The organism is Roseimicrobium gellanilyticum, from assembly GCF_003315205.1.
Lineage (GTDB): Bacteria > Verrucomicrobiota > Verrucomicrobiia > Verrucomicrobiales > Verrucomicrobiaceae > Roseimicrobium > Roseimicrobium gellanilyticum.
Genome location: NZ_QNRR01000013.1, coordinates 1 through 57,671, shown reverse-complemented (window position 1 = coordinate 57,671; position 57,671 = coordinate 1). Strand labels below are relative to the sequence as shown.

Sequence of the window (57,671 nt, the reverse complement as noted above, 5' to 3'; positions counted from 1 at the left end):
ACTTCCGCACCGTCACGGTCTTCCACGGCCTTCTGCACACGACGTTGCAGTTCTTCCGTCTCGGACTTGAGCATCGTGGTCTGGTTGGCCACGCCCACGCGGGTGAGGTGCTTGTCCGGGTCGAATCCCTTGGAGACAGACTTGCCGAAGCGCTGCAGAAATTCCTCACGATTGCCGCCCTTGCGGATGTAGTCGCAGACGTAGTCCACGTCATCCAGCGTGAGTACCACGAGGAAGTGGCCATCTCCCGCATCGCCCATGGCTCGGGAGGACGTGGCGCGGGTTTCCTCGTGTTCCGCCTTTCCGTGGATGATGGAGGTGAAGCCCTGCTTGGCATAGCCCCGCACGCGCTTCCACACGCTCATCACGTCGCCGCAGGTGGTGTCCACCACGGAGCAGCCGCGCTCACTGATGATGTTCATCAGGCGGGTCTCCGCACCGAAGGCGGGCACGATGACCACGTCATCGGGGTCCAAGGTGGAGAGCTTCGCCTCGTGCTCGCTGATGGGGATGCTGATGATCCCCATCTCCTGAAGCTGGCGGTTCACCTCGGGGTTGTGGATGATTTCACCCAGGAGGTATACTTTGCGATCAGCGAACACACGACGGGCTGCGTAAGCAAGGTCGATGGCGCGCTCCACGCCGTAGCAGAAGCCGAAATCACGCGCGAGACGGATGGTCGTATGCCCCACGGTGAGCACGCCGCCCGCTTTGCGCAGGTTCTCCACTAGCACGCTGCGGTAGTGGGTCTCCACCTCCGCCTGCACGCGTTCCATCACCTCCGGTGTGCGGACATTGACACGCCGGGTTTTGGCGGGAGCGGGGCTGGGCGAGGCGGTGGGTGCGGACATTTCGTGGGGAATCTAACCGAATCTCGAACTAGCTAAATCAGTACGTGTAGAACTTACCCTTTGCCGCATCCGTGAAGACCTGCTGGCTGATCATGTAGTTCCAGGGCGGGTCGGGCATGGGGCCATCATCCAGGATGGGCAGGGACTTGCCAACCGTGGCGTCCTCGGGGTGCGAGGTGGCGATGTGGAGGGGGGTGCCGGGCCGGACGGCGCTGAAGAGCTTCTGCGCGGTCTTGATGGGCAGGCGTACGCAGCCATGCGTGCAGGGGTAGGGCTTCACAAAACCCCAGTGCATGCCGTAGGCAGTCTTGAACTCCATCCAGTACGTCATGGGGTAGCCGGCTCCCGGCTGGCTCACGCGGCGGCGCTGGAAGGTCTTGCTGTAGATCTTGAAGTGGCCGTGCGGGGTGGGGTCCTTGGCCGTACCGACGGAGCAGGGGGAGGCCAGGAGGACGCGGTCACCTTCCACCAGGTACACGCGCTGAGCGCCCGTGCTCAGCTTCACCTTCACGGCAGAGGGGTTGTTCGCCTGGAGCAGGGGAGGGTCGTAGGTGGTGGAGTAGGGGTGGCGGCCGACTTTGGCAGTCGTGCAGCTCGCCAGAAGGCCCAGGCCACAGGCCAAGGCGACGCGGATGGCGATTTTGTGGAATTGACGCGGAAATCTCATGCGGTGAGCTTCGTAGCACACATCCTGCCCATCTCCACCGTTTTGTCTTCCTCATGAACCCTCTGCGTCTCCTGCTCCTTCTTGCTCTCGCCACCCCCGCTATCTGCGCCGACCCCAAGCCCGCGCCCGCTTCCGCCCCGGCCGGGAAGCCCATCGTGCTTTTTGACGGTAGCTCGCTGGATGATTGGGAGGCCCGTGATGCCGGGGGCAGCGGCTCCGTGGAAATCAAGGACAAGGACATGATCATCGGTGCGGGCGACTCCATCACCGGAGTAGTCTACAAGAAGGCCAAGGACCTCCCGGTGACCAACTATGAAATCACCCTGGATGCCCAGCGGCTGGATGGCGTGGACTTCTTCTGCGGCCTGACCTTCCCGGTGGGCAGCCCCAAGACCTGTGCCACCCTCGTGCTCGGCGGCTGGGGCGGCAGCGTGACCGGCATCTCCAGCATCGATGGCATGGACGCCTCCGAAAACTCCACCGGCCACTACCGCAAATTCGATAACAACAAGTGGTATGCCGTGAAGCTGCGCGTGACCCCCGCCAATATCTCCGCCTGGGTGGGGGAGGAGAAGGTCATCGACGTGGACATCGAAGGGAAGAGAATCGGCGTGCGTGCAGGTCCGATTGAGGACTATCAGCCGCTCTCCCTCACCACGTATGCGACGATGGCGGGCATCCGCAATATTAAGCTTACACCCCTGGCTGCGGAAGCACCGAAGGTGGAGAAGAAATAATCAGCCGCTATTGCGGACTCTCTTTACCGGAGACTGGCCACGATCGCGAGGTGGTCGGAGGAGGGAAGGCTCACGCGCTCGAAGAGCACCGGTTGTGTCTCTGGTGTACACCAGAGGTGATCGATGGTGAGTACCGGCCAGTGACGCGGCCAGGTTTCGCGAAAGCCCGTGCGGGCCCCTTCCGTGGCGTGGTGCAGGCCCGCTGTTCGCCATGGGTCGAACCATTGGGATTCAAGTGGGGTATTGAAGTCACCCATGACCAGGGTGTGGGACGCTTGAGTCTTTGCCAGTACCTTACCCAGCAGTTCTTCGCGCCTGAGGAAAGGATCGGCATCACCATCCACCAGGATGATGTGCCAGACTTTGGCGTCCACGGTCACATCCATCTGGAGGAACTTGCTGCGTGTCTTTTTGATTCTGGTGATCTGCTGCACTTGAGCGTTGCCGCGGACTACCAGCCCCATGCCGTGCTCGGGTTTCAGCGCGATGTAGCCAGGCGGCAGATGCCGCACCAGGGGATTGGAGTCTCCAGAGCGCAGCCCCACCTCGCCAAGCCCCACGATGTCGGGTTGATGTGTGGCAATGAGCTGCTCCAAGTCTGTGCTGGGAAGCTTCTGGTGCGCCATGTTCCAGTACAGGACCTTCAGGCCGGAAGGCTTTGGTGATGCGGATCTCACCTGTGTTTCCTTCCGATAGGACGTGGCCTGCCACCAGCATGCGGTGAGAAAGGCCATGCAGAGACTGGCGATGAGGAATGTCCTTTGTCGAAAATGCCATGCCGCAGCAATGAGCCATCCCACCAGGATCAGCGGCAGCGGCATGGCGTAGAAGAGGGTGGCTATCCACTTGTGGCCATCCCGCACCGTCAGGTGTAGCAGCATGCCGGTCACCAGCAGCAGGCAGCCGAGGATTCCTGCGATGCGATGCAGCATGGTGCGGAAAATCATGGCGCTCTCTTTCGCGTGAGCCATCCCTGGCGCAAGAGATGAATTGTGGACAAACGAGCTGTAACGACGAATCCCACTTGCCCCACGCGCCTCTGTCGCGCTACGGTCCGGTTACACGCCGCTCCACCCATCCATGGATATCCGCGAGAATCTTGAACTAGTGCTGTCCAACATCGCCGCCGCAGCTGCCAAGGCGGGACGCAGACCGGAGGAGGTGGAACTCGTGGCGGTGAGCAAGACCTTTCCCGTGGAAATCATCCGCGAGGCGGTGGACGCAGGACAGCTTCTCTTTGGTGAGAACAAGGTGCAGGAACTGCTGCGCAAAACTCCGGACCTCCCGGCGAAGCTGCGCTGGCATCTCATTGGCCACCTGCAATCCAACAAGGTGCGCAAGGTGCTGCCTGTGGTGGAGATGATTCAGAGCGTGGACAGCCTGGAGCTCGCCTATGACATCAATCGCATCGCGGGCGAGCTGGGTGTGTTTCCCAAAGTTCTGCTTGAGGTGAATGTCGCGGAGGAGGCGAGCAAGCATGGATTCCCAGCGCATAAGCTGGAGACCCAGCTCGAAGATTTGCTGCAATGTGACCGCATCGAGATCCACGGCCTGATGTGCATCCCACCGATCAGTGAGGACCCGGAGGACAGCCGGAAGTATTTTGTCTTCCTGCGTGAGTACCGGGACAAACTGGAGAAACTGGCAGGCACCAAGTTCCCGGTGCTCAGCATGGGCATGAGCGGCGACTATGCCGTGGCGGTGGAGGAGGGCGCCACCTTTGTGCGCGTGGGCAGCGCCATCTTTGGCAAGCGCTAGACGTCTGTTCTGTTTTCAGGCCTTCTAGTCTTCCTTGGGCTCCTTGATGGTGGAGTCCAATTTCTTCAATGCCTCCCAGAGACCTGACTCTTTGGGGTGTCCATTGTAGAGCACCTTGCCTTCAGGCGAGAGGAGAATCATGCGTGGAATGCTGTCGATGCCGAGTTGCTCGCTGAAGGGACTGCCCTTCGGTTCCACGAGCCAGGGCATTTTCATGTCCTTCTTCGCCCGCATCTCGTCGGCCTTCGCTTCGTCGCTTTCATTGTTCATGCCGGCTACGACAATGCCGTGCTTCTTCAGCAGCTCGGCATTTTTGCGGAGTTCGGGCATGAGGTTGATGCATGGGCCGCACCAGGTGGCCCAGAAGTCGAGCAGGATGGCCTTGTTGTTGCCAAGCTGGTCCGCCAGCGTCGTAGCCTCGCCCTTGCTGGTGGTGATGGGCAGCTTCATATCTATCGTGACCTTGGCCATCAGTTGCTCTCTGCGAAACTGGCTGATGGTGTCGCCGAGCGTGTCAGCCTGGTCAGGATTCAGCCAGAGGGCCTCGGAGACGTGCTTTTTCAGTGCGGCTTCGTCACCGCGCTTTTTCGCTTCCAGCGCGCGGATGTAGCTGATGAAGCCGTTGAATTCATCCGGGTTGGTGATTGTAGCGGAGTCCTCGGGCTTGAAGTTCTTCGCTGCCACCTCAAGTTCAGGAAGGATCTTCGTAAGATAATCTGGGTTCTCGTTGCCCAGGCCCCAGATCAGTTTGGCCTCCGCGAGGATCTGGGAGGACACGCCAGCCTTGGCTGCTTCTTCGGCTGCCTTGGTGAATTCTTCAAGGGAGGCCTCCTCATTGAAGAGCTTCTGGAACTGCTCCTCCGAGATCTGCTGGGCACCCAGAACGCCGAAGCTGCAGAACACGGTCACGGCGAGGATGGGAAAAAGGCGCGTGCTCATGATGCCATAGTCGGAGTATGGGATGAATTGTCGATGAAAATTTCCGTTCCGCACTGAACCAACGGCGTTAGGAAAGGCACTGAAACCTGCGTTGAAGCCTCCCGTATTCACAAGTCATGCTTCCGGTATCAAGTCCCCATCCGTACCGCCCATGGTGCACGGTCATTTTTGTCCTTGGCCTGAGTCTGACCGCATCCCTGCGCGGCCAGGACGACCACCTCGTGCGGGCCAGTGACCCACAATCTCCCAATCAGGAGATGCAGGGCTTCAAGGTGCCTGAGGGATTTCGCGTGGAGCTTTTTGCAGACGAAGCTCTGATCGGAGGCAAGCCCATCAACATGGCCTTCGACGCGCGCGGCCGTCTCTGGGTGAGCAGCACGCGTGAGTATCCCTACGCGGTGCCGAAGGACAAGTGGTCGCCAGACACCACCTCCGCTCCCGGTTCTAGGGACAGCATCCGCATTCTGGAGGACACTGACGGCGACGGCCGTGCGGACAAGGTAACGGTTTTCGCGAAGGATATGAACATCCCCACGGGTGTGCTGCCGTACAAAAAGGGCTGCATTGCGTGGAGCATCCCGAACATCCTCTATCTCGAGGACACGGATGGCGACGGTCAGTGCGATAAGCGCTCCATTGTGCTTGGGCCGCTCGGCTACGAGAAGGACACGCACGGCATGATTTCGAGCCTGCGCCTTGGTCTGGATGGCTGGGTATACGCCACACATGGTTTCAACAACACGAGCTATGTGAAGGCGAAGGATGGATCCTCACTCGAACTGCACAGCGGAAATACCTTCCGCTTCAAGCCGGATGGCTCACGGGTGGAAATCTGGACGAGAGGACAGGTGAATCCCTTTGGCCTCTGCTGGGACTCGATGGGCAATCTCTACTCTGCCGACTGCCACAGCTCGCCGATCTACCAGCTCATCCGCGGAGCGTATTATCCGAGTTTTGGAAAGCCACATGATGGCCTCGGTTACGCTCCGGTGATGTGCGCGCACTCGCACGGCAGCACTGGTATCTCCGGTGTGGTGTACCTGGATGGCGGTGTGTGGGGGCCTGAGTGGGATGACCACACCTTCCTTGGCAATCCGGTCACCTCGAAGGTGAATCATGATCATGTCACCTTCAATGGCACGACTCCGAAGGCGAATGAAGAGCCGGACTTCATGACCAGCACGGATCCCTGGTTCCGTCCGGTGGATCTTCATCTGGGGCCGGACAGTGCGCTGTATGTCGTGGATTTTTACAATCGCATCATTGGCCACTACGAAGTGGCGTTGGATCACCCCGGACGCGATCGCGAGCGCGGTCGCATCTGGCGCGTGGTGAAGGAGGGGCACACGGGGAAGCTCACGGATTGCAATCTCGCGGCGAAGAAGGCGGGCGAGCTGATGGTGGAGCTCACTTCTCCGAATATCACCCGACGTTATCTGGCCACAGAAGAACTGGTCACACGCATCGGCCGCCCAGCTCTCCAACTGGCGCGCGAGGAAATCACCGGGAAGCCGGAAGCAGAGGACGCGCCGGTGGTGAGTGACTATGCCAAGTGGCAGCTCGATGAAGGCGATGGGATCGGCATCCAGGATGTGCACGCCATGTGGGCGGCTTTCCGTTTGGGAGATGAAGCCATCGCATCGCGCATCGGGCGTACGTTGATGGTAGGTGGACCTGTCTTGAAGGGTGATCATGAACGGCTCTCCGTCGCCTGCATCACCGCCATGGCAGAAAAGAAAACCTGGTTCCCTGGATGCCGCGGATTTGAGGGGGATCACATGGTGCCGAATCTGCAGTTCGACTCGCGCGGTCGATTTTCCATGCGGGCTGGTGCGCTGGCCATGGTGCAGCATCCGGAGGAGTACCCCTATCCACCGCTTATTCTCTATCCCTCGAATGACGACAGCGACCCTGCGCGCAAGGAACTCTTCCTCGTGCATGATTCCGGGGACCCTGCGCTCATCCTCGCGTGGAGGATGGCTGTGCGTGCGTGGCTCTCTCAACCGGGCGCTTTTCAGAAATATGAAGATCTCAAATTCCCCAGGACACGTCACGATGATGAGCTTGCCTTTGTAGCTTGTTCAATTCCCACCAGCGAGTCCGCGGAGTGGCTGCTCAAGTATGTGAAGGAGAAGGGCAATGCCACTCCCGAGCTGCCGGCGAAGATCACACACCTCGCGAAGCACCTTCCTGCCACACGCGAGGCGGAGCTGATTGCGTTGGTGCAGGAGCACTTCGCCGCCGACATGGATGGTCAACTGGACCTGTATCAGGCGATTCGAGAAGGCCAGAAAAAGAGCGGCTCGAAATCAGGAGACGCGATGCAGGCGTGGTCGGCGCAGTTGACCCAGAAGCTCCTGGCTTCACTGAAGCAGGACACTCCCACTGCGTGGAAGCTGGTGCAGCCTCCAACGGTTGCGAATCCCAATCCGTGGCATGCCAAGATGGTGAAGTGTGGTGACGAACAGCAGCGCATGTTGCTCGACAGCCATCCCCCCGGTGGAGAGAAATTCACCGGGACATTCCGCTCAGGCACGTTTGACCTGCCCGAGCAGTTCTCCTTTTGGATTGCCGGCCACAACGGATTCCCCGCCGCACCATCGCACGGCAAGAACTTCGTGCGGCTCGTCGATGCCACCACAGGACAGGAACTAGCCAAGGCAGAGCCTCCGCGGAATGATGTGGCACAGAAGGTCACATGGAAACTCGCCACCAAACCCGAGGGAGCTGGGAAAGATGACACGCTGCCACGAGGCAGTGGCAGGGTATATCTGGAACTATCCGATGGTGATACAGCTGGTGCCTTTGCATGGCTGGCGGTGGGCGGATTTGAGCCCGCGCTTCCTGTACTGGCGCTGCCGCAGAATGTGGATCGTCGTGATGAACGCATCCGCGCGCTGGCCCAGCTTTCAAGTGAACAAGGCACCGGGGCGGATGCCCTTGCTTTTCTCGGCAAACTCGATGCCAAAGAACGCTACAGCGCCGCTACGCGTAGCGCGCTGGCGGAATGCATGGCCGGCACTCTGCGGGATATGCCTTTCACCCAGGTGGCCTCGCTGGCCTCTGATGCAGAGCTGGCTGCCACCGTCTTCGCGGTGCTGAACACCCCCAAGCAGGCTGCCGAGGAACTGGGCAAGGCGTTCCGCGCGTTGCCATTCCGCGCGCAGGTGAAGCTCGCCACCGCGCTGGCGGGCACGACGGCAAGTGCAGAGCAATTGCTGACACTCGCACCTGCGCGAGTGCTGGCAGACCCTCTGGTGAGCGGCAAGGTGAAAGCACTGAATGCGCCGACAATTGCGAAGCGCCTGTCCGAAGTCACGGCCCACTTGCCGCCCACCAATGAAGCTGCAAAGTCCATCATTGCCGCGCGGTTGAAGTCTTTCGCCACGGCCAAGCCGGATGAGAAGCACGGACAGCAGGTCTACCAGATCAACTGTGCCATCTGTCATCGCATCGGTGTTACGGGAAATCTGGTCGGGCCGCAGCTTGATGGCATCGGTGCGCGTGGGCCGGAGCGTTTGCTGGAGGACCTGCTCGATCCGAACCGCGCCGTAGACCCTGCGTTCCGTTTGCATTTCGTGAAGCAGAAGAACGGCAATCTCATGACTGGCCTCTTCCGCCGCGAGCAGGATGGCGTGCAGTACTTCGCGGATGCTGCCGGGCAGGAACATGCGATTCCCAAAGCGGACATCACGGAAGATCAGATCAGCGAGTTCTCACTGATGCCTGCGGGGTTTGGGGAGTTGATCCCGGAGAAGGACTTGCATGACCTGCTCGCGTATTTGCTGGCGAGGAAGTGAGCAACTGGCAGGCTCTCGACATGGCAGCGCGGTGCGCAGTGAAATGACGGTGGATGGTGATGGAGCGCTTTGCGTCTTGGAGTGCGGTGGCAAGCTTCAAGCGCGACACCGCTTTTGCCGGAGGTGTTGATGTGCAGCTTTGTGTCCGCGTTCCAACACCTGCGCCATCATGAAGGGTGGATGTTGGCGTGTGGTTCGGTGTGTCGAATGTCCGGGCGCTTCGTTCAAAGCGGCGTCGCGCCTTAGCGCTTGCCGCCGCACTCCACGACGCAAAGCGCAGTTCATTGCTGCTTGGGCCAATCATCGTGTTCCTTCTTTGAGAGCGATATGGTCCGCTGGTATGTGGCCATGGCGCACATGGAGATGCTTTACTTCCTCCTCTTGAAGAAAAGCGTCGCATTCTCGCTCGTCCTCCGCGCGAGTTCATCCACGCTCACGCTACGGAGATTCGCTACGAATTCGGCCGTGTGCGCCACATAGCCGGGTTCATTGCGTTTCCCACGATGCGGCATCGGTGCCAGATAGGGGCAATCCGTTTCCAGCATGAATCCATGAGCAGGCACAGCCTTGGCGCACTCTTGGATGATTTGACCATTCTTGAAGGTGACAATCCCTGTGAAGCTCACGAGGTGACCCTTCTCAATCAACGGAAGGGCCTGCTCCGAGTTGCCGGTGAAGCAGTGGAAGACACCACGCAGTTTTCCGGACCACGGCAGCACATGCGCCACGAGGTCATCAAAGCTCTCGCGATTGTGCAGCACCACGTTGAAGCCCATGTCCGCGGCGAGTGCGAGCTGCTGCTCCAGCACGAAGGCCTGGTGTTGCTTCCATTGTTGTTCAGAGAATCCTTCCGGCGGCTTGTGATAGTAGTCGAGGCCGATCTCGCCAATGCCCACCACCTTGGGATGATCGGCGAGGGCGCGCAGTTCCTCGGTGAATTTCGCATCCGTCACGGTGTCCGCATCACAGGGGTGGATGCCCACCGTGGCGTAGACTTCCTCATACGTGTTCGCGATCTCCAGCACCTGCTTCGCATCCTCCAGGGTGGTGCCGATGCAGATGATGCGTGAAACCCCCGCGGCACGGGCGCGGTTGATGAGGTCCGGCACTTCGTTGGCGAACTGCTTGGAGGCGAGGTGAGCGTGACTGTCCGTGAGCATGAAAGATGATTCCGTGGAGCGGACTGTGTCTCAAGCCGCGTTCAAGGCCTCCTGCAAGGCGGGAATGGGGGGATGCCGCTGTCTATTTGGCTTCGACGGCAGGTGCAGGCTTGACTGCTTCAGGTGTGGCCGGGGTGGTGGAGGGTGCGCCCGGCTGGGCAGATTTCTGTTCCGCCTTCGGCTTGGCCTCTCTCTTGAAAGGAGGTGGCTCAGGCGGCAGATCCCATGCGGTGATCCATTCCACTTTTTCCAAGGTGAAGCCCATGTCGACCAGGCGCTTCTCCATGTCCGGCAGGTGCGCGGCTCCGTAGAAAATGCCGAACTTTTTCTTGTTCAGGCCAAGGTGAATCTTCAGTACTTCGAGGGCCACCTTGTTGCGATCAGAGATGATCACCGAGCCTTCCGGTCCTTCCATGCCTGACATCACCGTCTCTACGGCATCAAACATGCGACCCATCAGGCGCTTCAGTTCCGTGGCGCTGTCGGGACGGCAGAGGATCTCCAGGACCTTGAGCAGTCCCGGGTCCTTGTAGTTTGGGGCCGGGGCCAGTGCCTGAGCCCTGGCCATGCGCATCCACAGTTGGATGAAGCCTTCGCCCCGTTCTTCCTGCTTTGCGGCAAAGGCTCGGGCCGTCATGTCCGCATGCACGAAGTTCGGCCGGGTGTAGTCGATGCAATCGATCTGCGCCTCCAGCTTCAGTGTGTTCTTCAGCATGTCGTACATGGGGTTCAGCCAGCGGAGTTTGTCGCGAGCTGCCGCTTCTGCCTCGTAGTTGGAGGGCGAGATGGGCTCGGACTTGCCCCTTTGGATGTAGGCCTCCAGATCTTTGACGCGCTGCTCGGCGTCGAACTCACCCTCCGTTTGCGGCTTTGCAGGCGTGGTGGACGGCGCTTTCGGCTTCAGCTTCTTGAGGGGCAGCGGGTCTTTCTTTCCGCGCTGAGGTGCTGGCTCAGGGAGATCCTCAGGCTCCTGATACTGCTCCACCGGATCGCCCACCATTTCATAGAGGAGGGCATCGTAGTCCTCGAAGTAGGCGTTCAGCACATCGTAGTAGTTCTTGTCTCCGATGTGGATGGCGCCAATGAGGTCCACCACCACACCACGGTTGTTTCGATAGGTGGCGACGGCCGTCTGGAGTTGCGCACCTTTCTTATCCTCCTGAAAGCGGACGAAATCCGTGTGCGGCAGCTTCGACTCTTCCGGCTTGGATTCAGCTTCGGCAGCACGAAGGAAGGAGGGCAGCAGGCAAAGCGCAGTGGCCAGGAACGGCAGGAATCGGGGCTTCATGACAGGGGAAAGCATAACACGCCGGAGCCAGCCGGTCACTTTCAGACCGAGCTTGGGTGCGTTTCGCTCAATACAGAAAGTAGTCCGCCGGGCTCCGGCGGCGGTGGGGCGAGATGCTTGAGCCTTCTGGGGAAAGGGACGAGGGCCTATCTCCGCTTTAGCCGGGGGAAGGAGTAAGTCTTGCAGGCTTTTCGCCCGACCGCCGAAGCCCAGCGGACTACTTTCCTTCCGCCGTGCGCACGCCTGGGCGTTGCCCCCACTTGAAGCCGAAGATCAGGAAGGCCAGACCAATGGCGATCATGAAGATGGAGTAGAACTGGCCCTTGGTGAGGGTGTCGTACAGCATGAGTTCAGAGTCGGGCTCCCGGAGGGTTTCCACGGAAATGCGGCTGATGGCGTAGAGGATGAAGAACAGGCCGGTCAGCACGCCGTTCGGCAGATTCTTGAACTTCACCCGCACAAAATAGAGCACAAGGAAGAGGAGCAGACCCTCGCATGCGGCTTCGTAGAGTTGCGAAGGGTGGCGCGGGGTCAGCACCTCCTGCAGCTTCTGCAGGCCATCTGGCGTGCTTTTCGCCAGGGCCACGATTTCGTTGCTGTGCTTTGGGAAGACATCGCCTGCGGCCGAGATGCCCAAGTCCGATGGTGCGATCTGTGGAAACTTGGGATCGTGCACTTCCGTGGGGAACTTCATCGCCCACGACACATCGGTTTTTCTTCCGTACAGCTCGCCGTTGATGAAGTTCGCCAGGCGACCGAAGAGAATACCCAGCGGCGAGCCGACCACGAGATTGTCACCAATGCCAGTCCAGGAAATCTTGTGCCGCTTTGCAAACCAGAGGGAAAAGAGCGCCAGCCCCGCGATGCCGCCGTGGCTTGCCATGCCGCCATCCCACAGCCGGAAGAGGGAAATCGGATTGCGGATGAATCCCTCAAAATTGTACAGCAGCATGTACCCGAGGCGGCCGCCGAGCACCACGCCGAAGAGCGCCGCGAAGGTGATGAAGTCCCCAACCTGATCCGGCTTCAGCGAGCCGAGACCCTTCTTCGCCAGGTGTACCATCACCAGGTAGCAGCAGTAGAAGCCCATCACATACGCCAGCCCGTACCAGTGGATCTTGAACTTTTCGCTGAACTGAATGATGACAGGGCTGAGGTCGTGCAGGTAGTAGGCGAGCATGGACAAGACTGGGCGGAGCGGGGGAAGGTAATGCGGAGGTCCGATGTTTCGCCCCGCAATCGCGCTGTGGCAAGGTCACATCACAGGCACCGCGACCTCGGCCGGGGTCGCTTCCGGAGTCACAGGGCAGGTGAGCAGGTCAAAGAGTGTGAGCATCCCCTGCAGCTTGAAGTCCGAACCGCTGATGATCGCCTTGCTGGCACCGGTGCGGATCAGGGTCTCGAAGACATCAGGAAGGGGCATGTCCGGCGCGATGAAAAGGGGGCGGTGCAGCGGGAGGTCGCGGACTCGGGCCTTCTCATCCATGGCATGGTGCTTCAGCCATTGGTAGCACTCGTTCCGGCGCAGCACGCCACGCACATGACCGGACGCATCCACCACCGGGTAGGTGCTGTGCCGTTCCTTCTGGAAGAGCTCGAGCGCTTCACTCAGCATGCCGTCCTCACGCAGCACGGCTACGTCCGTGATCATCAGATCCCGCGCCACGCCGCTGCGGCAGCGCTGGGGGAGCTTGGCCAGCACGTGCTCGATGTCCTGCGGACGGTCGTACGTCTCTGCGGTGCGTTTGAAGAGCTGGCTCAGCGAGCCAATGGAGGACACGAGCTTGTCGAACGTACGCGCGCTGATGGCCACCAGGGTGGTGGGTTCCATGGCCGTGGCATTGAAGCGCCAGATGCGGTCGCCCAGCAGGGCGCGCTCGCCAAAGTGGTCGCCTTTCGTCGCAGACTTCACCACTTCGTTCTTGTCGTCGGTGATGTTCACCCGGCCCTGTTTTACCGCATAGAAAGATTGCGCCGGCTCACCGCTGAGGAAGAGGATGTCCCCGGCCTCCAGATGCATCTCCTCCATGGGAGAGGAGTATTGCGGTGTGAGCAGGTTGATATCGCGAGGGAAGAAGAGGTCGAAGGTCCACTCCGTCATCACCCGCAGTTTGCGGTCGAGTCCGGGCAGCTTCATCAGGTACACCGTGCGCCACATGAACCAGGCGAGGATGCCGGAGAAGTTGAAGCCCATCATGTTCGCCACAGCGCTGCGGTGGCCGATGGAGGCCAGCTCGCCAAGCCCCTTGAAGTCAAAGGTCTTGAGCATTTCGCCCTTCATGGCCAGCGCGATATTGTCGCCGATCATGAGACCCTGCCGGTAGGCGAACTGCGCCGTTTCCGGGCAGCTTCCTCCGCCTGACTTGGGAAAGCTGGCGCAGTCCCCGGCACTCCACACGTGGGTCTGGCCCAGCGCCTGTCCGGTGGGATTCACCATCACCTTGTTTCGTTCCACGGTGAGTGCTCGTTGCTGGCCCAGGCGTACGATGAGCGGATGAGGCGCATTCCCCACGGTGCAGACCACGCTGGTGGCTTCCAGCTTGGTGCCGTCCTCCAGTACGACAAAGCGGGCTGTCACGGAGCGCACGCGCTGTTTCAGCATGAGCTTCACGCCCATCTCGGAGAGTTTCTTCTCCGTGTAGGTCGCCAGGGAGGTGCTCAGCATGGGCAGCAGATGCTCCCCACTGTGAATCAGGCTGACGCTGAAGTCCTCGGGCTTGATGTTCTCGTAGAACTTGGACACGCTGTGCAGCAGGTCCATGATCTGGCCGGCGGTCTCCACCCCGGAGTAGCCGCCACCCACCACCACGAAGTTCAGCAGCTTGCGGCGTGTCGTTTCATCGGAAATGAGGTTCGCCTCTTCCATGCGGGAGATGATGGCGGCACGCAGCTTCATGGCGTCACCCACATTCCGCATCAGGTAGGCGTGCTCGGCCATGCCGGGGATGCGGCTCACATCCACGTCCGCGCCCAGGCACAGCACGAGGTGGTCGAAGGTGACCTTCACATCGGGGGTGAACTGGCCACCGGTGAGCGTGAGTGTTTTGTGGTGCAGATCCAGGGCAAAGACGGTGCCCTTCAAGACATCCGCCCGGGGACAGATGAGGCGGATGGGATTTACCACGTGACGGGGCGAGAGCGAGCCACCCACCACCTCCGGCAGCATGGGCTGGAAGACCATGTGATTTTCAGCCGCGATGAGCGCCACGGTTTTGCCGGTGCCTTTCAGCCGCTTCGTCGCTTGTTGGGCGCAGTACACGCCGGCGAATCCACCGCCGAGGATGACCACATCATAATGTCGCGCGGGTACAGTGCTCATGGTCTGCGATGTACGCACACAACGTGCCGGGCTGCAAAGGGGCAAAAGTGGAGGATCGGTGACAGCATTGTTTCATGAATGGGTACGCGCTTGCCAGCTGGTTTGGCTTCAGGGTAGCATGACCCACATGCTCAGTACTGTGGTTCCTCTTTTGCTTGTTGGGATTTTGGGCGGGTCGCTGCTCGCCGAGCAACCTTCACCCAAGATGGTGGAGCAGGGTGGCTTCCGCCTGCCGGAAGACTTCGAGTGCCGTCTGTATGCGGACGACGACCTGGCCCACGACATTTCCTGCATGACGTTTGATTCGCAGGGACGCGTGGTTGTGTCCGGACCCGGGTACATCAAGACTCTGATGACCGATCCTGCGGCTCCTGCAGACGCGCCTAAAGCAAAACAGGCTGTCCTCTTTTCTGAGGTACCCAAATCCGGTGCGCAGGGCCTGTGCTTTGTGGGCAACGATCTCTATGCGAGCGGTGATGGGGCTGTGTGGAAATTCACCGATGCCAATGGTGATGGCGCGGCGGATGGACCACCGGTGGAGTTTGTCAGTGGATTGAAGACCGGCGGTGAGCACGGCGTGCACAACATCATCCAGGGACCGGATGGCTGGCTCTACATCATTGGTGGGAATGACTCAGGCATTTCGGAGACGCTCAACAACATTCCCACCGCGCCGATTCGCAAAGTGACCGGCGGCGCCATCTTGCGTGTATCTCTGGATGGGAAGCAGCGCGAGGTCATCGCGCACGGATTCCGCAATCCGTATGACCTGTGCTTCAACTCGGTGGGCTCACTCTTCACGTGGGACTCGGATGGTGAGCGCGTGCAGCACCTTCCCTTCTACACGCCGTGCCGGGTGTTTGATGTCGGACGTGGACGCCATCATGGCTGGGTGAATGCCGGCTGGCAAAGCTCCTGGAGCCGCCCGCAGTGGTGGCCGGATGTGGTGGACCGCATGATTGAAGTGGGTCGTGGGTCACCCACTGGCATGCGTTGCTACCGGCACCGGCAATTCCCCGAGCGGTATCGGGATGGGATCTTCTTCGCCTGCTGGACCTTTGGGCGGATCTATTTCATCAAGCCCGAGCGCGTGGCACGCGGCGGGGGAGGTGCTCACGCGGACAAGTATGAGGCCTCATACAAGGCCACGCATGAGGTGTTCCTTGAGTCCACGGGCAATGCTGGTTTCTCGCCCACAGCTCTAGCCATCGCGCCGGATGGATCGTTGTTTGTATCTACCGGGGGGCGTAAGACGAAGGGAGGCGTGTATCGTATTTCCTATGGCGCCCGAGCCGCATTGATGAAACCGGACGATCCCAAGGATGCGCTGGCGCAAGTGCTTGCTGCAGACCAACCAGACGCGGCATGGTCGCGTGCGAAGTGGGTGCCGCAGGCGAAGGAGCTTGGCGAGAGTGCGTTTGAGCGGTGGTTGCTTGCGGAGACGCTGGGCAATGACCAGTACAAGGATATTCGTGCCGTGGAGATTCTCACGGAACTGTTTGGTGGTGTGGCGCCAAAGGTGGGTGAGGAGGTGAGTTGGCGCTTTCGAGGAGACATAATCCAGCGTAAGGACGGGTCTCGTACGAATCGTGCGCGGGAATTTCCCGCCCGCATGGCCTGGGCCTCAGAGCGCAACACGAAGCTGGAGGAGCGGCAGGCGAATGACTGGTTTCAGGCTTTCGCTGTGGAAGCGGGATCGCATGGACATCGCGCCGCATATGAAGCCATCATGATGACCAAGGGTTTTCTTGGGAAAAGCTTCAAGGAAAACGGCGAGACCGAAGGCATGCCCAATCTCGCGCTGCAAGACTTCAAACGCGCCTCTCACTTCGGTGACAAAAACTCAGGTGACATGGGTGGCTTGCGTGGTGCCCAGTTGCGGGTGGGGGATGTCTATCTCGACAAGAAGGCGCGATGGGATGATGGCTATGTTTCCATGAAGGCAGAGACCAAGAGGAACGCGGCAGAGACGGAGTCCATGCACGACCTCTGGAACAACGGCACGGCGGAACAGGACTATGAATACGCGCGCCTCGTCGCCATGACTGGCGCGGAGCCGAGGGGATTCTGGGAAACACTTCCCTTCAAATGGACCCGGGAATCTTCAGTGGAAGATGACCTGCATTACCTCTTCGTCGCCACACGTCGCACGAAGCCACATGTAGATCACGCCCTGCCCACCATCGCGTGTGCGTGGCTGGACCTCTCCCGCAAGATGCAGACCCGCCAGCAATATCCCAGCCGCTTCTGGAGCGAGATGGTGGGTGCCGCCTTTGCCGAGATGCTGAAGAAGAATCCCAAGCTCGTGGAGGTGATGATCGCGCAGAAGGAATTCGAACTCGCGGAGCACACCTTGTTCATCAACGCCATGGAGGGTGATGTGCGTCAGGAAGCGGTGTTCATGCTCGCGCAGCGAGTGAAGACATGGTCACCGGAACTGGTGAAGCTGGCGGGGGAGGTGATCAAGGAGAGGACGCCGAAGCTCTCGGAGGGGAGCCAGCTCGCACTACAGCGGGCGACAGATCCGGCAGTTCGCAAAGCCATCTTGAATTCGAATGTGATGTCCGATCCGAAGGGGGCAGCGCTGCTGGAATTGGTGATCAAGCAGGTGGCCGATCTGTCGCTACGGGATGCTGCCATTCTTTCTTTGCCAGAGTATGCTACCCCATATTGGAGCATCGCTGTGCGGGGAATGGAGTCCTTTCAGGCGTCCGTCGTGGAGAAATCTCTGGATATGATGGTGGGAACATTCATGCCGTGTCCGAATGCAGGCGGTGAAGAGCAGACCATGAAAAATGTGCAGACATGGTGGGCGGAAAATTGCGTCATTCACCTGCGCGCCGCGAGGCGGTTTCAGGGGCAATCTTCCCGGGAGAAGCTGCTGGTACGCCTGAAAGATGCCGCGGCGGAACATCTGAAATCAACTCAACGGGTAAATGGTCGCAAGCTTGAGACGTTTGAAGAGATTGAAGCTGCGGTAAGGGAGTTCTTTCCAGAGCAAGCCAAGGCTCTTCCTCCATCGTCCATTCTCAACCTCGCCGAAGAACAAGCCCGCTGGGCCAAACTCGACGTTTCCAAAGGCGACTCCACGAAGGGCAAGGTCATTTTCGAGCAGCGCCAGTGCGCTCGCTGCCATTCCGGAAACGCCAGACTCGGGCCTGACCTCAAAGGTGTGACCACACGATGGAGCGTCGCCGATCTCTTCCTGCACACCTCCGATCCCAGCCGCCAGATTTCTCCCACGTGGGAGGGCGAGACTTTCACCCTCAAGGATGGCCGCCAGTTCATCGGTCGTGCCGTGTATGATTCTCCCAGTGCCGTGCTGGTGCAGACCACGCCGGATGAAACCGTGCGCATCACCGGTGAAGAACTCCAATCACGCCGCAAAGCCGAAGTCTCCCTGATGCCGCCGGGATTGTTAATGGGACTCACCGATGCAGAGCTCGCGGATCTGCATGCGTATTTGAGAACGTTGCAATAGCCCATTGAATAGAACTATGACACGTCGACACTTCCTTGGAACGACCGCAGGGGCCGTAGGCGCTGTCTTCGGAGATGGTTATGCTGCCGAAGCAGAGTTCCTGATGCTCCTTGGTGTATCGCGACCTGCACCGGAGAAGCGGTTCTTCCATTTCACCTTTGTGCAGAGCCCGCCAGGCGTGAAGGGCCCAGGAGAGAAGGCCCGGGTGCCTCTCAAGAGTGTGGTCCGGGCAGAGTCGGTACAGCAGGTGGACGAGAACGGAAATGAGGCCGTTCTGAAGTTGGTGAATTCGGAGCATCTCACCTTGTCGGGGGGCACGGCCGAAGGTCTCCAGTTCACGACGGCAAAAGAGACGACGATGGTGTCGCCCCGTCCTGCCATGAAAGCCGGCAGCTTCAACGGATTGCCCTATGGTGCCTGCCGCATGGATTGGAATGCCTTGGATGGCATTCGCTGCCTGGTTTCTTTTGAGAAGCCGGTAGCTCTTCCAGTCATGCTGATCGACAGATCAGGAAAGGGTGATGTGGTTTACTTTGCCGAGAGTGCTGTCGTTCCTGATGACACCAGGCAGATGGTGAGATTGGGTGGCATCGTGTTGAGCTGCCGGGAAGACGGACCGTCCGTCACTGGCAGCGTTGATGTGCCCGTCACAACCAGTGGCATCATGATGACCCGCGACTCGAAAGGAAGACTGCAGTCGCTGCAAGAGGTTGGCGCGTCAGAGCTCATCCGGCATATCAAGGCCGAGGGCTCGAAGTAACCGCGGAGAGAAGGCGCGCCAAGGGTTGGAGCGCTTCTTGGAGCGACGGAATTCGCCCTCTCAATGTCCACACCCGCATCCCTCATCCGGATCCGTGTCTTCAATGCTCGCGGCCTTCTTCAACTCATCCACGAAGACATTGAACTTCTCATCGCGATGCTGCTCGAGCATGCGGTGGCGGACTTCGTCCTTCACGTCATCAAAGGGCTTCGGCACGGCGGGCTTGCGGCCGGTGAGCTTGCAAATGTGAAAGCCGAGCTGGGTGGTGAAGACCGGGCTGACCTCACCTTCATTCATGGAGAAGGCGATGCATTCAAACTCCTCCATGAACTCGCCACGCTTGAACCAGCCCAAGTCCGGTGGTGTTTCCTTGTTGCTGTTGTGTTCCACAGCAAGGGCGTCGAAATCCGCACCAGCCAGGGCCTTCCCGCGCAGCTCACGCACCTGGGTGTAGACTTCAGCGCGACTTCTGGCGCCGGCAAGACTCAGCGTGATGTGGGAGGCCTTCACTTCTTCTTCGGTGAGGAAGTATTGGATGTTTTTCTCATACCACGCGCGCATGTCCTCATCCGTCGGTGTCGGCTCCGGCGCATAGACCGCGATCATCATCTTGTCCATGCGCACCCCGTTGGATACCTGAGCATGCAGCAGCCCTTCATCCTTCACGGGCATGCCGATGCGCATGAGGAACTGATCTTCGCTGCCGGACTCTTCAATGAGTTTGGCCAGACGGCTCTTCACGTCCTCGGTGGAAACTTCGGGAAAACGCTTCATCGCTTCCTGCTGGATGATCAGGCGCGAGGCCAGATTGTCCTTGGCCAAGGCGCGAAATTCCGGATCGCGTTCACAACACGCCACCTGCAGGGTGCGCTCGTAGTGCCCCTTGATGGTGCGAAACTCGTTCTCGATGGTTTCGTCTTCGATTTCTTCGCCGTTAACAATGAGAGCCATGCCTTAGTAAAGGCTTACGGAAACGCGGGCGCAATGGGAACTTCATATTGCGGATCCCCCATTTTGGTTGAAGATCCGCGCCGATGCATTGCAAAACCCTGGCCGCCCCCTTTGCCGTGTTGCTCGCTGCGTTCAGCCTCGCTAGCTGCACATCGCCCACACCACCGCCACAGCCTCCCCGTTATGCGCCGACCGCCTACTACGGTGGCATGGGTGACCGCGCCGTGGTGCCCGCTTCCTCCATGGGTGCGCCGAGCTATCAGTATGCATCCTATGCCATGCCGGCGATGGCGCAGAGCTCACCGTATGCTCCCCAGCCCACCGCCGTAGCCCCTCCCAGCGGTCCCATGGCGCCGCCGCCGCCCGCTGTCAGCAGCCCCTCCAATGTGGGCACCAGCGCGCCAAAGATCATGGCGAGTTCCTACATCCTCGTTGATGCACGAAATGGTGCTGTGCTTGCCGCCCGCAATGCGGATACTGTTCGTGGTGTCGCCAGCACCCAAAAGCTGCTGACGGCGCTCGTCGTGGCCGAGGCCGGGGATCTCGACAAGACCGTGCGGATTGCAGCCAGTGACGTGCAGGTGGAGCCCTCCAAGCTCGGAGTGAAGCCCGGTGAAGTGTATACGCGTCGCCAGCTCCTGTACGCCTTCCTCATCAAGAGCTCCAACGACGTGGCCAATGTCCTGGCCCGTGACAATGCCGGCAGCATCAGCGCCTTCTGCGCGAAGATGAATGCCAAGGCGCGCTCCGTGGGCGCCACGCAATCAACTTTTCGCAATCCGCATGGTCTCACTGCTGGTGGCCAATACTCCAGCGCCAGGGACATGGCGCGCATTGCCATGGCCGCGTATCGCAATCCCATCATCCGCGATGCGGTGAAGCGCAAGTACCACACCTTCCGCTTTGCCAGTGGCCGCACCATCACGCTTGAGAACACGAACGAGATTCTCGGCCGCATGCCGGAGTGCGATGGCATGAAGACCGGCTACACCGTGGCCGCTGGCCGCTGCCTCGTCTCCACGGCACACAGCTGGCGCAAGGATGTGCTGCTCGTGCAACTTGGTACCAAGACCAAGTACATCTGGAATGATGGCATGGCGATGATGCGCTGGGGCCTGAGCAAGTAACCGCAGACAGAAGTTTTGAGAGGCCGCTCCCCACAAGGGTGCGGCCTTATTTTTGTCGGCAGGTCACACCTTGAGGGGGGCAGGAGTTCCCCCCTCAGTCGGTAGTGCGTGCAATCACGCCTCGATTTCCAATCACGGAATCTTCAGCGTCTGCCCCGGACGGATCATGTCGGAGGTCAGTCCGTTCTTGCTCTTCAGCTTGCTGACGGTCGTGCCCTTGTTCAGCGCGATGCGGTAGAGAGTGTCACCCTGCTTCACGGTGTAGCTGCCGCCACCACCACCGCCACCCGAGGAACTCTTCTTCTTGGTCGTCGTCGACTTCTTCGGAGCAGGCGTGGAGGCTGGCTCGCTGTAGTCAGGGGAAGGGGTGTAGTCCGGCTGCGGCGCGTAGCTCTGCTGCTGCTGGGGGGACGGCGTGTATGTCTGGTACTGCTGGTACGGTTGCTGTCCGGCAGGTGCGGAGCTGTAGGTCTGATACTGAGGAGTGCCAGAGCTGCCGGGGTACGGGTTGTATCCCCCGCTGGCGTCTGCGGAGGTGTACTCGCCACCGGCCCCCGACTCGTTGCCGAAGTGTTTCTTCCAGGTGGAGCAGGAGGTGCTGCTCAAAGAGAGCACGGCAGCGGTCAACAAAGACAGGCAGGGGCGGACATTCATCAGGGGAGGCAGCAGGGGTTGAATGGGCACCCTATTATTTTGGAAAGATTAAGCATTGCAATCCTTTTCTCTCGTCCCTTCCGCGGGCCAAAAATACTCCACCTGCACGGTTGCACCCCGCTCGCGGACTTCTTAGCATCCCCCTCTCATGAAAATCGGCTTCAACCTCCTCCTCTGGACTGGTCATGTAACTGAGGAACTCTTTCCTCTCCTCGCGAAACTCAAGGCCGTTGGTTATGACGGCGTGGAGATCCCGATTTTCGACTCCAGCGACCCCTCTCATTTCAAGAAGATCGGTCAGGCGCTGAAGGACAACGGCCTCGAGTGCACCGCCGTGACCGTGCTGCCGGATGAAGCGCACAACGCCATCTCGCCCGATGCGAAGAACCGCCAGGGTGCCATCGACCACCTCAAGAGCGTGCTCGAATGTGCCCACCAAGCGGGCGTGCAGACCCTTTGCGGACCCTACTATCAGGTGCTCGGCCAGTTCACCGGTCGTTTCCCCACGGAGACCGAGCTCGACCACGCGGCGGAAGTGCATCGCGCCATCGCTCCCATCGCCCAGTCCGCTGGGGTGAAGTGCGCCATTGAAGCACTCAACCGCTTCGAGTCCCACCTGCTGAATACCATGGAGCAGGCGGCCAGCTACGTGCGCCGCGTCGACCACCCGAACTTCGGCACGATGTACGACACCTTCCACGCGAACATCGAAGAGAAGAAGCCGATCGATTGCATTGAGACCGTGTACTCCACCGGCAAGCTCAACCACATCCACATTTCCGAAAACGATCGTGGCACGCCCGGCCGTGGCCATGCCCCCTGCCGTGAGGCGATTCGCAAGGCGAAGTCCCTCGGCTACGATGGCTGGCTGACCATCGAGGCCTTCGGTGGTGCGCTGCCGGATCTGGCCGCCGCTACCCGCGTGTGGCGCGATTTCTTCTCGTCTCCCGAAGAGGTCTACACGGAAGGCTATGCGCTCATCAAGAGCACCCTGGCTGAATAGGCTGCAATTTCCGGGTCCAAACCGACGTCATTGAGCGGTTGCTTTTATCGCCACCGCCCCCACGCCAAATCCAAACATGACTACGCACGAACCATCCAATACCGGCCTCTATGTGCCGAAGACACCCTCGCGCCGCGACTTCCTGCGCACCGGCATCGCCGCCGGAGCAGGTCTTGCGCTGAGCGCCCGTTCCTACGGCCAGGCGACCACTGGTGGGGACACGGTGAAGATCGGCCTCATTGGCTGCGGTGGCCGCGGATCCGGTGCTGCCGGACAGGCACTGAGCTCGGGCAACTACAACTTCAAGCTGTGGGCCATGGCCGACGCGCATGAAGACCGCCTCGAGAGCGCCTACAAGAACCTGAGCAACAAGAGCAAGGACCAGTTCCAGGTGGAAGACCGCAAGTTCGTGGGTCTCGACGCCTATGAGAAGGTGCTCAAGGAATGCGACCTCGTCATCCTCGCGACTCCTCCCGGATTCCGCCCCTACCACTTCGAAGCCGCGATCAACGCGGGCAAGCACGTGTTCATGGAGAAGCCCGTCGCGGTCGACGCCCCCGGCGTGCGCAAGGTGCTCGAAATGGCCAAGGTCGCAGATGAGAAGGGCCTCAAGGTCGTCGCTGGTCTCCAGCGCCGCTATCAGAACTGCTACCTCGAAGCGCTGAAGCAGGTGAAGGAAAACAACATCATCGGCGACATCGTCGGCGGCCAGGTCTACTGGGACAGCGCCGGCGTGTGGGTGAAAGAGCGCGAAGCCGGCCAGACCGAGCTTCAGTACCAGCTTCGCAACTGGTACTACTTCAACTGGCTCTGCGGTGACCACATCAACGAGCAACACATCCACAACATCGACGTCGCCAACTGGTTCATCGGCTCCACGCCGGTGAGCGCCCAGGGCATGGGCGGCCGTCAGGTCCGCACCGGCAAGGAGTTCGGCGAAATCTACGACCACCACTACGTAGAGTACACCTACGCGAACGGCGTGCGCATCAACAGCCAGTGCCGCCACCAGAAGGGTTGCATCAACCCCGTCCGTGAAGAGCTTACCGGCACGAAGGGCATCCTGTATCTCGACAACGGCGGCAAGTGCTACGCGGTCGACTACAAGGGCAACTCCCTCTGGCGCTACCGCCCGACGGGTGCCGACCGCAAGGATCCCGATCCCTATCAGACCGAGCACAACGAACTGCAGGACGCGATCCTCAACGGCAAGAAGAAGAACGACGCCGTGTATGTGGCGGAGAGCACCATGACTGCCGTCCTCGGTCGCATGGCCACCTACTCCGGCAAGGAAGTGCTCTACAAGGACGCGCTTGCCTCCCAGATCCAGCTCATGCCGAACAAGGTTACCTGGGATACCGTGCCGCCGACCGCTCCGGACAAGGATGGCTTCTACCCCATCGCCACGCCCGGTGTGAGCAAGGTGGTCTAAGGCAAGGCAAGTCTCGTTCGCGAAATCCAAAGCGCGTTCACACGCGAAGAAAACACTGTGGGGCGTTTCGCACCGCCCCTCACTCCAAACAGAACACAACCCACAAACAGCCCCGGCCCATCGAAAGGTGAGCCGGGGCTTTTGTTGGAAAGTAGTCCGCCGAGCCTCGGCGGTCAGTAAGGCCAGGAGGTTAGGCTTTCTAGCCTGACAGCGGATGTTGGGCTTTCCAGCCCGACGGTCATTGGTGAGTGACTGGTCAGGCTAGAAAGCCTAACCACCACTGTCAGGCGAGGACGCCTAACCTCCATTCGCTGTCGCACACTTTTCCTGTCTGAAACACGTCCTGCCACGACTCATACCAGATACACGCCTTGTCCCTCTCTCTTATGAATCGTCGTCACTTCCTCGAATCCTCCGCCTTCGCTGCACTGGCCAGCACACTCGCTTCCATTCCCGCCGTGGCGCAGGGCCAGCGGAAGCCGCGCATCCTTTTGCGCAATGGCTGGCAGAGCATCAACATCGGCGACATCGCCCACTACCTGGGCATGATGGAGCTCTTTGAAAAATACGGCATCGAAGCCGATGTCGATTTCTGGACCAGCAACATGGAGAATGGTGCAGACGCACTCTTCGCGAAGCACTTCCCCAAGGTGAATGTCCTCAAAGGCCAGGATGCCATCAAAGAAGCCGTCAAGAAATGCGACTTCATGCTGCATGGCTCCGGCTCTGGATTCGTCGCGCACAAGGACGTGGCTCGCTGGGTGAAGGAAACCGGCAAGCCCTTTGGGGTCATGGGCATCTCGCTGACCTCGGATGATCCGGCCATCATTGAGACATTGAACAAGGCGAAGTTCGTCTACTTCCGTGATGGTGTTTCCTTCGCCAAGGCCAAGGAACTCGGCTGCAACGTGCCTGGTGCTGCCTTTGGTCCCGACACGGCATTTGGTGTGGTGAAGCTGCGCAATGACGAAGCTGCCCTCGCTTTCATGAAGGAGAACGGGCTTGAGGAAGGAAAATTCCTCTGCTGCATTCCCCGCTATCGCTGGACTCCCTTCTGGACCGTGAAGAAGGGCCGTCCCTATGATAAAGTGAAGGACAAGCGCAATCAGGAGAAGAAGGAGCACGATCACGCACAACACCGGGCCGCCATCATCGCCATCACGCGTGAGACAGACATGAAGGTGCTCATCACCTGCGAAGACCAGACCCAGATCCCGCTGGGCAAGGAGATGCTCTACGACCCGCTTCCCGAAGATGTGAAGAAGAAGGTTGTGTGGCGCGACAAGTACTGGCTCACGGATGAAGCCCTCAGCACCTTTGTGCGCAGCGCCGGACTCTTCGGCAATGAAATGCACAGCCCCATCATGTGCATCGCCAGCGGCATCCCTGCCGTGGTGTGCCGCTGGGATGAGCAGACGAACAAAGGCTTCATGTGGCGCGACATCGGCATGAATGAATGGCTCTTCACCATGGACAACGAAGACGAAGTCGCCCGCATCGCCTCCACCGTGCTCGCCATTGCGAAGGATCCTGCCGCTGCAAAAGCAAAAGCCGCCAAGGCTCGTGAGATTGTGCTGCAGAAGCAGGATATGGAATTCGCATCGCTGAAGAAGGCGTTGGGGGAGCTGAACTGAAGGCTTGCAACCCGTGGTAGCTGAAGGGAAACCGTCTGCCACGGCCATTTGCCCATCCTGCGAAGGATGGGGGATGGCATGGAGAGCATGCATCAACTTGTGGAAAAAAATAGTGAGCGCATTGAGCCCAAATTTTGTTGACCAGTGCCGGGATATCGTCGGAAGCTGGTCACGTTGAGCAATTCGTCCCATCGATTCATTTGGGTTCTCGTATTTTTGGCGGTTGCCGTCGCCAGCGATGCGCTGGCGGGTAACGCCAAGTGGGCGTGGAGTCAGCAGATTCCGGGACAGCTGAAAACCGAATCGGGCCGCGCGAACCGGACACCGGATTTCGTGGATAAGCTCTTTCGCGGACCACCTCGTCCGCCGAGCATCCAGGAGATTCTCGATGCTCTCGGGCCGCCAGAAGGGTTCAGTCCGCAGCTCATCCATTCCAAGACTGAAGGCACCGGCAGGTCATCCAGGGCAGGTGGCACGCTTCGCTTTCTCCTTGTGGACGGCGGTGAAGTCCACGTCTGGACATCCGATTATAGCAGGGTTGGCTTCGCCGTCCGCCACCGCAGGAAGGGCCGCTCAGTGATCCTCTACAAGTGAGTCGTTTTGTACACTCGCAGTGCCTGGCCGGGAGTTGCAGCCCGCTCCGAAGAGGGAATGAATCGCATATCTCAGAGCATTTTAGATAGAGCTATAGCCAGTTCGAATTGAGCTATGGCAGTTCGTCCCGGAGGGCACGAATATGCCTCCATTCTCCTTATTGACGGCTACAATCTCAATGAAAATGCCCTAAGCCTCCGGGTAGTGACGCTCTGTAGCCTACAAACTCGTCCCCACAGATACCGTGTTGGTGTTGCTTGAAACACCAACCTTGGGTTTGTCCAGACCCGACTCGCTGCGCACAGTCTTTGTTCCTGTGGTGAGTGTGGTCTGTTCCGTGGTGGATTCGACCACGCCAACTTTGACCTTGGCACCTGACGATGCGCTTTCACGCATGACATCCCGCACGCTGGAGCGGGGGATGCCTGGGTCGGGAGGAGTAAGCAGGGACGGTTCCAGCTTCACGGGGTCATCCCTCTTCACTCCCACATCGGACAGCCCAACCCTGGGCGCCTCGGGAGCCATCGCCTTTCTCTGGGCTTCGTCATGCTGGTAGTGAAACACCTGCTGCTTCGAGCCCGGCTTTGGCTGGGCCATATCTTGGCTGATTCGCTTCTGGATGAGGAAGCTGGTGGAGCATCCGCCGCTGACGTCGTTTTGTGCAGCGATCCCACCTGTGCAGCAGATGGTGTTGCTCGGGGTCATCATGTTGGAAGCGGAGAGCAGCACGTGCAGGTTGGCTCCGCCATCAGGCTGGGACTTTGCCAATCGCGACACGGCATCGTCCGAATTCTTCAATCGTGTGAAGTCCTTCTTTGCCTGGCCGTTGGTGTGATCACGGCAGATCTCCAGAGCCATGACCTTGCCTTCAACGACAAAGACTGTGTTGTAAGGAGAGCGTGCATCGGCTCCACCCGAACGCAATCCATTCTCCCATTCGCGTCCCGGTGAACGCTGGCCCGCTTGAGTTCCCATGGCATCCAGAATGGGTTGCACTTTTTCCATGCCTTCAACGCCGATGGCGCCGTTCATCAAGTCATTGCCAAGGAACACCTGGAGCCTGGCCTTGTACTGATTGCCGGCAGAGGGTGCAGTGGAGAAGCTTCCGCCCGGGCCGTTGATGCCAGTCGCCGCCCAACTGGCATCTCCTCCGTCCGTCATCTTGTAGGTGATGTGAACCAGCTCACCCTTGTTGAATACAGGGGCGTTGTTGAACGCCATATCGGCGGGACGCGGCAGACCGTCGATCACCGGGACAGTCGGTGAAGGTTTGCTCCACACGATGGTCCCGGGCATGAGGGTGACCTCCGGATGGCGATCGCTGATGCGACGGAGACCTTCGGTGATGCGCTTCATCTCCTCCTCGGTGCAGGCGCCTCCAGTGGTTTTTTTGCAGGCGAAGCCCTTCACCGCGGGACCGCTGGAGGGGGAGAAGAACATATCCGGTCCCAGGAAGATATTTGCCTTGGGGCCACCCTCTTTGAGATTCTCCGGCTGGCAGGCCTCCGAGACCATGCGCTCGGTGAGGTTGAGTTTCGCCTGCAGATAGATGAGGCGCTCGCTCATCGGTTCCACCTTCCTACCTTCTGACAGGTCCTTTTGTCGTTGGGCCTTGATGGCTGCCACCTCCTTGTGCACCAGTTCATCCAGTTCCGCGGCTTTGGATTTGTCGCTGACTGATTCCGGATTGTTCTTGGCATTCCAGTGGTGAATGCGGAACTCACCCTGGTCCTGCTTTATCAGCCGGAATCCTGCACCTTCGACTTTGGATGCCTGCGGCTTGGGGTCCCAGCTCCGGGCTTCTTCCTCCAGGCTGCGGTACTGCTTTCCGTACTCAGCATGTTCCGCGAGAATTTTCACCGAGGCCTTGGCCGCTTCGATGGCCGCATTTGCCTCCTTGACTGAAAGAGGGAGTCCATCTCGCAGACGCACGTCCAGCCCCGCCTTTTTCCATGCCAGCTCCGCCACCTCGGGACCATAGGCGTCCGTCAGCGCGGTCTTGAAACTGCGCAGCATGTCCTTGTCCACGTCCTGGTAGGAACTCGAAACATAGGTGGCGAGTCGTCCGGCATTTCCTTTGAAGGCCAGGCCCCCATCCTTGGTGGCGACAAACTGGTTCGCCGTGCCCTTGGAGGTGGCGATGATATCTTCGAAGGCCTTCAGGTTGGGCATGGCAGTCCTGGATTGTAGGGAGGAAGCCTCGCGAATGTTGAGAGCGGTCGCTTCTTGTGGGCACAAAGGGGCGTGATGCTCAACGTTGCGAGGATGCCCCGGATTTTCTCATCAAAAGAATACAGGGCGGAATGCAGGTTCACAATGGCATTTACCATGAGGCCGCGGCTCACGATTCCAAGGTGGGTTCCGCCAAATCTTTCTTGCGCCGCAGCCCGTCGCTGCGATTGACTCCCGGGGCGTTGGCGCATCGTGCGCGTATGCAATGAAACTAAGCGGCAAAAGAATAGGGCACCTGGTATTCGCGGCCATTTATTTGGGCGCCGCTGGTTTCTTTGCCTATGCTTTCTATGATCGTTTTTGGAAGTGGCGGGATGAACTCTCCCAGGTCAGTACCAGCTTCACCACTCCGGACGGGGCCAACGTTAGTTCCAGCGGAATGATCTGGATTCTGCCCGCAGGTATCTTCGCTATTCTCGGATTTCTGCGCATCGCACGCTACTGGCGGGTATCGCGGTGAGTCGGTCCGGAATCACAGCTGGCCGGCGCAGGCATCCACCCGGTTCCGTTTCACGGGGGCCAGGCGGGGCCATGAAGTTCGTTCATTGTGCATTCTCCATTGCGTCCGAGCATCCCCCCGTGGTATCCATTCCCGCGCATGTCGTCTATTTCCATTGATACCATCCTGGATGCTGCGGACGCGCATCAGGCCAGCGACGTTTTTCTTCAAGAAGATGAAATCCCACGGTTGAAGATTCGTGAGCAAATCGTGCTCCTCGGGGACGAACCCGTCACGCTTCAGCACTTGACCGGTCTCTGGCAGGTGTGCGGCGGCAAGGTGGAGAGCGACATGGATCGGGACTCCGGTCTCATCTCACACACGCACGTGCGCTTTCGTGTGAATCTCCACCGTTCCATGGGCCGGCTGGCGGCAGTACTGCGTCGCATCAAGACGGAGATTCCCCCGCTGCCCACCCTTGGCCTGCCTGTCAACCTTCTCACCCGCTGGGCGCAGCGTTCCTTTGGTCTCGTTTTGATCACCGGCCCCACGGGCACCGGGAAGAGCACCACCATTGCCTCGATGCTGCACTGGATGAACATGAATCTCGCGAGGCACATCGTGACCATCGAGGATCCGGTGGAGTACATCTTTGAGAATCAGCAGTGCCACTTCACCCAGCGTGAGGTCGGGCGGGACACCACCAGCTTCGCACACGGCCTCCGCAGCGCCTTGCGTCAGGCGCCGGATGTGATCTTCGTGGGTGAAATCCGTGACTATGAAACGGCACTGATTGCCCTGCAGGCAGCGGAGACCGGGCACCTGGTGCTCGCCACCATGCACTCCGAGCGCGTGGCGGATACCATGGAGCGCTTCACCCACCTTTTCCCGGATGACAAGCTGAACCAGGGTGTGCATCTCCTGGCGGACCAGATGCTCGGCGTCATGTGCCAGCGGCTCGTGCCGAAGAAGGATGGCGGCCTGCAATTGCTGGTCGAGCACATCGAGAACGGCGGTGCCATGCGCGAATGGATCCGCAAGCGTGAGGCTTTCCAGATCAAGGAGCACCTCGCCAAGGGCAATGACCCGAATGCGCAGTCCTTCCTGAAGGCCGCCGTGGAGGCGTGCCGCTCGGGCAAGATTGAAGAAAGCGTGGCCGCCCAAGCGACAAGCAATGAGGCCGAGTTCAAGCGCGCCATGCGTGGTGTGCAATAGCAGCAGCAAAATACCCCATTACCATGCCACAACACGATCTGGTCGATTACCTTCTCATGGCGCGTCAGCAGGGAGCGTCAGACCTCCACATCACCGCGCGCGCCCAGCCGTCCATGCGTGTGTTTGGCACGCTGCAGCCACTGACCGAGGAGATTCTCACCGGGGAAGATACCCGTGAGCTGGTGTATGGTGTGCTCAGGGATTCCCAGCGGGTGCGCCTTGAGCAGGATTGGGAGCTGGATTTCAGCATGGAGGTCGAGTCCGCAGGCCGATTGAGAGCGAATGCGCGCTATGCACTCGGCTGTGTCGAGGCGAGCTTCCGATTCATTCCAGACGAGGTGCCGGATCTCGCCACGCTCGGGCACTCGCCCACGGTGGAGCGCTGGTGCCAGGAGAATTCGGGACTCATTCTGGTGACGGGCTCCAGCGGCTCGGGAAAGAGCCACACACTCGCCAGCATGACGCAGACGATTGCCCGGCAGCGCTGCGCCAATATCGTTTCCATTGAGGACCCCATCGAGTTTGTCTTCCAGCAGGGGTACAGCCTCATCCATCAGCGTGAAGTGGGGACGGACACCCACAGCTTCGCCGCGGCGCTGCGCAGTTCCCTGCGTCAGGATCCGGATGTCATCTTGCTGGGGGAAATGCGTGATGAGGACACCATTCGCATCGCCCTCACCGCGGCGAGCACTGGACACCTGGTCATCGCCACCCTGCACACCACAGACACGGGAGCTGCCATTACGCGTGTGCTGGATGCGTTCCCCGAGGAGCGCCAGCGCTTCGTCGCGGCCCAGCTCGCGGCAACCTTGCGAGGCGTGGTCTGCCAGTTCCTGCTGCCGCGGCATGACAAGCCCGGCCTCGTCATGGCCTCCGAGATCATGGTGGTGAACAACGCCATCGCGAACTGCATCCGCGAGCGCCGCCTCTCCCAGCTCATGGGCCTCATCCAGATCGGCGCAGGCGATGGCATGCACACCATCGATGACAGCCTGCTCGAACTCGTGCTCGATGATCGCATCACCTTCCCGGATGCTGCATCCCACTGCACCGATGTGAGCTACTTCCAGCAGCAGTACCAGATCGCCCTCAAGGAAAAGAAGAAGGGCTGGTTCGGAAGATTGCTCGGCTGAGAGAGACTCAACCCGGTATCAGAGCCAACCCTTGAAGGGGCTCAAAACAAAGCACCACACCCGCCGGGGTGTGGTGTGTGAATCTTCTCCGGGGGTGATGCTTCTGCAGCATCACCGCAAATGCTATGTGTCATGCGTCTCCGCAGACGCAGATTACTTCACGGAAAGGGAGCGGGAGGGAGTCGGGGTTCTGCCCAGAATCTTGTAGATCTCGTTCTTGCGGTCTTCTGCTCTCTTGATGGAGAGGTCCAGGAACTCTTCCGTAGTGCCAAAGGGCTGCAGACCACCGTTGATGGCGCGGGCAGCGGCAATGCTGCGCTTTTCCTGCACCATCTTCACGATCTTGGCATCCAACTCGATAAGTTCGGCCTCCAGAGTGCGAGCCGCTGACATGGCCTGGCCGGCATTCAGTGCCTCCAGCTTCTTGTAAAAGGCGCGCCTCTCTGCTTGATCACGAGTGAGAAGAGAAAGGTCGACGGTTGTCTGGTTCACGCCATCGCTCACCAGAATCTTGCCTGCACCTTCGCCCAGTTTGCGGATGGAAGTGCCAGCGGCCCATTTCACCGTGCCCTTTCCGGTGGCCACAATGACATCCTGCCTCAAGACATACACGCCCTCCGGCAGTTCCGGCAGAGGCGCCTCTACGACGGGAGCCTCAGGAGCCTTGGGATCCCACTTGTCTGCGATCATGCGGGACTTCTCCCCAATCCACTTGGCCGCATTGTCTCCGGCATCGCGAACCTTCTCAGGGTTCTGCCATGCCCAGATGCCCAATGCCGCAAGCAACAGCCAGAAGACGTATTTCATACTCGGGAAGTAAGTGTTTTTCTTGTCTTTCGCAAGGATTTTCCATGTAAAGACCTTGTCAAATAGGAGACGTTCAAGCGCCTTGGAAAGTTTCGTGCAAACAGGACCTGCACGGCCCATCATGCGTAAAGTCTGTAGTGATGCCGGGTTCCCGCTCTCCACACATTCCCTTTCTTGCCACGGCGGTTTGCCTGGCGTGGATGGCGTCCGCAGCCCCCGCAGTGGCACAGGTGACCACCCGTACGGATGAAGTGGGGAAGCGCCTCAATGAATGGTTTCAGGCAGGGACCGCTGCTGGCCTCGGCGCCATCACCTACGAAAATCGAGACGGCGGTCATTCCCCCCTCAACGCCGCGGAGTGGCCCCAATTGAAGGTGTACGCGCCCTCGGACGCAGAGAAGGGCGCGAATGCCCACATGGGCCCAGCCGGTGCCGTCCGGCAGATGCCGCTGATTGGGAACTGCTCCATGTCCGCGCCCGCAGATCGCGGTGGCAGTCTTCCCCGCCTCTACTTCATCCAGCCGCAGGGATTCCTGTTCCTCACGAATCAGTACCTGAATACCAATCTCTTCGTCTACCCCGAGCATCAGGATTACGACCCCGGCTGGAATGGGGTGGGGGGCTATGGCGACCTGTACACGGCCAATACCCCCTTCTGCATCATCGCCCAGGGCAGCTCGTACCAGGACCAGCCCTTTGTGCGTGCCTTCCTCAGTGCCACGGTGGCCCTGCCTCCCGATACACAGGCGGCGCTCATCAAGAGCCGTGCCCTCATGCCTGCGCTGCAGAGCATCTTCCGCCGCAGCAACAAGATGGTGCAGAGCGAGGAGGACTACTTCACGGGAAAGGCACACCCGCCCGTCTTTGACCCGGCTCAAATCGATGAGGCCAGGATGGTGGAGCTGGCCCACCAGATGAAGGACGCCTCCATCCCTCCCGTGACGTTGCTGAATGTGGTGCGTGAAGGCACCTCCACCGCGGGGCGCGACTACTTCGAGATGCCCTCCGTCAATAGCGAGGTCGTGGGCACTTCCCCTTGCGGCATCGCCCGCATCTATCGGCGCTCTGCTGCGAACTACGAGATCACCGTCAGCGCCCGCCAGTCCGGCACCATCAAAAAGATGCCGCTCAAAATCAAGTGGGTGCTCCTTCAGGGGGACCCACAGAAGGTGAAAATCACCCCGAGTTCTCCAGATGCCTCGGAGGCGACCATCAACGTGGGGTGGCATCCGGAAATGCGCGCTGCGACCGGCATCCAGACCCACCGGGTGGATATCGGCGTATTTGCGGGGAATGGCACCGCATGGTCCGCGCCCGCGTTCATTTCCTTCTACATGCTTCCCAATGAGATGCGCTTCCTGGATGAGAAGGGACGGGTGCAGGAGATTTGCTATGAGAATGGCAATCCCGACCCCGGCATCCCGCCGCCCACGGATCTGCGATGGCTGGCTCTGGCAAGGCGTTCGCATAACGAGCGGAAGTCGCTGGCCATGGGGTTGCTCGCCAAGGGCTTGTCTGAGGAGGCCCTTGTGCGCATGAAAGCCCTGGCGGACGAGTTTGCGCCCCAGCAGGAGAAATGGCGCGAACTGGCTGCCGAACCCGCCAAGAAGACCGAGGCTGAGGCGGCGGAGAAGAAGCTGAAGGAAGACCTGCGCAAGCGCCTGGAGGCACCCGAAATCGGTGGCAAACACTCCCTCATCGAGGCCATGTACACGGCCATCGACACGCTCGCGAGCTCGCCGGACATGTTTGTCGCGCTGCAGGAGGACCTCATGGGGCTCGCCCGCAAGTCCTCCAAGGGCACCGCCGTGCAGGACATCATGGCTGCCCGGAAGCGGCTGCTGGACTGGGGGGTGCTTCTCGGTCAGGAGGACATCGGCCGGGTGGAGCTGATTGCCGATGAAGAGCGCCTCACCGCCGGGGACAAGCATCACCTGAAGCAGTTCCACCTCACCGTGCTGAGCCAGGCCGTGCTGCCCGAGTTTCTGGACCGTTCCGTTGCCCCTGCATACGTGGACCAGCGCCTCACCAGCCCCAAGAACTGGCGGGACATCCACCTCTACGACAAGGAAGGCGCCCCCATCGGCTGGATGCGCCGCGCCAACGGCCGCCGGTTTGAGTTCAACATGGAGGGCAAACTTCTGCCGGAGGGCAGGGGAGGGAAAGCCGTGGATGTGGAGTACAAGCGAGACCCGGCGACGGGAAGGCTGCTGTTTGGGCCGAAATGAGCAGGCAGGGAGTTTGCGATGGGTGAGCCATGGCTGAGCGATAGTTGAGCAATTGTTTTTTGGAATCCCACTCAAGCGGCTCACTGCCAAGGATTGGGGGCACTCCTACCCCAAGGCAACTACCTTCCAGCACACCGCCCCAGGCCCAAGGAACGGGAACGCCCCGTTCCCGAACCCCTGACGCCCCACCTCTCCCCGTCCCGCGTATCACCGCGCTCCCCACCAGCAGCTTCCCCCAACCACCGCTCAGCCACTGCTCACCCACCGCCAACGGCAACTTTTAGCGCGCTTGTGAAATTTTTCACAAATCGCCCTTGCCCCCCGCCACCCCGGTAGCATCTTCCGGCTCCATGGCCTCCGCCGCGACCAAGTCCAAGATCTCCTACAAGCAGGGCAAGCAGCCTCACGCTCGTGAGCACCGCCTTATCTTCAAGAATGTGGACCGCGAAGGGTATGACCCATCCATCGAGTGCTATCTGAAGGACGGCGGGTACGAGCAGCTCAAGAAGGCCATGGGCATGGAGCGCCAGGCCATCATTGATGACGTGAAGAAGGCCGGCCTGCGCGGTCGTGGCGGTGCCGGTTTCCCGACGGGAGTGAAGTGGGGCTTCATCCCGCCCACGAATACCAAGCCCGTCTACCTCATCTGCAACGCAGACGAGTCCGAGCCCGGCACCTTCAAGGACCGCTACATCATGCACCAGGACCCCCACCAGCTCGTGGAGGGCATGGTGATTTCCTGCTTCGCGGTGAAGGCCAGCCTCGCGTACATCTACATCCGCGAAGAGTTCCCGGAAGCTGCCATCATCCTGGAGAAGGCGCTCGATGAAGCGCGCGCGAAGGGATTTTTGGGCAAGAACATTCTCGGCAAGGGTTACGACCTCGAGATCTATGTGCACCGCGGCGCGGGCGCGTACATCTGCGGTGAAGAGACCGGCCTCATCGAGTCGCTCGAAGGCAAGCGCCCCTACCCGCGCATCAAGCCACCGTATTTCCCCGCGGCGCTCGGCCTCTACATGTGCCCCACGATTGTGAACAACGTGGAGTCCCTCTGCCATGTGAAGCACATCATCGAGATGGGCGGCGAAGAGTACGCCAAGCTCGGTACGCCGAACAACACCGGCACCCGCATCCTCTGCGTGAGTGGCGACGTGCAGAAGCCCGGCTACTTCGAAGTGCAGGTGGGCAAGGTCACCATGGGCGAGGTCATCAATGACCTCTGCGGCGGACTCAAGCCCGGTCGCAAGCTCAAGGCCATCATCCCCGGCGGCTCGTCTGCCAAGGTGCTGCGCGCCGATGAGAAATTCAAGCTCAAGGACGGCCGCGAGCTCACCATCATGGACATCCCCATGGACTTCGACACCATGGCGGCCTGCGGCTCCATGGCTGGCTCCGGCGGTGTCATCATCATGGATGACTCCCGCTCCATGTCCTGGGTCATCAACAACCTGAACGCCTTCTACGCCCACGAATCCTGCGGCCAGTGCACCCCCTGCCGCGAGGGCTCCCTGTGGATGAAGAAGATCAGCGACCGCATCGTGGCCGGCACCGCCAGCCCCTCGGACGTGGATGAACTCGAGCGCGTCGCCAACAACATCGAAGGCAAAACCATCTGCGCCTTCGGCGAAGCCTGCTCCTGGCCGACCCAGAGCTTTGTGAAGAAGTTCCGCGATGAGCTGAAGTCCGGCACCCGTGAGGAGCTGGAAGGCAAGGTCGTCAATCCCGAGACGGTGCTGGCGGCGGCGGGGATTAAGGGGTGAGAGAGAAGTGCGAATCCGCCGAGCGCTGCAATGTGATTTGCTGATGTTTGGGAATCAGGTGCAGAAAGAGGCCGGACGTTGTCGTGTATTGCTGGGCTATGTAGGCACAACCGAATACGTAAAAGGCGTCAGGTTGCAGGATTCGCGCAATGATCCTCCGAGCACAAAGAATCTCGGATTCCGTTCAAAGTCGAAGAGGCGATATAGGAAGTAGATCTTCTTGTTCGCGTCGGAGAATTCCACTTCGTTTGCTGACGCGAAGAAGCGTGACATCTGTCCGAACCGGGTGGTCTTTGCTTCTATCAGACGTTCTCGTCCATCGGTTTCGAACGATAGGATATCGTAGCCCATATGATCGCCCCTCGTATCTGACACATGCTCGACTTGCCCGGCCAGTGCCTTCTTGCCAGCTCGTCGTAAGCGTTCACGCTCGTAGTGCAGAATGAATTCTTCACCTGCCCGACCAAGCGAATGGTTCATGGCTTCGATCTCAAGGTAATTGCGCCTGATGAACGCCGTCTTCTTTCTAGCCTCCTCCTGGAGCAGCTCTTTGATTTCTTTCCGCTTGGGCGGAGGAACTACAATTCTGTTCAGGCCCTTCTTTGGAATCGGTGACAAGGTTGCTGGGGCATGCACCTTCTTGCTAACTAATCGATTGATGACAATTTGGTTTTTAAGCCGTGTCTCAATGACATCGCGCAGTAGGTTTTGATAGCGTGGAAGGGGTTTGTACCCATCGATAAATGGGTAGCCAAGGTGCCAAAGCACGGCGCTTATGTTCTGATGCTTCTTCTCAACGGAACCGCGTGAACGGTTTGGAATCAGTTTTCGCAGGATGCGATTGTGCTCTGCCTTGTTGAAGGTTTCTCCGCGGAGCTCCTTTTCCCACATGGCGAAGTAGTCAGCAACAATCGCTTCAACTTCATTCTGCGACCAGTTTTCCGACTCTGACATCCCAGGAAAATACCGGGGAGAATCGTTACAAGCAACGTCTTTCCAACACCGCTACAACCAAGCCAGAGTCGCCTCATCTTGTATGGAACAATCCTCCGACCTCGATCCCGCTGCCGTGTTTGCCGGAGCCCTCTCGATCTGGAATGCCTGCTGGCAGGCTGTGGATCATGATCCCAAACGCAATCTGAGCGAAGTCTATCATGGGGGGGATGAGTTTATGCGCCAGTTGATGCGGGTGGCGTCGCTGTTCGAATCCTGGTGCGCCGACAGAGTTGACTTTGAGTGTCTGGATGATGTGTGGCCCTACTTGCTGGAAGATAGATTCGGGGATGCTTGCCTTGAGGTGATGGGGCCGGAGTGTTTTGCGAGCTTTGATGAGATGGACTGCCTTCGAGTGGCTTTACATCTGAGGCTGCCTGTCAAAGTGCTGGAGGGGCTGGCAGTGCCCGTGAATCTGACCGAAGAAAACACCAATTCAGAGTCATCGTTTTGCCAGCTCCAGATTCGCACTGTGCGCCGATCTGAACCTGAAGGTGACATTCGGCAGTATGGTGCCAACGACGATCCAGAAGACCCCGACTACGGACCCGTCATCTATGGTCTGTACGGATTGGAGTCCGATGGCATTGCAGAGCACATCGCAGACCGGGACACTTATGCTGGCGCAAAGGCGTTGGCTCTAAAGCTTGCGCCGGGCATCCCTTTTCCCGAGGTCCCAACACTGCTGGATTCATTTCCTCGGCATGACTCATGAGCTGGAACTGTGCTGCAGCGCGTACTCTCGTGAACGACTACACTGAGGAGCCAATGCCGGACATCTTCACCAGAGCCAAGCGAAGCGATGTGATGTCGCGCATCCGTTCCCGAGGGAACAGGAATACCGAGCTGCGCATGGTCGAAGTCTTCCGCAGCAACGGTATGAGAGGATGGAGACGGCATGCGCGTTTGAGGGGTGAAGGTCAGGTCACTGACAGGAAGATTGGCAAACGGGTGTTGAGGTCGTTCACCTTCCGACCGGACTTCATCTTTCCGAAATTGAAGGTCGCGGTGTTTGTGGATGGGTGTTTCTGGCATGCGTGTCCGAAGTGCTATATCCGGCCCAAGCAGAACCGGACGTTTTGGGATGAGAAGCGGGAGATGAATCAGGCGAGGGACAGGAAGCAGTCGCGTGCGTTGCGGAAGAAGGGGTGGACGGTGGTCCGTCTGTGGGAGCATGATTTGGCGAAGAAGCGGGAGAAGTGGCTGCTGGGGAAACTGAGGAGGGTGTTTGCGATGGGTGAGCAATAGCTGAGCGATGGTTGAGCGGTTGTTTTATTGGGGTGCTGGTTGTTGGTCTTGGTTGGTGTTGCTGGGTTCTTGTTCTCGACTATCGTGCAGGATGTCGGTGAACCTTTTCCGTTTCGGCAGTGTGCTTCATGCTGTTGCCGTGCTTGCACTGGCGGTGCTGGTCTCATGCGGTACCACGGCCCGGCACTACAAGGGAAAGGAGGGCACCACGGATGCCGATGGTGATATCATCTGCATGAAGCACCGACAGAAAGTAATCGAAGTAGATGGCTATCGGCAGTCAGATGAAATCTGCGTGCTGCCCGATCCAGACTACATCAAGTGGCGGATTGCTTTCCCAATGCCTCGTCCCCTTGGGGTCAGTAGTACCAGGAGCGCGTTCTACGTTGAGCCGGTGCATTACATCTACTGTTCTGCGTGCGAGGAGGCGATTAAGGTGAAGATGGAGGAAGAGAAAAAACGGCGTCGGACCCTTTCGAAATTTGGACTGAAGACTGGTGGGTAAGGGGACCCATGGTTATTGGGTCGCACGCGAGGCGGTGTGATAGATCGGATTGAGGTCGCGAGATGAGGGCAGGATGAGGTTTGACGCTGGGCGCTTGGGATATGATCCCCCTGGGGGCAGCGGGAGGCACCCTGGCTGGCGCCTTGTTTGCTGTGCCCAAGGCAGGAACCGACTTTCAGCGGAACGGGTCGATGGATGATGCCGGATGACTGAGTACGGCTGAAGCCGTAGCTACTTTGGGTTGAGGGGCGACGCTGGCTGGCACGGCTTGGTCTTGCCTTTCGGGACTCTTCCGCGCTACTGTGGTGGCATGGCACAGGCATCGTCACCGCATATTCATCCTCTTTTCGATCTCACGGGCAAGGCGGCATTGGTGACGGGAGGGAGCAAGGGATTGGGGAAGGCGATGGCGCGGGGGTTTGCGGAGGCGGGGGCGGATGTGTTCATCTCGAGCCGGAGTGAGGAGGAACTGAAGCGGGCGGCGTCGGAGATTGGTGAGGGCTTATCCGTGAAGGTGGAGTGGATGGTGGCGGATATGGTGGACCGAGCGCAGGTGAAGGCGCTCGCGGCGGAGGCGGAGAGGCGGCTGGGCAAGGTGGATATCCTGGTGAACAACGCGGGGAGCAATGCACCGCAGGCGATTGATGAAATCACGGATGAGGCGTGGGATCGCATCGTGGAACTGGATCTCACGAGCTGCATGGTGCTGACGCGGGCGCTGGTGCCGGGGATGAAAGCGCGGAAGTGGGGTCGTGTCATCCATGTGTCCTCGGTGCTCGGGGTGGGATCGAAGGAGAAGCGCAATGTGTATTCCGCGTGCAAGGCGGGTCTCATTGGCATGGCCAAAGCGAGTGCACTGGACCTGGGGACGTACAACATCACGGTGAACTGCCTGTGCCCGGGACCGTTCCTCACGGATCTGCCGATGAGTCTCTTGAACGATCAGGAGAAGGAATCGTTTGCGACGCGCACGGCGTTGCAGCGCTGGGGGCAGCCGAGGGAACTGGCGGGGCCGGCGTTGTTGCTGGCGAGTGAGGCGGGGAGCTATATCACCGGTGAGGCGCTGCTGGTGGATGGTGGGGCGTATGCGAGGGCGCTGTGATCCGGTGCGACGGTGAGCGGTGCGGCGGTAGGACGGTGGGAGTTTGCTGTGGTTGAGCAGTTGTTAGGCGCGGTTGAACCCCTTTGGTCATTGGCGTTGCGAAATGGTTTTTGGTAGGGTGCTGCTGCGTCGGCGCCCTGACTAGAGAGGGCGGAGGAGGTGCGGAGCATTGCGTGAATTGCACACGCTGGGTTATTCCACCCAGTTCCACACCGCCTCCGCCCACGAAAATTTGGAGGCCGGCGCAGCAGCCCCCTACCGGTGATTTGATGGGCGATACTTACGACCGGAGGAATGTCGGTCGAAGGCTGTGTTCCCGTGGTAGCCACGCTCATGACCTTCCCCACCCTTTGTATTTCTTGCGTCTTTTTGCGGCTAATTCTTCAGTGATTCTTGGGGCTTATGCTGAGCACTTTCCGAGGTCTTCGAAGCCGCAGTGTAAAGGGGCCCAGAAGATTTTTTGATACAAACGGAGGTGGGTCTACATGCAATCAGAGAACGGATGAGAGTCTCTTTTGAATCTCTCCCAAATCCAACTCTAACCAACGTCATGAAAACTCTTGCTATAGTTGCCCTCGCGATTGCTGGCTTCACCTTTGCCCCCACCACTGCGAGCGCTCACGATCACGGAATCAAGTTCAACAAGGCCAAGCACCATCACTCCTTCCACTGTGCACCGGTGTATATGGGCACCAAGGAGATCTGCCGCACGACGCAGTGCCGGTATGGCTACGACAGCTGCGGTCACCAGTACGTCTACCATGTGACGGTGGTGACGTATGCGAACTACTACAGCGACGGTTCTTACACGACGTTCCAAAAGGTCTACCGTGCGTAAGCGGTTGGGCTGAACCAGATCCAGAACGGCAGCGCAGGCATCGCGCTGCCGTTTCTATTTTTGATGACGTGATGGGCGTCCGCTTGCAGTTCGAGGCATGGCAGTGAGCGTGAGTGCAACGATCCAGATGCTGTGCCGAAGGCCTTGGACTGCGCGCAGCCTGCTGCCGCTTTCCTCAAGTGCAGCCTGCTGCACGCTATGCTGCGACGAAGTCGCCTACTGTTCTCCGGTAGCGTGTGATCACGAGCGAGTGGTTCCATCGCCACAGTCCCGCAGAGCGGGATGGACTCTGGAAAGCGGCAGCAGGGCTGCGCGCAGTCCAAGGACGCTGCGCATCACAACATCTGGATCAATCGTGTATGCCTTATCTTTGGATCGAGCAGGCAGGCTCTCTCAGATGGGCTCCGCCTTTTCGTGCTCGACGGTTTCTTTCACCACTTCAGGTGCCAGCACGCATAGCTCCTGAGGGCGTGTTCTTATCTTCAGCGGTGACGTGAGTTTCTTCACCTCGCCATCGACCATCACGGGGATCACGCCTTTGCGACGGACGACGATGTCGAGTTCGTCGCAGTGGAAGATGGTAAGTTCCTTGTCCTGCTTGAAGCGGCCGAGGATCCACGAGATGAGGGCACGGGTCATGCCGATGTTCGTGCGGTGGTTGGAGACGTAGATGGTGAAGTAGCCGCCGTTGATGCTTTTGCGCTTGGGGATGAGGCCGAACATTTCCTCGTAGTCATTGTTCGCGAGCAGGGCGAAGCGGGTACGCCGGTGGATCTCCTTGCCATCCAGCACGAGTTTCAAGTCGAGCGGGGGGAAGGTGGCCATGCTGCGGAAGGCGAGCATGCAGGTCTGCAGGGTGCGCACCACCCAGTTCCCATGGTGCTCGGGCTGGGCCATCTTCAGCGCGGGGAAGAAGCCGAGGACGCACACGCAGCAGTAGAGGCCGCCATTCACCTCCATGAGGTCCATGCATGTGGCTGGCGCGGTGGCGAGGGCGGCGACGGCTTCCTGCCAATCCAGCGGAATGTTCAGGTCACGCGCGACGATGTTGAAGGTGCCGAATGGGAGCACGCCCAGCGGCTTGTCCCCGCCGGCGAGCAGTGCCGCAGCGGCGGCCACGGTGCCATCGCCCCCTCCGACGACGACGGCATCGCTGTCGTCGTCCCTGGCCTGCTTCAGCGTGGCTTCCAGCTCGGACCCCTTCACGAGGTGCACGGTGGCGGTGATGCCGTTTTTGAGGAACTCGGTCTTCAGGTCCTCTGCCAGGGTTTCGGGGCCGAGGGTGGAAACGGCGCCGGACTCGCGGTTCAGCACCACGGTGGCGGTGGTCCAAGCGGGGTGCGGGGCGCTGGTGGGGGAGTCGGCGTCGGTCGCAGGCATGCGGAGGGAAAGGGGCGGTGTGATGTGCTACCTCGAAATCGGGTGTGGATTGGGAGGTGGAGGGGGAGTGATGGAATATCGGAGTGATGGAATGATGGCAGCGAGATGTTCGGGGGACTCCACGTCTGGCGGGAGTGGGGAGCCGTGGGATGGCCCTTGGGGCGTGTTGCTCCTTGAACGGGAGTGGCTTCTGAATGCTCGGGAGGTGGGAGTATTTGTTTGTGCGGGTGGTCTTTCCGTGCCCTGATCGCACAAGGAGTGGGTGAGCTGCCATTCGCGCTTGTGAAATTTTTCACAAATTCCCCTTGCTGGACACTCCCGCGAATCCATTAATGCTTCTCGCCTTATTACGATGAGTACTGCCCCTGCCAGCGCCTCCGCCTCGCCGCCTCCGGTGGACACGGTGAACGTGCAGATCAATGGCAAGTGGCACAAGTTCCCCAAGGGCATGCGCATGATTGAGGCGTGCCGTATCGCGGGTGAGCTGGTGCCCCACTACTGCTATCACCCGAAGCTTTCCTCCCCCGGCAATTGCCGTATGTGCCTCGTGGAGATGGGCATGCCCCCGCGTCCCACCCCCGGCCAGGAGCCTGCAAAGGACGAGCACGGCATGCCGGTCATCGGCTGGATGCCGCGCCCGGTCATCGCCTGTGCGAACACGGTCAGCGAGGGCATGGGCATCCGCACCGAAGGCAAGCTGAGCGAGGAATGCCGCCGCGGCGTGATGGAGCTCCTGCTCATCAATCACCCCCTCGACTGCCCCATTTGCGACCAGGCCGGTGAGTGCCGCCTGCAGGAGTTCAGCGTGGAGCATGGCAATGGCCAGAGCCGCTTCCGTGAAGAGAAGGTCAAGAAGCCGAAGAATGTCGATGTAGGCCCGCGCGTGCGTCTGGATGACGAGCGCTGCATCATGTGCTCCCGCTGCATCCGCTTCTGCGCGGAGATCGTGGATGACCCGGTGCTTGGATTCACCGAGCGCGGCAGCCATACCACCCTGGCGGTGCACCCGGGCAAGCGCCTGGAGAACAACTACTCGCTCAATACCGTGGACATCTGCCCGGTGGGAGCGCTGACCTCGAATGACTTCCGCTTCCAGCAGCGCGTCTGGTTCCTGAAGGAAACGAAGTCCATCTGCACCCACTGCGGCCGCGGCTGCAACATGGAGATCTCCTCCCGCCAGCAGACCATCTACCGCCAGACCCCGCGCGAGAACAACGACGTGAACAGCACGTGGATGTGCGACCGCGGCCGTCTCGACTTCCATTTCGTCAACAGCGAGTTCCGCCTCACCCAGCCGCTCGTGAAGAAGGCTGGCAAGCATCAGGCCGCAACGTGGAAGGACGCCATCCTCGCCGTGGCGCAGGGTGTCGCCGGAGTGCCCGCGGACCAGATTGCCGTCATCGCCTCCGCGCGCATGACGAACGAAGAGCTCTATCTCGCGAAGGCCCTCATCAAGGCGCTCGGCACCTCGCAGTTCGATGTGGTGCCGCGCACGCGCGAAGCAGACAACTACCTGCGCGCTGCCGACATGAACCCCAACAGCAATGGGGTGCGCACCATCTGGGGCACCGAGCCCGGCAAGCAGCTGGACCAGATTATTGCGGACATCACGTCCGGCAAGGTCAAGGTCGTGCTCGCCCTCGGCGAAAACCTCCTGAAGCTCGGCCTCACCAAGGAGGTGCTGGGCAAGCTGAAATTCCTCGCCTCCAGCCACGTGCTGGCGAATGCCACTGCTGAGCTCTCCCACGTGGTGCTCCCCGGAGCGACCTATGCCGAGAAGCGCGGCAGCATGATCAACGTCACCGGCCGTCTCCAGCGCCTGAACAAGGCCGTGGAACTCCCCGGCGAAGCGCATGACGATTGGGAAATCCTGCGTGACCTCATCCTCGCCGTGAGCGGCTCGAACGGTCTCCACTCCGTGGACGATGTCTTCAAGCGCATGGCGGCGGATATTGCAATCTTCCAGGGCAAGACCCTGCGCAGCATTGGCGACCTTGGCGTGCAGGTGATGGAAACTGACGAGAAGATCCCGCTGCTGGAGCGCGAACGCGAGCGCAAGGCGAAGGGGATTATTGTTGGGTAGTTCTTGGTGGTCCGCACAGTCCCCTGTGCGGTCAGGTCGCCGCATCCCACTGAGGGGGCAGGAGTGCCCCGATTTTTTGGGGGAAGCTTTCGCTTCCCTGTGTTTGAGGGCGATCCATCCGTGATTTCTGCAAGAAACGCGATGTTGAGCGCTCTATTGATGGATGTTCAAGAGCTTCCTGATTGTCTTCTCGCTTCTCGTCAGTTCGTTTCATGTCAGTGCTGCGGATTCTCCTGCCCCGGTCAAAGTCGTCATCGCGGGCTTGGTGCACGGCCATGTGAGTGGATTCCTGCACAAGGCGAATCAGGGTTCGGTGGAAATCGTGGGCATCTACGAGCCCAACCAGGAAGTGGTGAACCGGTACAAGGAACGCTTCCAGCTCGAGAAGGTGTCCTTTGGCGCTGATCTCCCGAAGATGCTGGATGAGTTGAAGCCGCAGGCCATCTGGGTTTTCACCAATACGTATGACCATCTGGCCGCGGTCGAGGCGGCGGCTCCGCGTGGCATTCACGTGATTGTGGAAAAGCCTCTGGCGGTGGACAAGGCCGCAGCGGATCGCATGGCTGCGCTGGCCAGGGAGCACAAGATCCATCTCCTGACGAATCTTGAGACGACGTGGTATGCGTGCCTTGGCGAAGCGCACCGCATTTGTGTTGAGGAGCAGCAGCTCGGCGTGCTCACGAAGATCGTGGGCCACTTCGGCCACCCTGGTCCTGACAGGGTGCAGCCTGAGTTCCTTGAGTGGCTGAAGGATCCGAAGTTGAATGGGGGAGGAGCTTCGTCGGACTTTGGGTGCTACGGCGGAGTCATCACGACCTGGCTGCTGGGAAATCAGCGCCCGAAGTCAGTCACGGCCGTCTTCCAGACGAACCGGCCTGAGACGTGGACCAAGGTGGATGACAATGCGACGCTCATCCTTGAGTATCCGCATGCGCAGGGCATCATCCAGGCGTCTTGGGATTGGACGTTCCCGCGCAAGGACGTGGAGATCTACGGTCGGAAGGGGATCATCCGGACGATCAATCCCACGGACTATGACATCCGGTTGGAGCGTGCGAAGAGCTTTGAGCAGAAGACTGCGGCTCCGCTGCCCGCGCCCTATGGAACTTCGGTAGAATATTTCGCGGCGGTGATCCGGGGTGAAATCGATCCGAAGGGCAGCATGTCCTCCCTGGAGACGAATCTCATTGCGATGGAGATTCAGGAAGCGGCACGCGAGTCTGCCAAGACCGGCAAGAAAGTGGTGCTGCCATGAAGGGCTGATCACGCCCCATTCATCTTCCCTGCAGGAAATCAGTCATTGCCCGACGCCTCCGTTTCGGGACGGTGTCCGTTCAATGTCCGACCACCCCCTGCTGCGCCGCTTGCCGTCATCCTCCGGCGCCTCCAATGACGACCTGCTGAGCTGCTTCCTCGACTATGTAACGGAGAAGAAGCTGGAGCTGTACCCCGCCCAGGAGGAGGCGGTGCTGGAGCTCTTCGAGGACAAGAATGTCATCCTCAATACTCCGACTGGCTCTGGAAAGTCGCTGGTGGCGACGGCGTTGCACTTTCGCTCGCTGGCGATGGGTCGGCGCTCGGTCTACACCAGCCCGATCAAGGCCCTGGTGAATGAGAAGTTCCTCGCGCTCTGCCGTGACTTCGGGCCGGACAACGTGGGCATGGCCACGGGTGATGCCACGGTGAACCGCAATGCGCCCATCATGTGCTGCACGGCCGAAATCCTCGCGAACTACGCGCTGCGCGACGGTGCCCAGGCCCCTTTTCGCGAGGTCATCATGGACGAGTTCCACTATTACGCGGACCACGAGCGTGGCGTCGCGTGGCAGGTGCCTCTTCTCACCATGAGTGAGTCGAGGTTCTTGCTCATGTCCGCCACCATGGGCGCGACTGAATTTTTCCGGGACGAACTCACCCGCCTGACACGCGCGGAGACCACCATCGTGTCCTCAAGAGAACGCCCTGTGCCCTTGGAGTTCAGCTATGTGGAGACACCAGTGGATGTTACGCTGCAAGAGTTGGTCGAGGCCAAAAAGACGCCCGTCTACCTTGTCCATTTCACGCAGAATGAAGCCGCGCAGGCTGCGCAGGATTTGATGAGCTTGAACTTCTGCACTCCGGCAGAGAAAGCCTCCATCAAGGATTTCATGATGGGCGTGAAGTTCACGAGTCCCTATGGAAAGGAAGTGAAGAGATACCTCGCTCATGGCGTCGGCATTCACCATGCCGGACTGCTGCCGAAATACCGCATGCTGGTCGAACAGCTCGCGCAGCGTGGTCTGCTGAAAGTCATCTGCGGCACGGACACGCTTGGGGTAGGTGTGAATGTCCCCATTCGCACGGTGCTGCTGACGCGCCTGAGCAAGTATGGCGGACAGAAGGTGTCCACCCTTTCTGCGCGAGACTTCCATCAGATCAGTGGCCGCGCCGGACGACGTGGCTTCGACGACATCGGGTATGTGGTCGCGCAGGCACCGGAGCACGTCATCGAGAATCTCAAGATGGACGCCAAGGCGGCGGGCGATGCGAAGAAGCTACGCAAGATGGTGAAGAAGAAACCACCGGAGGGCTTTGTGGGGTGGAATGAGGACACCTTCAAGAAACTCCAGTCGGCATCACCCGAGCCGCTGACCTCGCGCTTCCAGGTTTCGCACGGCATGCTGCTCCAGGTGCTCAGTCGTGATGGCGATGGTTGCCGTGCCATGCAGCGTTTGATTGCGGACTCGCACGAGCCGCCGAAGGCGAAGAAGCAGCACCGAAAGCGTGCCTGGCAACTCTTCCGCGCGCTGGTGGAGCGCAAGATCATCGAGATGCTTCCCAAAGCTGAGCGAGCCGAAGGGCGGAAGCTGCGGCTGAACGTTGAGCTTCAGGATGACTTCTCGCTCAACCATACGCTGGCGCTCTATGTGATCGACACCCTTGCCATCATCGATCCTGCATCGCCGACCTATGCGGCGGATATGATGACGCTCTGTGAGTCCATCATGGAGAATCCGGACACCATCCTGCGCCGCCAGCTCAGCAAGGTGAAGGACGATGCGATGGCCGAAATGAAGGCCGAGGGCATTCCGTACGAGGAGCGCATGGCCCGGCTGGAAGAGCTGGAATATCCAAAGCCGTGCCGCGATTTCATCTACAGCACGTTCAACGAGTTCCAGGCAGAGCATCCCTGGGTGGGTCAGGATCACATCCGCCCCAAGAGCATCGCCCGCGAGATGTTCGAGAACTTCCGCAGCTTCGCAGACTACATCAAGGACTACGAGCTCGACCGTGCCGAGGGCGTGCTGTTGCGCCACCTCTCCGGCGTGCACAAAATCCTTACGCAAACCGTGCCGGACAAGTTTAAGACCGAATCGGTGCAGGAGATGGAAGCCTGGCTCGCGGGTGTGCTGCGCGGCACCGACTCCAGTCTGCTGGATGAATGGGAGCGCCTGCGTGACCCCAACTGGAAACCGAGCGAAGACGAGCCTGCCTCCAGGGAGCCCGCGGACATTACGCGGAACAAGCGTGAGTTCATCGCACTGGTCCGCACCGAAATCTTCCGCTTCCTCCGCCCTCTCGCCATGGGGAACTACAAGCTCGCGGCATCCCAGTTCTCTCAGCTTCGGTCGATTTGGAGTGAAGAGAGCCTCATTGCCACGCTGGATCCGTATTACGACGAGCATGAGCGCATCAGCATTGACAACGAAGCGCGCAATGGCCGCCACACGTATGTGGAGTCGAGCGAGGACAAGCGCACCTGGCGCGTGTGCCAGGTGCTGGTGGATCCGGAAGGCCTGAACGATTGGCAGATGGAGTTCAGTGTCGACCTGGAGCAAGCGCGCGAGGCTGGCAAGCCGACGCTGGCGCTTTTGGGGATTGGGCCGGTGGTGGTAACGTGACGTTGTGTGCAGCATTTCAAAGGAGCGCGGGCACTCTTGTCCGCCATCCCTGACGCACCACGCTCTTTCACCTGGCAGGCAAGGCCACTTTCCACCAGCTACTTCAGAAGCGTCACCAGCAGCCTCTACATGAATGAGGTCGCCACACTGCGGAACGGCGGACAAGAGTGTCCACGCTCCTTTGCCCAGCCCCTCGCTTCCGGCGCGAAGACCCATTTCAATTGTTGATGGCATCAACTGCTGCGCGCATCCCCGTGCCGGCTGGGTGGTGCGGAGATGAACGCGGGCAGGGGACCGAGATTGCCATCACCCTCGGCGGCCTGCTCACGCAGCGCTGCAGCGATGGCGCGTGCCAGTTGCGCACGATAGGCGGGGTTGGCGAGTGACTTCGCTTCGCGAGCGTTGGTGATATAACCACCCTCGACGAGGATGCATGGCACCATCGGATTGCGCGTCAGCCTCAGGCGACGGCGTACGAGGCCGCGCGAGTTGTCCTGTGCGGAAACGCCCGTGAGATTACGCTGCACACGCTTCGCCAGGGTGTAGCTGTCCACCCGCCACCAGTACGTCTCCGGTCCCGCGAGTCGCCGCGAGCCTGCGTTGAAATGGATGCTGACGAGGACGCTGTCTTTTTTGTTAGCGATACGAACGCGGTCATCGAGGTCCACAAACGCATCCGAATCGCGCACCATCACCACACGAAAGCTTCCCCGCAATTCACTGCGGAGACGCCTCGCCAGGTCAAGCGTCAGCGTCTTCTCCACCAATCCCGTGCGGCGTGACACCGCCCCCGAATCTTTTCCACCATGTCCAGCATCCACCACCACCGTGCCAAAGCCGCTTGGCCCCGCTCGATTTCCCCACTGGTCCAGTCTGGAACTGCTGGGTCCCCTGGAGGCAGACGAGGAGGAACTGCAACTCGCCAGCAGCAAGGTCAGCGTCAACAACGCCATGCCACTGGAGAGAAGAAGGAATGAACTGCGATGCGGTTTGCTCGTGGTCATTTCTTGTTGGCCGTCACCTTGGGAAGTATTGCACAAATACAAGGATGGGTCAGTCAACAATACCTCTCGCGAGAGGATCAGACCAACCATGTGATGTAGTGCTCCAGCTGCACGAAAGCTTCCGCATCCGACTCGCAGGACTCGCGGATGAGGAGCAGGGTGGATGCCTTTTCCGCTCGGAAAGACCTTAGTACTTCGGAAAAATATCCGGCGTCGGGAAGCGGTCTTCGTGGCTGAAGGTGCCGCCGCTGTTGAGGTATTCCTCGCGGGGCATGTGGACATCGGGCCAGCTGGCGGGGCGAATGCGGATGATGCGGGTGGGGCGGATGCCTTCGGTGATGAGGTCCGTCTCAAAGCGGACCTGAATGCCGCTGCTGCCCAAGGGGGGCTCTCCGGTCGCTTGCGTGACATCGAGGATGGAGCCTTGTGAGGCCATCTGTGTGGGGCCGGAGGTGCCGCCTTCCGTGTGTTTCAAGGTGTTCTCTACGCCATTCACCAACACCCGGCGGTTCTTCTTGTAATCGTCGTAGAGAGAAACGTCCATGCCACCGAACAGGGTTGCGGTCACCGTGGCGCGACCGAACTTGCCATACTCTACGGCATCCACCCATGCAGGCATCCAGCGGCTGCGGATGAAAGCCTTGTGTGTCTCAGTCTGATTCTTCGCCGCGCGTTGCATGGAGGCATCGTCCAGCCAGATGTCTGAGATGTGGAAGCGGGTGAACACACCGCCGAGTGTGGGCTTCCACGTGATCCCCAGCAGGACGGCTTGGCCATTGAGCAATTTCTTTCCACTCGCGGGCCAGGCTCCCTCTGCGATCAGGTCGGAGATCTCAAGGCATTCGCGACCACGCCAGATGCGTGTGGCGGCATCGAAGCTCAGGGTTTCTTCGCTGACCTTGCTGTCTCCGCCCGGACCAGCTTTCGGCTCGCGACTGGCGACGATCGTGCCCTCGTTGTTTTTGAGTTCCAGTTCCTTGAGCTTCCAGACCAAACCCTCGCGCTGGCAGCGGCTGGGTTCGTCTTCGAGGAGGAGAACGTGGTTCTCCGCGGGGGCAGAGCCGATGTCGCCGTAGCTGGATCGTTTGTCCTTGCTGTCGACCGGTAGCACGGGTACGGCGGAGATCTTCGGATCGGGGGGAAGGAAGGCACGGACGTGCAGCACGGTCCCGAGCGGAATGTCCCGAAGATCCGCGGGTGCGCCGTGATAACGAACCATGCCGTAGGGAAGCATGGCAAAAGGATGCGGCTCATTCCGGCGAAATACGCCATTCCCCTGTACGCGAATGCTGCCGCGACGGTTTGCGTGATCTACGAACACCAGCTCACCGCGATAGGAATAGGCTTTTTCCAATGGGGGGAACTTGCCAGCCTCAGGACGGAACGGTTCGTCTGCGGCAGCGGTGGCGTGGGCGTACAGAAGGGAGGTGAGGGTGAGGAGAAGGATGACGCGGTTCATGTCCATTGTGCCTGGTTCCTGTTTTTTAAAGGGCAGCTTTCTGGCAAGGCGAGTAGTTCGGCGGAGCGGAGCATATGTGTGCCAGCGTCTTGCCACGCGTTCGTTCCACACCTCCTCCGCCCACCTGATTAGGAAGCCGGCGCAGCGGCTCCCCACCGGTGATTGGGCTCGCCATACGATAGATCAGAGGAGTGTCGTGAGCGTTGCCTGGAGTTTAAGTGACGGGAAGGCATTGTGGATTCAACGTCTCAACGGGCTGCGAGGAACAGGGAACTACTGCGGAGTAAACTTCACAGCGACCTTGGGTACTGCGGCTTGGATCCTGGCCTGGGTCTCGGGGGAGTAACGTTTCGGGTAATAGAACTTCAATTCCTTGAGGAACGTGAAGGCGGTCAGTTGCGACAGAAGTGCATCGGTCATCTCAAGGTGGCCGAACTCCAGAGACTCGAGCTGCGTCATGGTGGCGAGCAGCTTGAGATCGTCCTCGGTAGTGGTCTTGCAGTTCGTGAGCGTGAGTCGCTTCAGCGATTTGATCTCCTTGATGATGGGCAGGGATTCCGATTTGTCGAAACCTTCGCCGAGCTGGAGGTTTTCGAGTGGCAGCGCGGTGATGTTCCTCAACGCAGCAGGCGTAGCGAGTGCTCCCAGTTCGAGGCTCTTGAGCTTAACGAGCTTCGCAAGGTTCGGAGCTCCGGCATCGGTGAATTTTGCATGTGCGAGGCTGATGCTTTCGAGGTTGGGCAGGTGGTCGCAGAGTTCCTTCAAGCCTTCGTCATCAATCTTGCTGCCGCGATGGCTCACGCGGGTGAGCTTGGTGAAGCCCTCAAACTTCGCATAGGCTTTGCCGGTGATGGCGGTGCCGACGAAGGAGAAGCTCTCCAGATCCTTCAGTCCGGCGAGTTGCACCATGCCCGCGTCTGTGAGCTTGCCGTTGTTCGTGAATCGCAGGGTCTTGAGCTTGGTAAGCTTCGCGATGTGTGGCATCCACTCGTCGTTGAACTTGGTGGAGATGACGTTGAGCGATTCGAGCGTGGTGATGTGGCCGAGGTGCTCGAAGAAAGCCGCGTCATAGGGATCGTCCTTGCGATGATCATGCGGGCCGGTGTTGGGCACGGCGAGATCGACAAGCTTGAGACTCTGGCCGTCCTCGGTCTTTTCGACTTTGCCCTTGGCGCCTTCCACGGTGCGGATGACCGCTTCGACATGAGGGTCGAGGGCGAAGGCCGTGGTCGAGCACGCGAGAGTGGTGAGGGCGCAGAAGAGCGCAGCGGGTGACTTCATGAGGAAAGGGAGCGAGGGAGCGGTGGAGTAATGGAGTGCTGGAGTTGTGGAATTCCAATACTCCGTTACTCCAGGCGGCGTCAGTACTTGGGAAAGATGTCCGGGGTCGGGAAGCGATCTCCGGCGTCGGTGCCGTCACCGAGATATTCCTCGCGGGGTACCTGTACCTGGGGCCACTCCGAAGGACGGATGCGGATGACTCTCGTGGGGCGGATGCCTTCGATGACGAGGTCCGTCTCAAACTTGACCTGGATGCCACTGCTGCCCACAGGGGCCTCTCCCTCGATCTTCGTGACGTTGAGGATGGGGCCTTTGGAAGCCATGTGCGCGGGGCCGTATCCGCCTCCGGCGTGCTTCAAGGTATTCTCGGCTCCATTCACCAGCACCTGTCCGCCCTTCTTGAAGTCGGCATACAGGGAAGGATCCATGCCTCCGAACAAGGTCACGGTCACCGTGGCGCGACCGAACTTGCCATACTCCACATTGTCCACCCAAGCTGGCATCCAGCGGCTGCGGATGAAAGCTTTGTTCAGCTCGGTTTGATTCTGCGCGGCACGTTGTGTGGCGGCGTCGTCCAGCCAGATGTCCGAGATGTGGAAGCGGGTGAATACACCATCGGGCGTGGGCCTCCAGGTGATCCCGAGCAACACGGACTGGCCATCGAGTGCTTTCTTGCCACTCGATGGCCAGGCTCCCTCTGCGATCAGGTCGGCGATGCTCAGGCATTCGCGACCGCGCCAGACGCGGGTGGCGGCGTCAAAGGTGAGCTTTTCCTCGGTTGCTTTGCTGTCGCCACCGGTGCCCGTCTTCGGTGCGAGGCTGGCCATGATCATGCCCTCGTTGTCCTTGACGTCCACTTCCTTCAGCTTCCAAGCGAGACCTTCGCGCTGGCAGTGGCTGGGTTCGTCTTCCAGGAGGAGGATGTGGTTCTCGGCTGGCGCGACACCAGTGCCGCTGTAGCCCGCGATCTTGTTCTTGTTATCGACGGGCAACACCGGCACGGCGGAGAGCTTCGGGTCCGGCGGGAGAAAGCCGCGGACGTGCATTACGGTGCCAAGCGGGATGTCCCTCAGATCCGCCGGCGCACCGTGATAGCGCACCACGGCATATGGCAGAAGCGCGAAGGGCTGCGGGGCATTGCGGAAGTACGTGCCGCCCTCACCCTGCACGCGGACGCTGCCACGGCGGTTGACGTGATCCACGAACACGAGTTCACCCCGGTAGGTATGCGCCTTCTCAAGAGGAGGAAACTTCCCCGCTTCGGGACGGAACACATCAGTTCCTGGTACTTGGTTCTTTGTTCCTTGTTGTGCGTGGGCGGCGTTTGTGGAGAAGGAGAGGCCGAGGCACAGGGCCAGAAGCCAGGGGGCACGGATCATCGGAGAGAGGGAGTAGTGGAGTGGAGGAGCAATGGAGTATTGGAATAACGGAGCAATGGGATGATGGAGTTTTGGAGTGATGAAACGATGTGGCTCCCATCACTCCATGATTCCACTACTCCATCACTCCATGCGCTCACCTCACAGCGCGATCACCTTGTTGCTGTCGCCGAACTTGTCCGTCTCCACGCCCATGCGCTGGGCCATGAGGAGGAGCAGATTGCTCATGTGAGCGTCGGTGTTCACGGGGCGGCTGCAGACCTGATAGTGCGCGCTGGTGAGCGCTCCGGCTGCGTTGAGCGCATAACCTTGGAATCCTGCAGCCTCCTTGTTGAAGTCCAGATGCTGGCCGTGCTTCAAGCCGAGGTCCGAGCCACCGGCGAGCACGAGCGGGAGGTTGGCATTGCCATGGCTGTGACCGTAGGACATGCCGCTGCCGAAAAGGGACATGGTGGAGCCGAGCAACGATTTGCCGCTGAGGTCCTTGGTTTCCTCCAGCCTCGTGAGGAAGTAGCTGTACTGCTCGATGGCGAAGGTGTCGTAGTTGGTGAGCTTCTCCATATAGCCCGGGTCACCGCCGTGGTGGCTGAGCTGGTGGCGTGACTCCGTGATGCCGATTTCAGGAATGGAAATCGCCTGACCCTCACCACCGAGGCTGAAGGTGGCCACGCGGGTCACATCCGTCTGGAATGCAAGCACCATGAGGTCATAGACCGTGCGGAAATAATCACCCGCCTTGGTGTCGGGGATGTCGCGATTGGTGCGCTGGCGGTCGGCTTCGGAGATGACCGGGAGCGGTGTATCCAGCCAGGCATCAGCCCGTCGCGTGCGGATTTCGGCCTCACGCACGGACGTGAGGTATTGATCCATGCGTCCCTTGTCCTGCTTGCCCATTTGCTTCTCCAGGCGACGCACCTCGGCGAGGTTGTCATCCAGCACGCTGCCCTTGCGGCGCAAGGCGCGGCGCTGGGCTGCGATACCGCCCTTGGGTTCTGCGAACATCGAGGCAAAGATCTCACTGCAGCGACGCATCGCAGGCAGGCGCACTCCGTCCGCCGTCCACGCGAGAGATTCCTGCGTGATAGCAACTTCCAAAGACGGATAGCGCGTATGCTGCGCGGTGATCTCCGCCATCTTCTGGTCCACCGAGATGGTGTTCTTGTCCGAAGGTCCGAGCTTGCCGCCGGTCAGCCACACATTGATGCAGTTGTGGTGATGGCTCAGGCTGCCCGGGTGGTGCAGACCGCTGATGGGCGTGATGCTCTGGCGATGCTTCTCCAAGGGCTTGAGCGAATGAGAAAACTTGTAGTCCTTCCCCGACGTGGTGATCTGGTAGTTCAGCGAATGCACGCCGTTCGCCAGATAGATGAACGCGCTGCGCTTGGGCGTTTCAGTGATCGCCGCGGCTGCCGCCGCCTGTCTCGGGACCATGCACTCCAGCAGAGGCAGCGAGATGAAAGAGCCCAATGCCTTGAGGGCATGGCGGCGGTCGATCAGCCAGGATTGGGACAGGTAGTTGCTCATAGTATCGGATTTTAAAGAGGGGAGATTGCGGAGCGAGCGTTAGCGTTTGCGCATGAGGTTGGAGACCGCCACGGCGCGGACGATGTCCTTCACGCCGTATTTGTTTTTCTTCGCTTCTGCGGCGATGGCCGCGATGTCGTCTTCGTCATCCACGGTGAGCACGCGGCGGAGGCCGTAGGTGGAAAGGTGTTCGATGAAGGCCTGAACGAACTTGTCACGGTCCTCGATCAAGAGCCGCTTGAATTCGTTGGGATCCTTGAAGTGGCGACCGTCGGGCATCTCGCCGGCGGGATTCACCATGGGGTCCGCGCCGGTTCCTGCGGCGACTTTTTCATGGGTGCGCCACTGGCCGATGGCATCGTAGTTGTCCCATGCAATGCCCAGCGGGTCGATCTTCGCGTGGCAGGCGGAGCAGTTGGCGTTGTCGCGGTGCGCCTCCAGTTTTTCGCGGAGGGTAGCCTTGGCGCTTGTAGGAGGATTGGGTTCGATCGCGGGCACGTTGGCCGGCGGTGGTGGCGGCGTCTTGGCGAAGATCACTTCGCTGAGCCAGACGCCACGGTGCACGGGGCGGTGGCGCGTGCCGTCGGAGGTGAGCCCAAGCGATGCGCCCATGGTGAGCAGGCCACCGCGACGATCTTCGGGCTTGAGCGAGACGCGCTGGAAGGCATCCGTCTTCGGCTCTGGCAGACCGTAGAAATCGCAGAGCCGCGAATTGGCCATGGTCCAGTCGGAATCGAGGAAGCTCTCCATGGGGAGGTTCTTCACCAACACTTCACGGAAGAACTCCACCGGCTCTTCCCGCATGCTGGTCTCCAGCCACCGGTCGTAGGTGGGGTAGAGCTTCTTATCAGGCGGGAACATGCCCACGCGGTGCAGCTGCAGCCACTGGCGGGAGAAGTCATCGACGAAGCGATTGATCCGGCTGTCCGTCAAAATGCGGTCGACCTCTTTTTTCAGTCCCTCGCCGTTCAGGGTGCCACCCTTTGCTGCGGTGAAGAGGGCGTCATCCGGCATGGAGCTCCACAGGAAATACGAGAGCCGTGAGGCGAGTTCCAGGTCGGTGAGCTTCTCGCGGGCCTCCGGCGAGCCTTCCACGATGTAGAGGAAGTTGCGGGAGGTCAGCACGCCCTGCATCGCCACGCGATAGGCCTCGGCCGGCTTTTCGCCTGCTTCGCGCTCCTCGCGATAGGATTTCAGATAGTCCTCCAGCTCCTCCTTGTTCACCGCCCGGCGCCAGGCACGCTCAGCGAAGCGCTGCAGATGCTCCGCGACCACCTCGGGCGTCGCGTCGTCGGCCGGCACCAGATTCTTGCGGAGGGATTTTTCCGCGTCTGTTTCCAATGGTCCCTCCCATTCGATCCAGTCGAGGAGGACCGTGGAGAAGAGGCCGTTCCCCTTGCCGTCGAACATCTGCGGGGCATTTGGGTTCAGGAGCAGGGTCTCGCTGCTGTGCGTGAAGATGTAGCCTCCCCGGCTGGAGAGCGCGTTGCGGAAGGCTGCACCACTCCTTCTATCCACCACATCGGTGGCCACGACGCAGAAGTCCAGCGATGCCGGCATTTCGAGAAACACCTCAAACTCGTACACCTGCGGCTTGTCCTCCGGCGCCGTGATGTCGAAGTCGATGAGGCCATCCACCGTCTCCTCCCCGGTGCGCTTGCCGATGCTCAAGTGCGCGGGCTGGCCACCGGGCGGACGGACGCCGCTGGCCTGGATGCGCACTTTGTAGAGGCCGCTGTGCTCAGGTCCCGTCTTGCCGAACCAGTTGGCTGAGAGCGCATTCTGGACGGTGCCAGGGAAGAGGAGGTAACGCAGTGGCCGTTTGATGCCGAACCGGTCCAGCGCTGCCTGCTGGTCCTTCCCGCCGCTATAGCGCAGGTCCGCCGCCGTCTTGCGGACTTTGCGGGCCTCGCCGGACGCGGCGGGGAAAGCACGGTCGAGCACCGTGCCTGCGGCGCGGTAATAGCGATCCACATGCGACGGCGAAAGCGACAGCTCCGAGCCGATGCGCTCAAATCCATGCCAGAGTGTGTCCTCGTTCAGCTCACCCGGTTTGGCGGGATCGTATCGAACGCCGAGAAGGTCATAGACCGTGTTCTGATACTCTTTGCGGCTCAGGCGGTAATGCGACACGGCAGGGCGAGCTGCCATGCGCGCTGCCCGGCCCTCTTTGATTTTCGAGTCGAGTGCCGTGACGAATGCCTCGATTTCTTCCTGCGTCGGTTTCTTCTCCTTTTTCGGAGGCATCTCGCCGGAATTGACCTGTTCAATCACTTCTGCCCAATGATGGGAATCCGCGCCCAGCTTGAAATCGCGTGAAAGCTTGTCGATTCGCAGGTCCCCCTTCTCCTTCTCGGGGCCATGGCAGCTGATGCAGTGCTTCTCCAAGAAGGCGTCAAACGGTTCGGCTGCGCCGACGGCACTGGCAAGACCAAGGCTGGCGACTAGGGTGGCTGGAAGGTTGAAAACTGAGCGTGTCATTGGAACTGAAATCAATACACACCCGGCGCAACCTTCTTGCTCGACCCCGGGTTCTCGGGGTGAAGCGCGCAGGCGGATCGACGGGGGATTTCCATGTACGGCTCCACCTGATGATCTCATTCACCGCGTCGTCAGCGGATCGCTGTTATTGTAACATTCGGGTTCGGTGTTGCGGTCAGTGGGCACACCCCTCCCGATCCGTCTCAAATTGAGCGGAGTCGTATGTGGGTCAGGACCCATTGAAATCCCCGGGGCTAGGGCTTCTTCCGTCGCTCCTTTTGCGCGGGATTGCGGATAACCTTCGAGCTTAGAGGAGTGTATATCGCAATTCGTGTTCAGCGAGCTGCGGCTACTATGGCGACCAAGAGCGTGAACCTTGGACTGACGGGACTGGGCAAGGTGCTCACCTGCATCGAGCGGGGGACGCTCTGAGCAGAGCGTCGTTTTCTTTGCGACAGAGCGCCATGCCTCGCCCTCTCTGCTACTTCTCGGCGGCGAGACGCTTCCGAGGGCCTCCCGGCGAAGAAGAAATTTCGCTCACTGA

General features: G+C 59.9%; 43 protein-coding genes (1 of these 43 running past the window's edge). 23 read left to right on the top strand and 20 right to left on the bottom strand.

Features of this window, described 5'->3' with window-relative positions; translation table 11 throughout:
• Together DES53_RS26545 and DES53_RS26540 are read right to left on the bottom strand one after the other, a co-directional pair.
• On the bottom strand, nucleotides 1–851 hold the 5' portion of the coding sequence (locus DES53_RS26545) for a 4-hydroxy-3-methylbut-2-enyl diphosphate reductase (protein WP_113961364.1). It extends 427 nt beyond the left edge of the window; the window shows 851 of its 1,278 coding nt (coding positions 1–851); the start codon lies at nucleotides 849–851; its stop codon lies off the left edge, out of view.
• Nucleotides 852–888: 37 nt separating this feature from the next.
• Nucleotides 889–1,518 carry a L,D-transpeptidase gene (locus DES53_RS26540; protein ID WP_147263633.1) on the bottom strand — a complete coding sequence of 210 codons (630 nt, stop codon included), beginning with the start codon at nucleotides 1,516–1,518 and terminating at the stop codon, nucleotides 889–891.
• Nucleotides 1,519–1,571: 53 nt separating this feature from the next.
• Here DES53_RS26540 and DES53_RS26535 point away from each other — a divergent pair, with 53 nt between their 5' ends.
• Entirely contained in the window at nucleotides 1,572–2,255 is a 684-nt protein-coding gene (locus tag DES53_RS26535; protein WP_113961362.1) for a 3-keto-alpha-glucoside-1,2-lyase-like domain-containing protein, read from the top strand.
• Nucleotides 2,256–2,278: 23 nt separating this feature from the next.
• On the opposite strand, the gene DES53_RS26530 is transcribed toward DES53_RS26535, so the two are convergent.
• On the bottom strand, nucleotides 2,279–3,202 hold the full coding sequence (locus tag DES53_RS26530; RefSeq protein ID WP_211325707.1) for an endonuclease/exonuclease/phosphatase family protein: 924 nt from the start codon (nucleotides 3,200–3,202) through the stop codon (nucleotides 2,279–2,281).
• 133 nt (nucleotides 3,203–3,335) lie between these two features.
• Here DES53_RS26530 and DES53_RS26525 point away from each other — a divergent pair, with 133 nt between their 5' ends.
• Nucleotides 3,336–4,013: a YggS family pyridoxal phosphate-dependent enzyme gene (locus tag DES53_RS26525; RefSeq protein WP_113961360.1), complete on the top strand. Its 678-nt coding sequence runs from the start codon at nucleotides 3,336–3,338 to the stop codon at nucleotides 4,011–4,013.
• A gap of 24 nt (nucleotides 4,014–4,037) precedes the next feature.
• On the opposite strand, the gene DES53_RS26520 is transcribed toward DES53_RS26525, so the two are convergent.
• A complete protein-coding gene (locus tag DES53_RS26520) occupies nucleotides 4,038–4,952 on the bottom strand; it encodes a redoxin family protein (protein WP_147263632.1) in 915 nt (304 codons plus the stop codon).
• Nucleotides 4,953–5,068: 116 nt separating this feature from the next.
• Between DES53_RS26520 and DES53_RS26515 the strand changes: the two genes are divergently transcribed.
• Nucleotides 5,069–8,752, top strand: coding sequence for a PVC-type heme-binding CxxCH protein (locus DES53_RS26515; RefSeq protein ID WP_113961358.1), 3,684 nt, complete (start codon nucleotides 5,069–5,071; stop codon nucleotides 8,750–8,752).
• 368 nt (nucleotides 8,753–9,120) lie between these two features.
• On the opposite strand, the gene DES53_RS26510 is transcribed toward DES53_RS26515, so the two are convergent.
• From DES53_RS26510 to DES53_RS26495, 4 genes are all read right to left on the bottom strand, one after another.
• The gene (locus tag DES53_RS26510; RefSeq protein WP_113961357.1) at nucleotides 9,121–9,912 is read right to left on the bottom strand and encodes a TatD family hydrolase; all 792 of its coding nucleotides are present in this window, start codon (nucleotides 9,910–9,912) and stop codon (nucleotides 9,121–9,123) included.
• Nucleotides 9,913–9,994: 82 nt separating this feature from the next.
• On the bottom strand, nucleotides 9,995–11,200 hold the full coding sequence (locus DES53_RS26505; protein ID WP_113961356.1) for a hypothetical protein: 1,206 nt from the start codon (nucleotides 11,198–11,200) through the stop codon (nucleotides 9,995–9,997).
• A 217-nt stretch (nucleotides 11,201–11,417) separates the two neighbouring features.
• Nucleotides 11,418–12,380 carry a prolipoprotein diacylglyceryl transferase gene (lgt, locus tag DES53_RS26500; RefSeq protein WP_113961355.1) on the bottom strand — a complete coding sequence of 321 codons (963 nt, stop codon included), beginning with the start codon at nucleotides 12,378–12,380 and terminating at the stop codon, nucleotides 11,418–11,420.
• A gap of 75 nt (nucleotides 12,381–12,455) precedes the next feature.
• Nucleotides 12,456–14,519: an FAD-dependent oxidoreductase gene (locus tag DES53_RS26495; protein ID WP_113961354.1), complete on the bottom strand. Its 2,064-nt coding sequence runs from the start codon at nucleotides 14,517–14,519 to the stop codon at nucleotides 12,456–12,458.
• A gap of 118 nt (nucleotides 14,520–14,637) precedes the next feature.
• Between DES53_RS26495 and DES53_RS26490 the strand changes: the two genes are divergently transcribed.
• Both DES53_RS26490 and DES53_RS26485 read left to right on the top strand, forming a co-directional pair.
• On the top strand, nucleotides 14,638–18,000 hold the full coding sequence (locus DES53_RS26490; RefSeq protein WP_170157432.1) for a DUF7133 domain-containing protein: 3,363 nt from the start codon (nucleotides 14,638–14,640) through the stop codon (nucleotides 17,998–18,000).
• Between the two features lie 16 nt (nucleotides 18,001–18,016).
• Nucleotides 18,017–18,760: a hypothetical protein gene (locus tag DES53_RS26485; RefSeq protein WP_113961352.1), complete on the top strand. Its 744-nt coding sequence runs from the start codon at nucleotides 18,017–18,019 to the stop codon at nucleotides 18,758–18,760.
• A gap of 60 nt (nucleotides 18,761–18,820) precedes the next feature.
• Here DES53_RS26485 and DES53_RS26480 read toward each other — a convergent pair whose 3' ends face one another.
• Entirely contained in the window at nucleotides 18,821–19,711 is an 891-nt protein-coding gene (locus tag DES53_RS26480) for a peptidylprolyl isomerase (RefSeq protein WP_113961351.1), read from the bottom strand.
• 83 nt (nucleotides 19,712–19,794) lie between these two features.
• On the opposite strand from DES53_RS26480, the gene DES53_RS26475 reads away from it, so the two are divergent.
• A complete protein-coding gene (locus DES53_RS26475; RefSeq protein ID WP_113961350.1) occupies nucleotides 19,795–20,838 on the top strand; it encodes a D-alanyl-D-alanine carboxypeptidase family protein in 1,044 nt (347 codons plus the stop codon).
• A gap of 132 nt (nucleotides 20,839–20,970) precedes the next feature.
• Here the strand turns inward: DES53_RS26475 and DES53_RS26470 are convergent, their stop codons facing one another.
• A complete protein-coding gene (locus DES53_RS26470; RefSeq protein WP_113961489.1) occupies nucleotides 20,971–21,492 on the bottom strand; it encodes a LysM peptidoglycan-binding domain-containing protein in 522 nt (173 codons plus the stop codon).
• A gap of 148 nt (nucleotides 21,493–21,640) precedes the next feature.
• On the opposite strand from DES53_RS26470, the gene DES53_RS26465 reads away from it, so the two are divergent.
• The 4 genes from DES53_RS26465 to DES53_RS26450 all read left to right on the top strand — a co-directional run bounded on the left by DES53_RS26465 (nucleotide 21,641) and on the right by DES53_RS26450 (nucleotide 26,155).
• Nucleotides 21,641–22,495, top strand: a complete 855-nt coding sequence (locus DES53_RS26465; protein WP_113961349.1) for a sugar phosphate isomerase/epimerase family protein — start codon at nucleotides 21,641–21,643, stop codon at nucleotides 22,493–22,495.
• A 76-nt stretch (nucleotides 22,496–22,571) separates the two neighbouring features.
• Nucleotides 22,572–23,927 carry a Gfo/Idh/MocA family protein gene (locus tag DES53_RS26460; protein WP_113961348.1) on the top strand — a complete coding sequence of 452 codons (1,356 nt, stop codon included), beginning with the start codon at nucleotides 22,572–22,574 and terminating at the stop codon, nucleotides 23,925–23,927.
• Nucleotides 23,928–24,313: 386 nt separating this feature from the next.
• Nucleotides 24,314–25,561, top strand: a complete 1,248-nt coding sequence (locus DES53_RS26455; protein ID WP_113961347.1) for a polysaccharide pyruvyl transferase family protein — start codon at nucleotides 24,314–24,316, stop codon at nucleotides 25,559–25,561.
• A gap of 333 nt (nucleotides 25,562–25,894) precedes the next feature.
• On the top strand, nucleotides 25,895–26,155 hold the full coding sequence (locus tag DES53_RS26450) for a hypothetical protein (protein WP_211325706.1): 261 nt from the start codon (nucleotides 25,895–25,897) through the stop codon (nucleotides 26,153–26,155).
• Between the two features lie 219 nt (nucleotides 26,156–26,374).
• Here DES53_RS26450 and DES53_RS26445 read toward each other — a convergent pair whose 3' ends face one another.
• Nucleotides 26,375–28,327 carry a hypothetical protein gene (locus DES53_RS26445; RefSeq protein ID WP_113961345.1) on the bottom strand — a complete coding sequence of 651 codons (1,953 nt, stop codon included), beginning with the start codon at nucleotides 28,325–28,327 and terminating at the stop codon, nucleotides 26,375–26,377.
• A gap of 265 nt (nucleotides 28,328–28,592) precedes the next feature.
• On the opposite strand from DES53_RS26445, the gene DES53_RS26440 reads away from it, so the two are divergent.
• From DES53_RS26440 to DES53_RS26430, 3 genes are all read left to right on the top strand, one after another.
• The gene (locus DES53_RS26440) at nucleotides 28,593–28,847 is read left to right on the top strand and encodes a hypothetical protein (protein ID WP_113961344.1); all 255 of its coding nucleotides are present in this window, start codon (nucleotides 28,593–28,595) and stop codon (nucleotides 28,845–28,847) included.
• A 138-nt stretch (nucleotides 28,848–28,985) separates the two neighbouring features.
• Nucleotides 28,986–30,041 carry a type IV pilus twitching motility protein PilT gene (locus DES53_RS26435; RefSeq protein ID WP_113961343.1) on the top strand — a complete coding sequence of 352 codons (1,056 nt, stop codon included), beginning with the start codon at nucleotides 28,986–28,988 and terminating at the stop codon, nucleotides 30,039–30,041.
• Nucleotides 30,042–30,064: 23 nt separating this feature from the next.
• The gene (locus DES53_RS26430; protein ID WP_113961342.1) at nucleotides 30,065–31,174 is read left to right on the top strand and encodes a type IV pilus twitching motility protein PilT; all 1,110 of its coding nucleotides are present in this window, start codon (nucleotides 30,065–30,067) and stop codon (nucleotides 31,172–31,174) included.
• A gap of 153 nt (nucleotides 31,175–31,327) precedes the next feature.
• On the opposite strand, the gene DES53_RS26425 is transcribed toward DES53_RS26430, so the two are convergent.
• A complete protein-coding gene (locus tag DES53_RS26425) occupies nucleotides 31,328–31,981 on the bottom strand; it encodes a hypothetical protein (protein ID WP_147263630.1) in 654 nt (217 codons plus the stop codon).
• A gap of 200 nt (nucleotides 31,982–32,181) precedes the next feature.
• On the opposite strand from DES53_RS26425, the gene DES53_RS26420 reads away from it, so the two are divergent.
• Complete coding sequence (locus DES53_RS26420) at nucleotides 32,182–34,209, top strand: hypothetical protein (RefSeq protein WP_113961340.1); 2,028 nt, start codon at nucleotides 32,182–32,184, stop codon at nucleotides 34,207–34,209.
• Between the two features lie 350 nt (nucleotides 34,210–34,559).
• Nucleotides 34,560–35,969 (top strand): NADH-quinone oxidoreductase subunit NuoF, encoded by a 1,410-nt coding sequence (gene nuoF / locus DES53_RS26415; RefSeq protein WP_211325705.1) that lies wholly within the window; start codon nucleotides 34,560–34,562, stop codon nucleotides 35,967–35,969.
• Nucleotides 35,970–36,065: 96 nt separating this feature from the next.
• Here the strand turns inward: nuoF and DES53_RS26410 are convergent, their stop codons facing one another.
• Nucleotides 36,066–36,923 (bottom strand): protein NO VEIN domain-containing protein, encoded by an 858-nt coding sequence (locus DES53_RS26410; RefSeq protein ID WP_113961339.1) that lies wholly within the window; start codon nucleotides 36,921–36,923, stop codon nucleotides 36,066–36,068.
• 82 nt (nucleotides 36,924–37,005) lie between these two features.
• Between DES53_RS26410 and DES53_RS26405 the strand changes: the two genes are divergently transcribed.
• The 5 genes from DES53_RS26405 to DES53_RS26385 all read left to right on the top strand — a co-directional run bounded on the left by DES53_RS26405 (nucleotide 37,006) and on the right by DES53_RS26385 (nucleotide 40,655).
• Nucleotides 37,006–37,677, top strand: a complete 672-nt coding sequence (locus tag DES53_RS26405) for a hypothetical protein (protein WP_113961338.1) — start codon at nucleotides 37,006–37,008, stop codon at nucleotides 37,675–37,677.
• A gap of 29 nt (nucleotides 37,678–37,706) precedes the next feature.
• On the top strand, nucleotides 37,707–38,210 hold the full coding sequence (locus DES53_RS26400) for a very short patch repair endonuclease (protein WP_245958277.1): 504 nt from the start codon (nucleotides 37,707–37,709) through the stop codon (nucleotides 38,208–38,210).
• Between the two features lie 91 nt (nucleotides 38,211–38,301).
• Nucleotides 38,302–38,715, top strand: coding sequence for a hypothetical protein (locus tag DES53_RS26395; RefSeq protein WP_113961337.1), 414 nt, complete (start codon nucleotides 38,302–38,304; stop codon nucleotides 38,713–38,715).
• Nucleotides 38,716–39,025: 310 nt separating this feature from the next.
• Entirely contained in the window at nucleotides 39,026–39,817 is a 792-nt protein-coding gene (locus DES53_RS26390; protein WP_113961336.1) for an SDR family NAD(P)-dependent oxidoreductase, read from the top strand.
• Between the two features lie 550 nt (nucleotides 39,818–40,367).
• Nucleotides 40,368–40,655: a hypothetical protein gene (locus DES53_RS26385; RefSeq protein WP_113961335.1), complete on the top strand. Its 288-nt coding sequence runs from the start codon at nucleotides 40,368–40,370 to the stop codon at nucleotides 40,653–40,655.
• 393 nt (nucleotides 40,656–41,048) lie between these two features.
• Here DES53_RS26385 and DES53_RS26380 read toward each other — a convergent pair whose 3' ends face one another.
• Complete coding sequence (locus DES53_RS26380) at nucleotides 41,049–42,035, bottom strand: diacylglycerol/lipid kinase family protein (protein WP_113961334.1); 987 nt, start codon at nucleotides 42,033–42,035, stop codon at nucleotides 41,049–41,051.
• Between the two features lie 352 nt (nucleotides 42,036–42,387).
• Between DES53_RS26380 and DES53_RS26375 the strand changes: the two genes are divergently transcribed.
• From DES53_RS26375 to DES53_RS26365, 3 genes are all read left to right on the top strand, one after another.
• Nucleotides 42,388–44,118 (top strand): NADH-quinone oxidoreductase subunit G, encoded by a 1,731-nt coding sequence (locus DES53_RS26375; protein WP_170157431.1) that lies wholly within the window; start codon nucleotides 42,388–42,390, stop codon nucleotides 44,116–44,118.
• Between the two features lie 163 nt (nucleotides 44,119–44,281).
• A complete protein-coding gene (locus DES53_RS26370; protein ID WP_113961333.1) occupies nucleotides 44,282–45,373 on the top strand; it encodes a Gfo/Idh/MocA family protein in 1,092 nt (363 codons plus the stop codon).
• 82 nt (nucleotides 45,374–45,455) lie between these two features.
• A complete protein-coding gene (locus DES53_RS26365; RefSeq protein WP_113961332.1) occupies nucleotides 45,456–47,999 on the top strand; it encodes a DEAD/DEAH box helicase in 2,544 nt (847 codons plus the stop codon).
• A gap of 233 nt (nucleotides 48,000–48,232) precedes the next feature.
• Here DES53_RS26365 and DES53_RS26355 read toward each other — a convergent pair whose 3' ends face one another.
• From DES53_RS26355 to DES53_RS26330, 6 genes are all read right to left on the bottom strand, one after another.
• Nucleotides 48,233–49,003 (bottom strand): N-acetylmuramoyl-L-alanine amidase family protein, encoded by a 771-nt coding sequence (locus DES53_RS26355; protein WP_170157430.1) that lies wholly within the window; start codon nucleotides 49,001–49,003, stop codon nucleotides 48,233–48,235.
• 187 nt (nucleotides 49,004–49,190) lie between these two features.
• On the bottom strand, nucleotides 49,191–50,462 hold the full coding sequence (locus tag DES53_RS26350; RefSeq protein ID WP_113961485.1) for a hypothetical protein: 1,272 nt from the start codon (nucleotides 50,460–50,462) through the stop codon (nucleotides 49,191–49,193).
• A 273-nt stretch (nucleotides 50,463–50,735) separates the two neighbouring features.
• A complete protein-coding gene (locus tag DES53_RS26345) occupies nucleotides 50,736–51,743 on the bottom strand; it encodes a leucine-rich repeat domain-containing protein (RefSeq protein ID WP_113961329.1) in 1,008 nt (335 codons plus the stop codon).
• Nucleotides 51,744–51,823: 80 nt separating this feature from the next.
• Nucleotides 51,824–53,122, bottom strand: coding sequence for a hypothetical protein (locus DES53_RS26340; RefSeq protein ID WP_113961328.1), 1,299 nt, complete (start codon nucleotides 53,120–53,122; stop codon nucleotides 51,824–51,826).
• Between the two features lie 141 nt (nucleotides 53,123–53,263).
• The gene (locus DES53_RS26335; RefSeq protein ID WP_113961327.1) at nucleotides 53,264–54,646 is read right to left on the bottom strand and encodes a DUF1552 domain-containing protein; all 1,383 of its coding nucleotides are present in this window, start codon (nucleotides 54,644–54,646) and stop codon (nucleotides 53,264–53,266) included.
• A 39-nt stretch (nucleotides 54,647–54,685) separates the two neighbouring features.
• Nucleotides 54,686–57,127 carry a DUF1592 domain-containing protein gene (locus tag DES53_RS26330; RefSeq protein WP_113961326.1) on the bottom strand — a complete coding sequence of 814 codons (2,442 nt, stop codon included), beginning with the start codon at nucleotides 57,125–57,127 and terminating at the stop codon, nucleotides 54,686–54,688.
• Between the last annotated feature and the right edge of the window lie 544 nt (nucleotides 57,128–57,671).

What these genes read in the sequence shown, in the direction of transcription:
- DES53_RS26540 (WP_147263633.1), bottom strand. Translation starts at nt 1,518, where the DNA reads ATGAGATTTCCGCGTCAATTCCACAAAATCGCCATCCGCGTCGCCTTG.
- DES53_RS26535 (WP_113961362.1), top strand. Translation starts at nt 1,572, where the DNA reads ATGAACCCTCTGCGTCTCCTGCTCCTTCTTGCTCTCGCCACCCCCGCT.
- DES53_RS26530 (WP_211325707.1), bottom strand. Translation starts at nt 3,202, where the DNA reads ATGATTTTCCGCACCATGCTGCATCGCATCGCAGGAATCCTCGGCTGC.
- DES53_RS26525 (WP_113961360.1), top strand. Translation starts at nt 3,336, where the DNA reads ATGGATATCCGCGAGAATCTTGAACTAGTGCTGTCCAACATCGCCGCC.
- DES53_RS26520 (WP_147263632.1), bottom strand. Translation starts at nt 4,952, where the DNA reads ATGAGCACGCGCCTTTTTCCCATCCTCGCCGTGACCGTGTTCTGCAGC.
- DES53_RS26515 (WP_113961358.1), top strand. Translation starts at nt 5,069, where the DNA reads ATGCTTCCGGTATCAAGTCCCCATCCGTACCGCCCATGGTGCACGGTC.
- DES53_RS26510 (WP_113961357.1), bottom strand. Translation starts at nt 9,912, where the DNA reads ATGCTCACGGACAGTCACGCTCACCTCGCCTCCAAGCAGTTCGCCAAC.
- DES53_RS26505 (WP_113961356.1), bottom strand. Translation starts at nt 11,200, where the DNA reads ATGAAGCCCCGATTCCTGCCGTTCCTGGCCACTGCGCTTTGCCTGCTG.
- lgt (WP_113961355.1), bottom strand. Translation starts at nt 12,380, where the DNA reads ATGCTCGCCTACTACCTGCACGACCTCAGCCCTGTCATCATTCAGTTC.
- DES53_RS26495 (WP_113961354.1), bottom strand. Translation starts at nt 14,519, where the DNA reads ATGAGCACTGTACCCGCGCGACATTATGATGTGGTCATCCTCGGCGGT.
- DES53_RS26490 (WP_170157432.1), top strand. Translation starts at nt 14,638, where the DNA reads ATGACCCACATGCTCAGTACTGTGGTTCCTCTTTTGCTTGTTGGGATT.
- DES53_RS26485 (WP_113961352.1), top strand. Translation starts at nt 18,017, where the DNA reads ATGACACGTCGACACTTCCTTGGAACGACCGCAGGGGCCGTAGGCGCT.
- DES53_RS26480 (WP_113961351.1), bottom strand. Translation starts at nt 19,711, where the DNA reads ATGGCTCTCATTGTTAACGGCGAAGAAATCGAAGACGAAACCATCGAG.
- DES53_RS26475 (WP_113961350.1), top strand. Translation starts at nt 19,795, where the DNA reads ATGCATTGCAAAACCCTGGCCGCCCCCTTTGCCGTGTTGCTCGCTGCG.
- DES53_RS26470 (WP_113961489.1), bottom strand. Translation starts at nt 21,492, where the DNA reads ATGAATGTCCGCCCCTGCCTGTCTTTGTTGACCGCTGCCGTGCTCTCT.
- DES53_RS26465 (WP_113961349.1), top strand. Translation starts at nt 21,641, where the DNA reads ATGAAAATCGGCTTCAACCTCCTCCTCTGGACTGGTCATGTAACTGAG.
- DES53_RS26460 (WP_113961348.1), top strand. Translation starts at nt 22,572, where the DNA reads ATGACTACGCACGAACCATCCAATACCGGCCTCTATGTGCCGAAGACA.
- DES53_RS26455 (WP_113961347.1), top strand. Translation starts at nt 24,314, where the DNA reads ATGAATCGTCGTCACTTCCTCGAATCCTCCGCCTTCGCTGCACTGGCC.
- DES53_RS26445 (WP_113961345.1), bottom strand. Translation starts at nt 28,327, where the DNA reads ATGCCCAACCTGAAGGCCTTCGAAGATATCATCGCCACCTCCAAGGGC.
- DES53_RS26440 (WP_113961344.1), top strand. Translation starts at nt 28,593, where the DNA reads ATGAAACTAAGCGGCAAAAGAATAGGGCACCTGGTATTCGCGGCCATT.
- DES53_RS26435 (WP_113961343.1), top strand. Translation starts at nt 28,986, where the DNA reads ATGTCGTCTATTTCCATTGATACCATCCTGGATGCTGCGGACGCGCAT.
- DES53_RS26430 (WP_113961342.1), top strand. Translation starts at nt 30,065, where the DNA reads ATGCCACAACACGATCTGGTCGATTACCTTCTCATGGCGCGTCAGCAG.
- DES53_RS26425 (WP_147263630.1), bottom strand. Translation starts at nt 31,981, where the DNA reads ATGAAATACGTCTTCTGGCTGTTGCTTGCGGCATTGGGCATCTGGGCA.
- DES53_RS26420 (WP_113961340.1), top strand. Translation starts at nt 32,182, where the DNA reads ATGGCGTCCGCAGCCCCCGCAGTGGCACAGGTGACCACCCGTACGGAT.
- nuoF (WP_211325705.1), top strand. Translation starts at nt 34,560, where the DNA reads ATGGCCTCCGCCGCGACCAAGTCCAAGATCTCCTACAAGCAGGGCAAG.
- DES53_RS26410 (WP_113961339.1), bottom strand. Translation starts at nt 36,923, where the DNA reads ATGTCAGAGTCGGAAAACTGGTCGCAGAATGAAGTTGAAGCGATTGTT.
- DES53_RS26405 (WP_113961338.1), top strand. Translation starts at nt 37,006, where the DNA reads ATGGAACAATCCTCCGACCTCGATCCCGCTGCCGTGTTTGCCGGAGCC.
- DES53_RS26395 (WP_113961337.1), top strand. Translation starts at nt 38,302, where the DNA reads ATGTCGGTGAACCTTTTCCGTTTCGGCAGTGTGCTTCATGCTGTTGCC.
- DES53_RS26390 (WP_113961336.1), top strand. Translation starts at nt 39,026, where the DNA reads ATGGCACAGGCATCGTCACCGCATATTCATCCTCTTTTCGATCTCACG.
- DES53_RS26385 (WP_113961335.1), top strand. Translation starts at nt 40,368, where the DNA reads ATGAAAACTCTTGCTATAGTTGCCCTCGCGATTGCTGGCTTCACCTTT.
- DES53_RS26380 (WP_113961334.1), bottom strand. Translation starts at nt 42,035, where the DNA reads ATGCCTGCGACCGACGCCGACTCCCCCACCAGCGCCCCGCACCCCGCT.
- DES53_RS26375 (WP_170157431.1), top strand. Translation starts at nt 42,388, where the DNA reads ATGAGTACTGCCCCTGCCAGCGCCTCCGCCTCGCCGCCTCCGGTGGAC.
- DES53_RS26370 (WP_113961333.1), top strand. Translation starts at nt 44,282, where the DNA reads ATGTTCAAGAGCTTCCTGATTGTCTTCTCGCTTCTCGTCAGTTCGTTT.
- DES53_RS26365 (WP_113961332.1), top strand. Translation starts at nt 45,456, where the DNA reads ATGTCCGACCACCCCCTGCTGCGCCGCTTGCCGTCATCCTCCGGCGCC.
- DES53_RS26355 (WP_170157430.1), bottom strand. Translation starts at nt 49,003, where the DNA reads ATGACCACGAGCAAACCGCATCGCAGTTCATTCCTTCTTCTCTCCAGT.
- DES53_RS26350 (WP_113961485.1), bottom strand. Translation starts at nt 50,462, where the DNA reads ATGAACCGCGTCATCCTTCTCCTCACCCTCACCTCCCTTCTGTACGCC.
- DES53_RS26345 (WP_113961329.1), bottom strand. Translation starts at nt 51,743, where the DNA reads ATGAAGTCACCCGCTGCGCTCTTCTGCGCCCTCACCACTCTCGCGTGC.
- DES53_RS26340 (WP_113961328.1), bottom strand. Translation starts at nt 53,122, where the DNA reads ATGATCCGTGCCCCCTGGCTTCTGGCCCTGTGCCTCGGCCTCTCCTTC.
- DES53_RS26335 (WP_113961327.1), bottom strand. Translation starts at nt 54,646, where the DNA reads ATGAGCAACTACCTGTCCCAATCCTGGCTGATCGACCGCCGCCATGCC.
- DES53_RS26330 (WP_113961326.1), bottom strand. Translation starts at nt 57,127, where the DNA reads ATGACACGCTCAGTTTTCAACCTTCCAGCCACCCTAGTCGCCAGCCTT.